The 55,485-nt window shown below is 57.7% G+C and carries 62 protein-coding genes and 1 pseudogene (2 of these 63 only partly in view); 11 read left to right on the top strand and 52 right to left on the bottom strand.

The window, feature by feature from the left end; genetic code table 11:
* The 8 genes from ACA043_RS09315 to ACA043_RS09280 all read right to left on the bottom strand — a co-directional run.
* Positions 1–1,373: the 5' portion of a circularly permuted type 2 ATP-grasp protein gene (locus tag ACA043_RS09315; protein ID WP_187680092.1), read on the bottom strand. It extends 37 nt beyond the left edge of the window; 1,373 of the gene's 1,410 nt are visible here — the first part of the coding sequence; the start codon lies at positions 1,371–1,373; its stop codon lies off the left edge, out of view.
* A gap of 478 nt (positions 1,374–1,851) precedes the next feature.
* Positions 1,852–2,199, bottom strand: a complete 348-nt coding sequence (locus tag ACA043_RS09310; protein WP_007960698.1) for a ribonuclease E inhibitor RraB — start codon at positions 2,197–2,199, stop codon at positions 1,852–1,854.
* Between the two features lie 212 nt (positions 2,200–2,411).
* Positions 2,412–2,645, bottom strand: coding sequence for a hypothetical protein (locus ACA043_RS09305; protein WP_127651687.1), 234 nt, complete (start codon positions 2,643–2,645; stop codon positions 2,412–2,414).
* Between the two features lie 130 nt (positions 2,646–2,775).
* Positions 2,776–3,651, bottom strand: coding sequence for a polyamine aminopropyltransferase (gene speE, locus ACA043_RS09300; RefSeq protein WP_489878639.1), 876 nt, complete (start codon positions 3,649–3,651; stop codon positions 2,776–2,778).
* A gap of 178 nt (positions 3,652–3,829) precedes the next feature.
* Positions 3,830–4,021, bottom strand: coding sequence for a PLDc N-terminal domain-containing protein (locus ACA043_RS09295; RefSeq protein ID WP_016773784.1), 192 nt, complete (start codon positions 4,019–4,021; stop codon positions 3,830–3,832).
* A gap of 71 nt (positions 4,022–4,092) precedes the next feature.
* Positions 4,093–4,623: a hypothetical protein gene (locus ACA043_RS09290; protein WP_497659035.1), complete on the bottom strand. Its 531-nt coding sequence runs from the start codon at positions 4,621–4,623 to the stop codon at positions 4,093–4,095.
* A gap of 135 nt (positions 4,624–4,758) precedes the next feature.
* Positions 4,759–5,277, bottom strand: coding sequence for an ankyrin repeat domain-containing protein (locus ACA043_RS09285; protein ID WP_187680088.1), 519 nt, complete (start codon positions 5,275–5,277; stop codon positions 4,759–4,761).
* A gap of 97 nt (positions 5,278–5,374) precedes the next feature.
* Positions 5,375–7,213 carry a long-chain-acyl-CoA synthetase gene (locus tag ACA043_RS09280; RefSeq protein ID WP_401269741.1) on the bottom strand — a complete coding sequence of 613 codons (1,839 nt, stop codon included), beginning with the start codon at positions 7,211–7,213 and terminating at the stop codon, positions 5,375–5,377.
* 387 nt (positions 7,214–7,600) lie between these two features.
* On the opposite strand from ACA043_RS09280, the gene ACA043_RS09275 reads away from it, so the two are divergent.
* Complete coding sequence (locus ACA043_RS09275) at positions 7,601–7,879, top strand: DUF3509 domain-containing protein (RefSeq protein WP_095191301.1); 279 nt, start codon at positions 7,601–7,603, stop codon at positions 7,877–7,879.
* Positions 7,880–7,959: 80 nt separating this feature from the next.
* Here the strand turns inward: ACA043_RS09275 and mtnC are convergent, their stop codons facing one another.
* The 5 genes from mtnC to aroC form a co-directional block, all read right to left on the bottom strand.
* A complete protein-coding gene (gene mtnC / locus ACA043_RS09270) occupies positions 7,960–8,643 on the bottom strand; it encodes an acireductone synthase (protein ID WP_401269738.1) in 684 nt (227 codons plus the stop codon).
* A gap of 4 nt (positions 8,644–8,647) precedes the next feature.
* A complete protein-coding gene (locus ACA043_RS09265) occupies positions 8,648–9,193 on the bottom strand; it encodes a 1,2-dihydroxy-3-keto-5-methylthiopentene dioxygenase (RefSeq protein WP_401269735.1) in 546 nt (181 codons plus the stop codon).
* A gap of 94 nt (positions 9,194–9,287) precedes the next feature.
* Positions 9,288–9,914 (bottom strand): methylthioribulose 1-phosphate dehydratase, encoded by a 627-nt coding sequence (locus ACA043_RS09260; RefSeq protein ID WP_401269733.1) that lies wholly within the window; start codon positions 9,912–9,914, stop codon positions 9,288–9,290.
* Entirely contained in the window at positions 9,911–11,056 is a 1,146-nt protein-coding gene (locus ACA043_RS09255) for an MFS transporter (protein WP_489878634.1), read from the bottom strand. Before ACA043_RS09255 ends, ACA043_RS09260 begins: the two co-directional genes overlap by 4 nt.
* 34 nt (positions 11,057–11,090) lie before the next feature.
* Positions 11,091–12,182 carry a chorismate synthase gene (gene aroC / locus ACA043_RS09250; RefSeq protein WP_401269729.1) on the bottom strand — a complete coding sequence of 364 codons (1,092 nt, stop codon included), beginning with the start codon at positions 12,180–12,182 and terminating at the stop codon, positions 11,091–11,093.
* A gap of 130 nt (positions 12,183–12,312) precedes the next feature.
* On the opposite strand from aroC, the gene ACA043_RS09245 reads away from it, so the two are divergent.
* On the top strand, positions 12,313–13,266 hold the full coding sequence (locus tag ACA043_RS09245; protein ID WP_401269726.1) for an alpha/beta hydrolase: 954 nt from the start codon (positions 12,313–12,315) through the stop codon (positions 13,264–13,266).
* A 99-nt stretch (positions 13,267–13,365) separates the two neighbouring features.
* Positions 13,366–14,157, top strand: a complete 792-nt coding sequence (locus ACA043_RS09240; protein WP_401269724.1) for a hypothetical protein — start codon at positions 13,366–13,368, stop codon at positions 14,155–14,157.
* A gap of 115 nt (positions 14,158–14,272) precedes the next feature.
* Here ACA043_RS09240 and prmB read toward each other — a convergent pair whose 3' ends face one another.
* The gene (gene prmB / locus ACA043_RS09235) at positions 14,273–15,181 is read right to left on the bottom strand and encodes a 50S ribosomal protein L3 N(5)-glutamine methyltransferase (protein ID WP_497659034.1); all 909 of its coding nucleotides are present in this window, start codon (positions 15,179–15,181) and stop codon (positions 14,273–14,275) included.
* Positions 15,182–15,420: 239 nt separating this feature from the next.
* Here prmB and ACA043_RS09230 point away from each other — a divergent pair, with 239 nt between their 5' ends.
* The 3 genes from ACA043_RS09230 to ACA043_RS09220 all read left to right on the top strand — a co-directional run bounded on the left by ACA043_RS09230 (position 15,421) and on the right by ACA043_RS09220 (position 17,095).
* Positions 15,421–16,011, top strand: coding sequence for a cysteine hydrolase family protein (locus ACA043_RS09230; protein WP_053118675.1), 591 nt, complete (start codon positions 15,421–15,423; stop codon positions 16,009–16,011).
* A gap of 131 nt (positions 16,012–16,142) precedes the next feature.
* Positions 16,143–16,463 (top strand): hypothetical protein, encoded by a 321-nt coding sequence (locus ACA043_RS09225; protein WP_007914024.1) that lies wholly within the window; start codon positions 16,143–16,145, stop codon positions 16,461–16,463.
* A 74-nt stretch (positions 16,464–16,537) separates the two neighbouring features.
* Positions 16,538–17,095, top strand: a complete 558-nt coding sequence (locus tag ACA043_RS09220; RefSeq protein ID WP_187680079.1) for a Smr/MutS family protein — start codon at positions 16,538–16,540, stop codon at positions 17,093–17,095.
* A gap of 332 nt (positions 17,096–17,427) precedes the next feature.
* Here the strand turns inward: ACA043_RS09220 and ACA043_RS09215 are convergent, their stop codons facing one another.
* Positions 17,428–18,759 (bottom strand): putative phage tail protein, encoded by a 1,332-nt coding sequence (locus ACA043_RS09215; protein WP_497659033.1) that lies wholly within the window; start codon positions 18,757–18,759, stop codon positions 17,428–17,430.
* A 790-nt stretch (positions 18,760–19,549) separates the two neighbouring features.
* On the opposite strand from ACA043_RS09215, the gene ACA043_RS09210 reads away from it, so the two are divergent.
* Complete coding sequence (locus ACA043_RS09210) at positions 19,550–19,768, top strand: hypothetical protein (protein WP_497659032.1); 219 nt, start codon at positions 19,550–19,552, stop codon at positions 19,766–19,768.
* Positions 19,769–20,023: 255 nt separating this feature from the next.
* A complete protein-coding gene (locus tag ACA043_RS09205) occupies positions 20,024–21,220 on the top strand; it encodes a hypothetical protein (RefSeq protein WP_497659031.1) in 1,197 nt (398 codons plus the stop codon).
* Between the two features lie 576 nt (positions 21,221–21,796).
* Here ACA043_RS09205 and ACA043_RS09200 read toward each other — a convergent pair.
* Positions 21,797–21,979, bottom strand: a pseudogene (locus ACA043_RS09200) (ice nucleation protein); the annotation flags it as partial.
* A gap of 387 nt (positions 21,980–22,366) precedes the next feature.
* Here ACA043_RS09200 and ACA043_RS09195 point away from each other — a divergent pair.
* Positions 22,367–22,663 carry a hypothetical protein gene (locus tag ACA043_RS09195; RefSeq protein WP_497659030.1) on the top strand — a complete coding sequence of 99 codons (297 nt, stop codon included), beginning with the start codon at positions 22,367–22,369 and terminating at the stop codon, positions 22,661–22,663.
* Positions 22,664–22,755: 92 nt separating this feature from the next.
* Positions 22,756–23,958, top strand: a complete 1,203-nt coding sequence (locus ACA043_RS09190) for an HBL/NHE enterotoxin family protein (protein ID WP_497659029.1) — start codon at positions 22,756–22,758, stop codon at positions 23,956–23,958.
* A 142-nt stretch (positions 23,959–24,100) separates the two neighbouring features.
* Here the strand turns inward: ACA043_RS09190 and umuC are convergent, their stop codons facing one another.
* The 36 genes from umuC to ACA043_RS09010 all read right to left on the bottom strand — a co-directional run bounded on the left by umuC (position 24,101) and on the right by ACA043_RS09010 (position 54,745).
* On the bottom strand, positions 24,101–25,378 hold the full coding sequence (gene umuC, locus ACA043_RS09185) for a translesion error-prone DNA polymerase V subunit UmuC (protein ID WP_497659028.1): 1,278 nt from the start codon (positions 25,376–25,378) through the stop codon (positions 24,101–24,103).
* Positions 25,371–25,796, bottom strand: coding sequence for a LexA family protein (locus tag ACA043_RS09180; protein ID WP_497659027.1), 426 nt, complete (start codon positions 25,794–25,796; stop codon positions 25,371–25,373). Before ACA043_RS09180 ends, umuC begins: the two co-directional genes overlap by 8 nt.
* Positions 25,797–26,304: 508 nt before the next feature.
* Positions 26,305–26,913, bottom strand: a complete 609-nt coding sequence (locus ACA043_RS09175; RefSeq protein ID WP_497659026.1) for a hypothetical protein — start codon at positions 26,911–26,913, stop codon at positions 26,305–26,307.
* A gap of 77 nt (positions 26,914–26,990) precedes the next feature.
* Positions 26,991–27,785, bottom strand: coding sequence for a DNA adenine methylase (locus ACA043_RS09170; protein ID WP_497659025.1), 795 nt, complete (start codon positions 27,783–27,785; stop codon positions 26,991–26,993).
* A 150-nt stretch (positions 27,786–27,935) separates the two neighbouring features.
* Positions 27,936–28,478: a lysis system spanin subunit gene (locus ACA043_RS09165; RefSeq protein WP_497659024.1), complete on the bottom strand. Its 543-nt coding sequence runs from the start codon at positions 28,476–28,478 to the stop codon at positions 27,936–27,938.
* Positions 28,460–29,023: a glycoside hydrolase family 19 protein gene (locus ACA043_RS09160; RefSeq protein WP_497659023.1), complete on the bottom strand. Its 564-nt coding sequence runs from the start codon at positions 29,021–29,023 to the stop codon at positions 28,460–28,462. Before ACA043_RS09160 ends, ACA043_RS09165 begins: the two co-directional genes overlap by 19 nt.
* A 49-nt stretch (positions 29,024–29,072) precedes the next feature.
* Positions 29,073–30,122 carry a phage late control D family protein gene (locus ACA043_RS09155; RefSeq protein ID WP_497659022.1) on the bottom strand — a complete coding sequence of 350 codons (1,050 nt, stop codon included), beginning with the start codon at positions 30,120–30,122 and terminating at the stop codon, positions 29,073–29,075.
* A gap of 90 nt (positions 30,123–30,212) precedes the next feature.
* Positions 30,213–30,419 carry a tail protein X gene (locus tag ACA043_RS09150; RefSeq protein WP_497659021.1) on the bottom strand — a complete coding sequence of 69 codons (207 nt, stop codon included), beginning with the start codon at positions 30,417–30,419 and terminating at the stop codon, positions 30,213–30,215.
* Positions 30,394–31,239 carry a phage tail protein gene (locus tag ACA043_RS09145; RefSeq protein WP_497659020.1) on the bottom strand — a complete coding sequence of 282 codons (846 nt, stop codon included), beginning with the start codon at positions 31,237–31,239 and terminating at the stop codon, positions 30,394–30,396. Before ACA043_RS09145 ends, ACA043_RS09150 begins: the two co-directional genes overlap by 26 nt.
* A 9-nt stretch (positions 31,240–31,248) precedes the next feature.
* Positions 31,249–33,867, bottom strand: a complete 2,619-nt coding sequence (locus ACA043_RS09140) for a phage tail tape measure protein (protein WP_497659019.1) — start codon at positions 33,865–33,867, stop codon at positions 31,249–31,251.
* A 150-nt stretch (positions 33,868–34,017) separates the two neighbouring features.
* Positions 34,018–34,617, bottom strand: coding sequence for a phage tail assembly protein (locus tag ACA043_RS09135; protein WP_497659018.1), 600 nt, complete (start codon positions 34,615–34,617; stop codon positions 34,018–34,020).
* Between the two features lie 13 nt (positions 34,618–34,630).
* Positions 34,631–35,134 (bottom strand): phage major tail tube protein, encoded by a 504-nt coding sequence (locus ACA043_RS09130; RefSeq protein ID WP_497659017.1) that lies wholly within the window; start codon positions 35,132–35,134, stop codon positions 34,631–34,633.
* Between the two features lie 13 nt (positions 35,135–35,147).
* A complete protein-coding gene (locus ACA043_RS09125; RefSeq protein WP_497659016.1) occupies positions 35,148–36,314 on the bottom strand; it encodes a phage tail sheath subtilisin-like domain-containing protein in 1,167 nt (388 codons plus the stop codon).
* Between the two features lie 103 nt (positions 36,315–36,417).
* On the bottom strand, positions 36,418–36,975 hold the full coding sequence (locus tag ACA043_RS09120; protein WP_497659015.1) for a DUF4376 domain-containing protein: 558 nt from the start codon (positions 36,973–36,975) through the stop codon (positions 36,418–36,420).
* The gene (locus ACA043_RS09115) at positions 36,972–38,807 is read right to left on the bottom strand and encodes a phage tail protein (protein ID WP_497659014.1); all 1,836 of its coding nucleotides are present in this window, start codon (positions 38,805–38,807) and stop codon (positions 36,972–36,974) included. The genes ACA043_RS09120 and ACA043_RS09115 overlap by 4 nt, the downstream gene beginning before the upstream one ends.
* Positions 38,800–39,408: a phage tail protein I gene (locus ACA043_RS09110; RefSeq protein ID WP_497659013.1), complete on the bottom strand. Its 609-nt coding sequence runs from the start codon at positions 39,406–39,408 to the stop codon at positions 38,800–38,802. The genes ACA043_RS09115 and ACA043_RS09110 overlap by 8 nt, the downstream gene beginning before the upstream one ends.
* A gap of 1 nt (position 39,409) precedes the next feature.
* The gene (locus ACA043_RS09105) at positions 39,410–40,291 is read right to left on the bottom strand and encodes a baseplate assembly protein (protein WP_497659012.1); all 882 of its coding nucleotides are present in this window, start codon (positions 40,289–40,291) and stop codon (positions 39,410–39,412) included.
* Complete coding sequence (locus ACA043_RS09100; protein ID WP_083352359.1) at positions 40,288–40,614, bottom strand: GPW/gp25 family protein; 327 nt, start codon at positions 40,612–40,614, stop codon at positions 40,288–40,290. Before ACA043_RS09100 ends, ACA043_RS09105 begins: the two co-directional genes overlap by 4 nt.
* A gap of 5 nt (positions 40,615–40,619) precedes the next feature.
* On the bottom strand, positions 40,620–40,868 hold the full coding sequence (locus ACA043_RS09095) for a hypothetical protein (protein ID WP_497659011.1): 249 nt from the start codon (positions 40,866–40,868) through the stop codon (positions 40,620–40,622).
* Positions 40,869–40,923: 55 nt separating this feature from the next.
* Complete coding sequence (locus ACA043_RS09090; protein WP_497659010.1) at positions 40,924–41,508, bottom strand: phage baseplate assembly protein V; 585 nt, start codon at positions 41,506–41,508, stop codon at positions 40,924–40,926.
* Positions 41,505–42,017: a hypothetical protein gene (locus tag ACA043_RS09085; protein ID WP_497659009.1), complete on the bottom strand. Its 513-nt coding sequence runs from the start codon at positions 42,015–42,017 to the stop codon at positions 41,505–41,507. The genes ACA043_RS09090 and ACA043_RS09085 overlap by 4 nt, the downstream gene beginning before the upstream one ends.
* Complete coding sequence (locus tag ACA043_RS09080; RefSeq protein WP_497659008.1) at positions 42,010–42,675, bottom strand: hypothetical protein; 666 nt, start codon at positions 42,673–42,675, stop codon at positions 42,010–42,012. Before ACA043_RS09080 ends, ACA043_RS09085 begins: the two co-directional genes overlap by 8 nt.
* Positions 42,672–42,992, bottom strand: a complete 321-nt coding sequence (locus tag ACA043_RS09075; protein WP_497659007.1) for a head-tail joining protein — start codon at positions 42,990–42,992, stop codon at positions 42,672–42,674. Before ACA043_RS09075 ends, ACA043_RS09080 begins: the two co-directional genes overlap by 4 nt.
* A gap of 2 nt (positions 42,993–42,994) precedes the next feature.
* The gene (locus tag ACA043_RS09070) at positions 42,995–43,990 is read right to left on the bottom strand and encodes a major capsid protein (RefSeq protein ID WP_497659006.1); all 996 of its coding nucleotides are present in this window, start codon (positions 43,988–43,990) and stop codon (positions 42,995–42,997) included.
* Between the two features lie 61 nt (positions 43,991–44,051).
* Positions 44,052–44,396: a head decoration protein gene (locus ACA043_RS09065; RefSeq protein ID WP_497659005.1), complete on the bottom strand. Its 345-nt coding sequence runs from the start codon at positions 44,394–44,396 to the stop codon at positions 44,052–44,054.
* A gap of 2 nt (positions 44,397–44,398) precedes the next feature.
* Positions 44,399–45,547 carry a head maturation protease, ClpP-related gene (locus ACA043_RS09060; protein ID WP_497659004.1) on the bottom strand — a complete coding sequence of 383 codons (1,149 nt, stop codon included), beginning with the start codon at positions 45,545–45,547 and terminating at the stop codon, positions 44,399–44,401.
* Positions 45,544–47,025: a phage portal protein gene (locus ACA043_RS09055; RefSeq protein ID WP_497659003.1), complete on the bottom strand. Its 1,482-nt coding sequence runs from the start codon at positions 47,023–47,025 to the stop codon at positions 45,544–45,546. Before ACA043_RS09055 ends, ACA043_RS09060 begins: the two co-directional genes overlap by 4 nt.
* A complete protein-coding gene (locus ACA043_RS09050; protein ID WP_008087653.1) occupies positions 47,025–47,231 on the bottom strand; it encodes a phage head-tail joining protein in 207 nt (68 codons plus the stop codon). Before ACA043_RS09050 ends, ACA043_RS09055 begins: the two co-directional genes overlap by 1 nt.
* A 1-nt stretch (position 47,232) precedes the next feature.
* On the bottom strand, positions 47,233–49,257 hold the full coding sequence (locus tag ACA043_RS09045; protein ID WP_497659002.1) for a phage terminase large subunit family protein: 2,025 nt from the start codon (positions 49,255–49,257) through the stop codon (positions 47,233–47,235).
* Positions 49,258–49,261: 4 nt separating this feature from the next.
* Positions 49,262–49,864 (bottom strand): terminase small subunit, encoded by a 603-nt coding sequence (locus tag ACA043_RS09040; protein WP_073473034.1) that lies wholly within the window; start codon positions 49,862–49,864, stop codon positions 49,262–49,264.
* A gap of 146 nt (positions 49,865–50,010) precedes the next feature.
* Entirely contained in the window at positions 50,011–50,355 is a 345-nt protein-coding gene (locus tag ACA043_RS09035; RefSeq protein WP_038362364.1) for a phage holin family protein, read from the bottom strand.
* A gap of 526 nt (positions 50,356–50,881) precedes the next feature.
* Positions 50,882–51,241: a PA0613 family protein gene (locus ACA043_RS09030; RefSeq protein WP_497659001.1), complete on the bottom strand. Its 360-nt coding sequence runs from the start codon at positions 51,239–51,241 to the stop codon at positions 50,882–50,884.
* Positions 51,234–53,453: a VapE domain-containing protein gene (locus tag ACA043_RS09025; RefSeq protein ID WP_497659000.1), complete on the bottom strand. Its 2,220-nt coding sequence runs from the start codon at positions 53,451–53,453 to the stop codon at positions 51,234–51,236. Before ACA043_RS09025 ends, ACA043_RS09030 begins: the two co-directional genes overlap by 8 nt.
* Positions 53,443–53,673: a TraR/DksA family transcriptional regulator gene (locus ACA043_RS09020; protein ID WP_497658999.1), complete on the bottom strand. Its 231-nt coding sequence runs from the start codon at positions 53,671–53,673 to the stop codon at positions 53,443–53,445. The genes ACA043_RS09025 and ACA043_RS09020 overlap by 11 nt, the downstream gene beginning before the upstream one ends.
* The gene (locus ACA043_RS09015) at positions 53,666–54,184 is read right to left on the bottom strand and encodes a phage regulatory CII family protein (protein ID WP_038362352.1); all 519 of its coding nucleotides are present in this window, start codon (positions 54,182–54,184) and stop codon (positions 53,666–53,668) included. Before ACA043_RS09015 ends, ACA043_RS09020 begins: the two co-directional genes overlap by 8 nt.
* Before the next feature lie 327 nt (positions 54,185–54,511).
* Positions 54,512–54,745 (bottom strand): hypothetical protein, encoded by a 234-nt coding sequence (locus ACA043_RS09010; RefSeq protein WP_122691296.1) that lies wholly within the window; start codon positions 54,743–54,745, stop codon positions 54,512–54,514.
* Positions 54,746–54,844: 99 nt separating this feature from the next.
* Between ACA043_RS09010 and ACA043_RS09005 the strand changes: the two genes are divergently transcribed.
* Positions 54,845–55,485, top strand: the 5' portion of a protein-coding gene (locus tag ACA043_RS09005; RefSeq protein ID WP_122691297.1) for an XRE family transcriptional regulator. Its footprint extends 7 nt past the window's final position; 641 of the gene's 648 nt are visible here — the first part of the coding sequence; its start codon is at positions 54,845–54,847; its stop codon lies beyond the right edge, outside the window.

Here is a 55,485-nt window from a genome sequence, read left to right as displayed (position 1 = left end):
CCCTGGGAAGAATTCACCACCAGGGAGCCTTCGCGCAGGGCGACACGGGTCAAACCACCGGGCACAACCCGGGTTTCGCGACCGGACAAGACAAATGGCCGCAAGTCGATATGGCGCGGCGCAATGCCGTTTTCGACAAAGGTCGGGCAGGTCGACAGCGACAGCGTCGGTTGCGCGATGTACGCGTGGGGCTTGGCCTTGATGCGCTCGCGGAAGGAATCGATTTCCGCGGTTGTCGCAGCAGGCCCCACCAGCATCCCGTAACCACCGGAACCCTGTGTTTCCTTGACCACCAGATCCGGAAGATTGGCCAGCACATGGGAAAGTTCAGACGGATTGCGACACTGCCAGGTCGGTACGTTCTTCAGGATCGGTTCTTCATCGAGGTAGAAACGGATCATGTCGGTGACAAACGGATACACCGATTTGTCATCCGCCACGCCCGTGCCGATGGCGTTGGCCAGCACCACATTGCCGGAGCGATAGGACGACAGCAGGCCCGGTACGCCAAGCATCGAATCCGGATTGAACGCCAGCGGATCGAGGAACGCGTCGTCGAGGCGGCGGTAGATCACGTCCACCGCTTTCGGGCCATCGGTGGTGCGCATGAAGACCTTGTCATCGCGCACAAACAGATCCGCACCTTCCACCAGTTCGACGCCCATTTCTCGAGCCAGAAAGGCGTGCTCGAAAAACGCACTGTTGAAGCGTCCCGGCGTCAGTACCACCACGCTCGGATCGTCAATCGGGCTTGAGCTTTTCAGCGTGTCGAGCAGCAGGTTCGGATAATGATCGATAGGCGCGATACGCTGGGCGGAAAACAACTCCGGGAACAGACGCATCATCATCTTGCGGTCTTCAAGCATGTAGCTCACGCCGCTCGGTGTGCGCAGGTTGTCTTCGAGCACGTAATAGGTGCCGTCGCCGTCGCGCACCAGATCGACGCCGGAGATATGCGAATAGATATCGCGGTGCAGATCCAGCCCTTGCATCGCCAACTGATATTGCTCGTTGGCCAGCACCTGTTCGGCGGGAATAATCCCGGCCTTGATGATGCGCTGCTCGTGATAGAGGTCGGCGAGGAACATGTTCAACGCCTTGACCCGCTGGATGCAGCCGCGCTCGACAATCCGCCACTCACTGGCGGGAATGCTGCGCGGAATGGTGTCGAAAGGAATCAGGCGCTCTGTGCCCTGCTCGTCCCCGTAGAGCGTGAACGTGATGCCGGCACGATGGAACAGCAGATCGGCCTCGCGGCGCCGCTGGGCCAACAGCTCGTCAGGCGTGTCAGCCAACCACCGGGCAAACTCCCGGTAATGCGGGCGGACCTGGCCGCCGGCATCGTACATCTCATCAAAATAGGTGCGGATCATGCCGTACTCCTTGTCACCCGGACATCCAGACCATCGCAAGGCCCGTGCCATCGGCATAAACGCTTTGATTTCAATCGGTTGGATAATCACGCCACAGGCGCCGCACCATTCCTGTGCGACAAATGCCCCAACCTGATTGCCCCCGCCTCATTGCGACGCAGTGCTGTCGCCTATCACCAGCATAGTCAGAGTTGATTTCACTGCTCGCGGCTGGCTGCGGATAATCCGCGCATCCGCTGAAAAAACTTCCCCCGATGAAGCCTTCAGCCCAATCGATCCGAATTGCCTTTGCGGCCCTCAAAGCCTTAACCCTGACCGGTTTCCTCTCCTTATCGGTCTTCCCTTTTAGCCACCCTCTCCGGTGGCTTTTTTTTGCCTCGGATTCTTGTTTCAGGGTTTTGCCACGGGAATTCAAGCAAGCCAAAAACGACAACGGCCAACCCGAAGGTCAGCCGTTGCTTGCGTTGATTACCAGAGATCAGTTCAAACGGTGGCGGTTACGCACCTCCTGCTTGACGCCCCAGCCTTCGATGATGCCACCCAAGGGCTCGACCACCGCCGAAAAGCCCTGCTCGAAATCGCCGATATCGTCATAGGTCGCGTACATCACTTTGCTCAATTCCAGAGACCACGCGCCGTCGTCGCGCGCGCTGACCTGGGCATTGATGGATTCACCGCGAAACTTACCTGCCGCCCTGCGCGCCCGCTCCTCGTCCGGGAAAATGGCGTAAAACTCGATGGGATGGAATCGGGAAAAATCGAAACCGCCTTCTTTCATGCGGCGCAGTACATTGCTGCTGATGTCTTCTTGATAGGCTGTGCTCATGAATCGTCCCCCTCGGATAGATGGATAGACTTTCCGTATTCCCGCCCCGGGCCTTACTGGCCAAAGTACTACGGCAACGTGGTTGCGCGCGGGAAACAAGCATGTAGCTGACAAGACCAGACCTTAGCGATCCGTTCGCTGATCTCGCTTGCAGAGTAGCCCCAAGATAGAGCTGCTGCCAAGGCCTGGTGCTTCAAGTGACAAGAAGAATTTCAGATGGGAGTGATACTGCGGATTTCGATGCTGTTCTGGGTTTTCAGGCTTTTGACGCCTGCATCGGCAGTGCGCCCTTCCAGATCGTTCATATCCAGTTCCGCGGCGACAGGCAGGAGCCGTTCCTTGATCAGTCGAGCAGCTTCATCGTCGCTTGGGCATTCCGCACGCTCGAAGACCTCATCGACAATTTCACCATGATCGTCCACGAAAGTGACTTTCCACTTTTGCATCGGTGCCTCCTCGATCAAACCCGCAAATGGGCTTACACCTATCTCGACTTTTGGCCGGATTGATCGTTCAAAAGGATTGCTGCGAGCGAACATGAAAAAAGTTACATCCGCTGTAGGAGTTGCGTGATTTTCAGTCGTTGCCTGGCTTGTTGATCGCCTGGAGTACGTACTGCGGCAGCGCAAACGCACCGATGTGAATTTCCGGGTTGTAGTAGCGAGTGACAATGCCGCTGCCGATGAAACGCTGTCGCAGGGTTTCACGGCTCAACTTGCGGTAGGCCGGGTTGGTCGAACCCCAAGCGAACGTCATCGAGCCGCCGATATAGGTCGGAACAGCGGCCTGATAGAAATGCCAGTCCGGAAACAGGCTGCGCAGGCGGCCGGCAGTGGTTTTGACTTCGTCGATCTGCATGAACGGCGTGCCGTTCTGAGTCACGAGGATGCCGCCTTCGTTCAGGCAACGGTGGCAGGCCTGGTAGAAGTTTTCCGAGAACAACACTTCGCCCGGGCCGATCGGGTCAGTGGAGTCGGAGATGATCACGTCGAATTTCTCGGTGGTGGTGGCCACAAAACGCATGCCGTCATCGATCACCAGGTTCAGACGCGGATCGTCGTAGGCGCCCTTGGAATGGTTCGGCAGGAATTGCTTGCACATGTCGACCACGGTGCCGTCGATCTCGACCATGGTGATGTGCTCGACACTGCCGTGCTTGGCCACTTCACGCAGCATGCCGCCGTCACCGCCGCCGATGATCAGCACGCGCTTGGCGGTGCCGTGGGCGAGGATCGGCACGTGGGTGAGCATTTCGTGGTAGATGAATTCGTCGGCTTCGGTGGTCTGGATCACGCCGTCAAGCGCCATTACCCGGCCCATTCGCGGGTTCTGGAAGATCACCAGATGCTGGTGTTCGGTGCGCACTTCGTGCAGCAGTTTTTCCATGCGAAACCGCTGACCGTAGCCTTCGTAGAGGGTTTCCAGGTACTCACTGGTTTTCGTGACGGTCATGGTGACGTGCTCCGATGAATGCGCGGGCGCCAATCGTGGCGACGATTGCCCGGGAAAGGCGCGCATTCTACGTTGCCGAAGATGACAGGTCGAACCTCGCGCCATCGGCTTGGCACAATCCCTGTGGTAGCTGGCTTGCCAGCTACCACAGGTTTCGAGTTGTTCTCGAAAGTAGCGGCTAGATTCGGACATTCCCCCGCGGCCCGGCGATTGCCCAGATGATCAGGCCCAGCACCGGCAGGAGGATGATCAGCAGCACCCAGACAATTTTCATCCCGGTGGACGCGCCGCTTTTCAGCACATTAATGATGGCCCAGATGTCGAGGGCGAGAATGATCAGACCGATCAGACCGTTAAACGTCGAACCCATGGTGTCGCTCCAGAATAGTGGCATGCACTTTTAGGATAGACGGGCCAGCGCAGGGTTCCCTTTTATTACTCTCAGACGTGAACGGCGATCTTCAGCGCTTCCAGCGACGGTGCGGCGGCGATGCCCAACTCGGCGCACAGTTCCAGCACCCGTGGCACATCGTTGCCATAGACCAGCACCACTTGCAGCTCATCGTCGAGCAACTGACTGAAGTTCATCAGCGTGTAACCGCCGTTTTCCTTGCTCAGACTGCTCATCTGCACCTGGATACGGTTGAGTGCGGTCAACGCTTCGGTCTTGGCCAGTTGCTTGGGCTTGAGGTTGAAATCCACGCCCGGGCCGAACGAAGCAACAATCTGCGCGAACAGGTCGACGTAGGTGTCGGCCTGAAACATTACGGTTTCCGGCAGGCTGCCGACGACGACCCATTCGCCCAGCGGCATCGGGAACGTGTCGTCATAGTTGATGTCCGGATTGGCGGCCAGAAACGCGTCGGCATCGGCGTAGGCCTGAGCGGCTTCATCGGCCACGTTCAGGATCTCGTCCTCGCCCATGCAGCCGGAACTGATTTTGCTGATGAGTTCGACGAGTGCGGCTTTCATAAGGGCGGATCCTATGGCGAGGGTAGATTTTGAGGGCGCGAAGGATAGCGCAGAAAAGCAAAAGATCGCAGCCTTCGGCAGCGCCTACAGCAGATCAGTGCAGGCGCTGCCGAATGCTGCGATCTTTTGACCTGATCAACCCAGCAGTTTTTCCAGTTGCGCGGTGGTATCGACCGCGCCCATGGTCCGCGCCGCGTCCAGCGCGGAAACACCATTGGCATCCTTGGCTTTCGGGTCGGCGCCCTTGCTGATGAGGTAATCAACGATTTCAACACGGTTGAACATCGCAGCCATCATCAGCGCAGTGCGGCCATCGAAGGACGAGCCTTCAACCTGCGCGCCACCCTCGACCAGCGCCGAGACTACCGCCAGATCGCCTTTGAAAGCAGCACCGGCAATCGGACTTTGGCCATTGTCGTTGCGAACTTCCGGGTCGGCCTTGTGTTCCAGCAGAACTTTCACGGTTTCCACATGGCCGTGGTAAGCCGCGAGCATCAACAATGTGTCGCCCTTGTGATTGCGAAGATTCGGTGGCAACCCTTTAGTCAGCAGCGCCGCCATCATCGCGGCATCACCCTCACGCGCCTTGTTGAAAACCTGCTCGGCAAATTCGGCAGCCTCTTCAGGGGTCATCTGGCGGCTTTGGTCGGACATTAGGCAACTCCACTTCGGTCAATCGGAAAGCCGACAGTTTTCCCGAGCAAGACGATAGCTGTCACCCTCTTTTTCTCAAGATTGCCTATAGCCACAATCAATAACGGTATTTGCCCTGATGAATTTCAGCCAAAACTTCATCGGTGACCTGCACATAGGTCTGCGTGCCGGGCAGCCAGGCGAAGATCGGGTCATCGCCCGTCTGGCCGGGGTCGAAACCTTCTTTTTTCAGCCGGGTTTTCTGGTATTTGAAGGTGCCGGTGGTTTCCATTTTCACCTTCACCCGCAAAAACAACGGTACGGCGTAGGCCGGCATGCGTTGCCTTGCAAAGGTCAGCAGTTCTGCAAAATCCAGGGTCGCAAGAGATTCAGCCGGGGTTATCGCCGCCATCCCGGCGCGACCGTTGGTGTTGCAGATTTCCACGCCATACGCCACCGCCTCGGAGATATGCGGATGCTGTAGCAGAAGGTTTTCGACTTCTGTGGTCGAAACGTTTTCACCCTTCCAGCGATAGGTGTCGCCGAGCCGATCAACAAACTGGGCATGACCGAAGCCGATATTTCGCAGCAAGTCACCGGTATTGAAGAAACGGTCGCCTTTGTTAAACACATCGTCCAGCACGACCTTGGCGGTCTTCTGCGGATCGGTGTAACCGTCCAGCGGTGCCTTCTCGTCGATCCGTGCCAGCAGCAACCCCTGCTCGCCCTTGCCGACCTTGCGCATGAAACCGTCATCGCCACGAAGAGGCTCACCGCTGTCGTGATCGTAGGCGACCAACTCCCAGGCCATCAGGGAAAAGCCGATGGTGTTGTCAAAGTTGAGGATGTTGGTGAAGCCGATATTGCCATCGCTCGCCGCATACAGTTCGCAAATGTGATCCACCGCAAACCGTGTCTTGAATTGCGCCCAGGCGCCCGGGCGCAAACCGTTGCCGATCATCTTGCGCACGCCGTGACGGCTATCATCGGCACTGGCCGGTTGATCGACCAGATAGCGGCACAACTCGCCGACGTAGCCGATGGTGGTCGCGCGATAGCGGCGTACGTCGCTCCAGAACTGGCTCGCGCTGAATTTGCGGCGGATCGCAAAACCCGATGCGCCATTGATCGCCGAGCCCCAGCACACGCAAAGGCCGGTGGCGTGGTACAGCGGCAAGGTGCAATAAACCACGTCGTCCGGGCGCATATTCAGCGCGATCATGCCGAAACTGGCGGAACTGCGCATCCAGCGGCCGTGCTTGAACACCCCCGCCTTGGGCAGTCCGGTGGTGCCGGAGGTGTAGATGTAGAAACAAGGGTCATCGAAAAATACTTGCTGGCTGCTCGACGGATTATCGCTGCTGGCGTCGGCACTGGCGCTGATCAGATTGACATAGCCCTCGGGCGCAATGCCCGGGTGGCTGTAGGTGTCCTGATCCGCGACAAACCAAGTGCGCTGCGGCGCAATCGACACCTGCTCGCGCACCGCAGCAAATGCGGGCACCAACTCTTCGCCGACCACGATCGCCACCGGCGCTACAAGGTTTACGCTGTGGATCAGTGTGTCGCGGGTCTGCGAGGTATTGAGCAGCGCGCTGACAGCGCCGACCTTGGCCAGCGCCAGTATCGTCACCAGCAGTTCCGGGCGATTTTCGACGAATACCGCCACCACGTCGCCCTTGCCGATGCCCTGCCCGTTCAGATAGTGGGCGATACGATTGGCCCACTGGTTGACCTGCGCATAGGTCAGCAACACATCGCCCTGCAATAACGCCGGCCCATCAGGATTGCGCAGAGTCGCTTGTTCGAATGTCCAGCCAAGGCCACAGCTTTGGGTCGGATCCGTGACGTTGGCCACCTTCATGCCTTTAACCACCCGAGGGATGGCTTTGGCGATCATCGGCAGTTTGCGGAGCATCATGCCCCAGGTAATCGTGTCGCTTGGCGCGTGACTCATGGAAGCTCCCCGTTCGGCCTTGGCGGTGGCCGGTGTTTTTATTGTCGGGCGACTGGGTGAGGCAACCGGCGATCTTTTGCGACGGTCGAGACCGAAAATACGTCAGCGCTTCTCGGCCTGTACACGCGGTTTTTGCAATGTTTTGTATCCGCAGGCTCAACGGCGACGGCGCTGATCCTGGCTTTATCAATTGGTTCCGTAGAATCGAGAACGATCCCGCAAAATGCAGGATGCACGATGGCCATTCATGCAGATTGCACGACCCGTTTAAATTTTAAATTTTTTAACTTATTGATTTATATGGATTTTAATTTTATCGACTGCTGGCACAATCACTGCAACCTCCTCTGCATGCTTGCCATTCAAGTGCATACGGAGCTGAAAAACATGAGCCTGATCCAAGAAAAATTTACCTCCCTGTTCTCCAACTTCGACGTCACCACTGCGCCGCGTCCCGATGGCGGGATTCTGCTGACCCTGCGCAGTGCCGACGGCAAAGTGTTCAAGCGCGCCCTCACCTATCAACAACTGCATGCCGGCGACCAACTGTCGTGGGCGATCAGTGCGATTCGCCGTGACTTGGCCGAACAGGCCAGCGAACTGCCGCAAATTGCGATGTTGCAGAGCCAGCAGCGTTTTGCCCTGCCGACTTATCACTCGCTGTAATTCAAACCCTTAAACAAAACAGGCCGTGAAGCATGCGCTTCACGGCCTGTTTGTTTGTGCGCCGTTTCCTTGTAGGTGCTTTAGAACGCTTCCGGTTCAATTCCGGTAAAACTATCGACCGTCACATGCCCCGCCAACTCCCCGCCTTCACGGGCCAGACCGCAGGTTTGCAAACCGGCAGCCTGAGCCGCATCGAGTTCCTGCACGATGTCTGACAGAAACAGAATCTGCGCAGGTTCAACACCAATCGCCTGTTGAATGTTGGTGTAAGACTGCGCCTCGCGCTTGGGCCCGGACGTGGTGTCGAAGTAACCACTGAACAGCGGCGTCAGATCCCCCGCCTCAGAGCAGCCGAAGATCAGCTTCTGCGCCTGGATCGAACCGGACGAATACACAAATAGTTGATAACCCGCCTGATGCCAGCGTTGAAGTGCTTCAACAGCATCCGGGTAAACGTGGCCCTTCAACTGCCCGGCCTGATAGCCCTGCTCCCAGACCATGCCTTGCAACGCCTTTAGCGGCGTGGCCTTGCGGTCTTCGGCGATCCAGTCCAACAGAATCTCGACAACACGTTCAACATCAGCCTGCGGCTCGTTGCTGTCGCGGCGCACAGCGTCAAGTTGCTCGGCGACATCGGCACGTTCGGCGTTCTGCCGCACGAAGTCCGGCAGATGTTTGGCCGCATACGGGAACAGCACGTCGAAAACGAAACTCACCGCGCTGGTGGTGCCTTCGATGTCGGTAAGAATGACTTTGATCGACATCGGCTCAGTCCTCCAGACGCGGGAAGCGGCCGGCGATGTCTTCGCCGGTGAAGTTGGCGACCCAGCCGTCAGGATTGTTGAACAAGCGAATCGCCACGAAATGAGGATGCTCGCCCATGTCGAACCAGTGCCTGGTGCCGGCAGGTACCGAGATCAGATCGTTCTTCTCGCAGAGTACGGCGTAAACGTAATCGTCGATGTGCAGGGTAAAAAGCCCACGGCCAGCGACGAAAAAGCGTACTTCGTCTTCGCCGTGGCGGTGTTCTTCAAGGAACTTGGCGCGCAATTCGGCTTTTTGCGGGTGATCGCTGTTGACGCTGATGACATCGACGGTGACGTAACCGCGTTCGGTCATCAGTTTGTCGATCTGCTCTTGATAAGCGCTGATCACTTCTTCCTGTGTCGCGCCGGGCTGGATCTTTGCGGCGGCTTGCCAGCGGTCGAACCGCACGCCCTGCTCGGCCAGGGTGGAAGCGATGTCTTCGAAATGGGTCAGCACCTTGTTTGGAATCTCAGGGCTGGAAATGTGATAGACGGACAGGCTGCTCATTGGGGCAATTCCTCGGTATCGGCCTTGCCGTCCGGTTCTTGCAGACCGGTCGGGCACAGCATTTCATCAGGCAAAAGGGCTGGTTCTGGTGAAGTCAGCCTTGGCGGTTCATGACGCTGCGAGTTTTCAACTCGCATTCAAACAGGAATTCAAAGGCCTCGATCTGGCGTAGCGCGTCGTTCATTTGCGCGCCCCAGGTGTAGAGGCCGTGGCCACGGATCAGGTAGCCGACGCAATCGGGATGGCCATCGAGCCAAGGCTGCACCTTGGCGGCAAGGCGCGCAATGTCCTGATCGTTGTCGAAAATCGGCACGCGCACCCGGGATTCGTGGGTCGAAATGCCACTGAAGGCTTTTTGCAGCTCGTAGTCTTCGAACTCGATGAAATCTTCCGGGGTCAGCCGTGAAAGCACCGTGGCGTTCACCGAATGGGTGTGCAGCACCGCTCCGATTTCAGGGCGCCAGCTATAGAGCTGAGTGTGCAGCAGGGTTTCGGCGGACGGTTTTTTACCCGGCTCCAGACTGTTACCGGAAAAGTCGGTGGCCAGCACATCATCCAGACCCAACTGCCCCTTGTGCTTGCCGGATACGGTGAGCAGCGCTTCGCTGGACGACAGGCGTGTCGAATAGTTGCTGCTGGTGGCCGGCGACCAGCCTCGACCGTAGAGAAAACGCCCGGCGTCGACGATTTGCTGGGCGAGTTGTTCACGCGTAAGGCTCATGGCCTGTCCTCTTGCATACGTGTGGCAATGATAACGGCAGCAGCGAGCGCAGCGAGACTGGCAATACTAAAGGTCAATGTCGAGCCGAGGGCATTCCAGCTGTAGCCGGAATACAAAGCGCCCAACGCACCGCCGGTACCGGCCAGTGCCGCATACAACGCCTGCCCCTGGCCTTGCTGCCGCGCACCAAAGCTACGTTGCACGAACTGGATGGCAGCGGCGTGAAAGCTGCCGAAGGTCGCCGCGTGCAGAACCTGCGCAAACAACAGCACACCCAGGAATTCGGCGAACGAACCGAGCAGTACCCAGCGCAACGCCGCCAGCAGAAAACTGGCCATCAGCACCCGGCGCACCGAGATACGCGAAAGAATCCGGCTCATGGCCATGAACATCAGCACTTCGGCGACCACACCGACTGCCCAAAGCATGCCGATTACGCCGCGACTGTAGCCGAGGCGTTCCAGGTGCAAGGTCAAAAACGTGTAATAAGGCCCGTGGCTCATCTGCATCAGCGCGACACTGCCGTAAAACGCGAGAACGCCAGGACTGCGCAACTGCTTGAGAAAGCCGTCCCCATTTGGTCGATTGCCCTGTGCCGGTTGCGCGTTCGGCACCCACAAGCTGCTGAGGACGATGCCGGCCATGATCAACACCAGCGCCGCCGGGTAGATGTCGAGGCTGAGCCATTCGAACAGGCGACCCAGCGCGACCACGGTGATGATGAAACCGATCGAACCCCAGAGGCGGATCTGGCTGTAACGGGAGGTCTGGCCCTGCAAATGCGCCAGCGTGATGACTTCAAACTGCGGCAACACCGCGTGCCAGAAGAACGCATGCAACGCCATGACCATCGCCAGCCAGGCGTAGGTCTTGCTGACGAAAATCAGCGAAAAGGTCAGCAGCGTGCACACCGCGCCGAAGCGCACGATAGCCAGGCGTTTGCCGGTGTAATCACCCAGCCAGCCCCAGATGTTCGGCGCCACGCAGCGCATCAGCATCGGGATCGCCACTAGCTCACCAATGCGGGCGGCGCTGAAGCCAAGGTGATCGAAGTAAAGCGCCAGGAACGGCGCCGTCGAGCCGAGCAAGGCGAAGTAGAACAGGTAGAAACTGGACAGCCGCCAGTAAGGGAGCGCCGCCACGCCGGTTATGCCGCGACGGCTTTGAGGTCTGCCATTAAAGCTGACCCAGCACCGGCGTGCTCACCCGTACATCGGCGTTCTGGCCACGGTGACGCAGCAGATGATCCATCAGCACGATGGCCATCATCGCTTCGGCAATCGGCGTGGCACGGATGCCAACGCACGGATCGTGGCGACCCTTGGTAATCACGTCGACCGGGTTGCCATCGACGTCGATCGAACGGCCCGGGGTGGTGATGCTCGACGTCGGCTTCAGCGCCAGGTGCGCAACGATTGGCTGACCAGACGAGATACCGCCGAGGATGCCGCCAGCGTTGTTGCTGAGGAAGCCTTCCGGAGTCAGCTCATCGCGATGCTCCGTGCCGCGCTGGGCGACGCAGGCGAAACCGGCGCCGATTTCCACGCCTTTCACCGCGTTGATGCTCATCAGTGCGTGGGCCAGTTCCGCGTCGAGGCGGTCGAAAATCGGCTCGCCCAGGCCCGGCATCACGCCTTCGGCGACGACGGTGATCTTCGCGCCCACCGAGTCCTGATCACGGCGCAACTGATCCATGTAGGCTTCCAGCTCCGCAACCTTGTCCGGATCAGGGCTGAAGAAAGCGTTGTCTTCGACCGAATCCCAGGTCTTGAACGGGATTTCGATCGGGCCGAGCTGGCTCATGTAGCCGCGAATGACGATGCCTTGGCTCGCCAGATACTTCTTGGCAATCGCACCGGCCGCCACACGCATCGCGGTTTCACGCGCGGAGCTACGGCCGCCGCCACGGTAGTCGCGCTCGCCGTATTTATGGTGGTAGGTGTAGTCGGCGTGGGCCGGACGGAACAGATCCTTGATCGCCGAGTAGTCCTTGGACTTCTGGTCGGTGTTGCGGATCAGCAGGCCGATGGAACAGCCGGTGGTGCGCCCTTCGAACACGCCGGAGAGGATTTCGACTTCGTCGGCCTCCTGGCGCTGGGTGGTGTGGCGGCTGGTGCCGGGCTTGCGGCGATCGAGGTCGCGCTGCAGGTCTTCGATGGAAATCTCCAGGCCCGGCGGGCAGCCGTCGACAATGGCGACCAACGCCGGACCATGGCTTTCGCCAGCGGTGGTGACAGAGAACAACTTGCCGTAGGTATTGCCGGACATGCAGGACGCTCCGTGAAATCAAACCCAAATTCGTGATGCGCGCCAGTATACGCAGGCTAACCGAGTAGTTCATCCTCGAACCTTAGCGGTGTTGGTGAGTCCAACCGGCACCTTGGCGAATGATGGCGTGATGATGCTGCGAGTTTTGATCTTGAGTCTTACCCTCTTTACTGGCTTTGCCCAGGCGACAGTCCTACAGCGTCCGATGACTTTGGATACTGGTAGCGGAGAACTTTTCGGCTCGCTGTTGCTGCCCAAGTCCGACAGTCCGGTGCCGGTTGTCCTCATTCTTTCAGGCTCAGGTCCTACGGACCGTGACGGAAACAACCCCGACGGCGGGCGCAATGACAGCCTTAAACGGCTGGCGTGGGTGCTGGCCAAACACAACATCGCCAGTGTGCGTTACGACAAACGCGGTGTGGCCGCGAGCCTCGCCGCCACGCCTGATGAGCGCAATCTGTCGGTGGAAGCCTATGTCGCCGACGCCCAGGCCTGGGCGCGTAAGCTCAAGGCCGATCCACGGTTCGGCCAACTGATTCTGCTTGGCCACAGCGAAGGCGCGCTGATCGCCACGCTGGCCGCGCCGGGTGCCGATGCCGCTGCAGTTATTTCCCTGTCCGGCAGCGCCCGGCCGGTCGATCAGGTGATCCGCGAGCAGCTGGCCCGCAGCCTGCCGCCCCCCTTGATGCTGCGCAGCAACGAACTGCTCGACAGCCTCAAGGCCGGTCATACCGACGACAACGTACCGGCGCCGTTGCAAGTGATTTTCCGCCCGAGCGTGCAGCCATATCTGATTTCGCTGTTTCGCCAAGACCCGGCAAAAGCATTCGCACAATTGCAGATGCCAGCGCTGATTGTTCAGGGCAGCAACGATATTCAGGTCGGCACCGAAGACGCGAAGCTGCTCAAGGCTGCCAAACCCGACGCCGAACTGGCGGTGATCGAAGGCATGAACCATGTTCTGCGCATCGTGCATAACGATATGAAGCGGCAATTGGCCTCCTACAAGGACCCGAATTTGCCGTTGGCCGCTGAACTGGGCAGCAAAATCATCGAGTTTATTGACGGACTTCGCACCCGTTAAGCGCGGTTTGCCCTCCAGTCCTGAAGAAAGCGGCCGATAAGCCTGTGTCGCCAGCGTATCGGCTGGCGACAAGCAGGGCTTGGACAGGATCTCGCCGTTATGACTGATACCCAGACTTCACCCGACACCACCGCTGAAAAAGACGCACCGCCAGCGGTCGAGCTGCCGTGGGCGGATGTTCACGTCGAGCACCACAAGATGCTCCGCCTGGCCCCGCTGCAGACCGATCGTCACACCGGTGGCCGGCCGTTACGCTTTGTCGAGTTCGGTTACGCAGAACGCCACAGCAAAGAACATAGCCTGATGCGCTTGGCGATCAAACTGCCGAGCCAACGGGTACGCAAAGAACAGAATCACCTCGATGTGTGGGCCGATCACACCACCAAGCGTGTGCGCTTCGGCCCGGACAGCGGCTTGCAGATCGAACCGTTGAACCGTGGCATCGGCCGTTTCATGGCCGCGCAAGGGATCAACTGGGCGAAAAAACGCTGGCCGACCTACACCGTCGACGGCTTGGACTTGAACAACAAGGACGCGCTGAACGAAGACACCCGCCTGCGTCGTGATCATTTCCTGAAAGTCCACGGTTTCGAGGTGGTCTACGCCGATGCCCAGCATTTGAAGGGCAGCATCAAGGACGTTCAGGTCGGTGACTTGCTCGGCGACTGGAACAGCGAAAAGCTGCAGATCGTCGAGATTCTGGAAGCGGCGCAGATGCTTCAGCAGGCCGAGCAAAACCTGGCTGAGCAAGAAGTGAAGCTGAAGAAGCAGGAAGAGAAGGTCAGCAAGTTCAAACGTGAAGACGCCGGGCTGCGCTTCACCATTACTTGTCTGGTCGCATTTGCGGTGTTTCAGGCCGGGTTGCTGATCTGGATTGCTACGCACCGGTAACGGCTTGAGACCGCGGCGCGGCTATCCGCGAGCAGGCTCGCTCCCACAGGATTTGTGTCGTACACCAGACCTGCTTGATCGTTCCCACGCTCCGCGTGGGAACGATCAGTCTCGATTAGACGCGGGAAGCGAACAGCGCCTGATGATTGCGGCACTGCTCCGCCGTCAACATGAACACGCCATGCCCGCCGCGCGCGAACTCAAGCCAGGCGAAGTCGACTTCCGGGTACAACGCTTCAACGTGCACTTGGCTGTTGCCCACCTCGACAATCAGCAAACCCTTCTCGGTCAGGTGATCCGCCGCTTCGGCGATCATGCGCCGAACCAGATTCAGACCATCATCACCGCAGGCCAGGCCCAGCTCAGGCTCATGCTGGTATTCGTCCGGCATGTCAGCGAAATCTTCCGCGTCGACGTAAGGGGGATTCGACACGATCAGGTCGAAACGCTGACCCGGCAATCCGTCGAAACCATCGCCCTGCACGGTGTACACACGCTCATCAACGCCGTGGCGCTCGATATTCTGGTTAGCCACTTCCAGCGCTTCGAACGACAGATCGGCCAGCACCACTTCGGCGTTCTGGAATTCGTAGGCGCAGGCAATGCCGATGCAGCCAGAGCCCGTGCACAGATCTAGAATCCGCGCCGGCTCAGTGCCGATCCACGGCGCAAAACGGTTTTCGATCAGCTCGCCAATCGGCGAACGCGGGATCAGCACGCGCTCGTCGACGATGAACGACATGCCACAGAACCACGCCTCCCCCAGCAGATAAGCGGTCGGGATGCGCTCTTCAATGCGGCGTTTGAGCAGACGTTGCAGGTTGACCAGTTCGTCATCCTCCAGCGCACAATCAAGATAACTGTCGGCAATTTCCCACGGCAGGTGCAAAGCGCCCAGCACCAACTGCCGGGCTTCGTCCCAGGCGTTATCGGTGCCATGGCCGAAAAACAGATCCTCCCCATGGAAGCGGCTGACGGCCCAACGGATATGGTCGCGCAGGGTACGAAGTCGGGAAGTGATCACGGGGCAGAACTCCAGAAAAAACGACTGGCGATTCTACCAGCCAAAACGCGCCACGACGACGCAGGAAAAACACCGGCGCGACGGTAGGAGATTTCTATTTTTTGCATCAGCTATTGAACAGAACGTGTAACTTGACAAGGCTGCAGGCCAGTAACGACGGCACCTACGATGGTAGCGATTCACAGAAGCGCTCAGCCAGAGGACAATGTCGCAAAAGCCCCACCCCAAGGAGCCCCAGAATGTCCGTTCCAAAAACGATGTTTCAACTCAGCGGTCGCGGTTACGCAGCGGCCACACTGAGCCATGCCACTGTGGTCATCATCGATGCCCAGAAAGAGTACCTCAGTGGCCCGCTGGCCCTGAGCGGCATGGACGCGGCCGTCGCGAACATCAAACAAGTGGTTGCCGCAGCCCGTGCAGCCGGTCGGCCGATCGTGCACGTGCGTCATCTCGGCACCGTCGGAGGCCTGTTCGACCCGCAGGGCGAACGCGGCGAGTTCATCCCCGGCCTCGAACCGCAGGGCGACGAAACCATCATCGGCAAATTGCTGCCGAGCGCTTTCCATGGCACCGAGTTACTTGACCGCCTGCAAAACCTTGGCTCGCTGGACTTGATCGTCTGCGGTTTCATGAGCCACTCAAGCGTCAGCACCACTGTAAGGGCAGCGAAGAATCTGGGTTTCCGTTGCACGTTGGTCGAAGATGCCTGCGCCACCCGTGATCTGCCGTTCAAGGGGCGCGTACTCAGCGCCGAACTGGTGCAGGAAGCCGAAATGGCGATCATGGCCGACAATTTCGCTACCCTTGCCTTGACTCAAGACTTGATCTGATAGCGCCTTGATGAGCGGTTCAGCGCGCCGCTCATCCACAAAGTCCTCTCATTTGCCGCAAATGCCATAGCCTCAGGAACAACCCGGTCAACTCCCGGTCGAAGGGCCGATACCCATTGAGGAAGGTCGGAATGAAGTTATCCGATGGATTTGACGCACGCCGCTTGCGGCCAAAAGGCCAAAGCAACTGGCGTTTTCGCTTCGGCGCTGCGATCGCCGCCATTCTGGCGACGTTCGGTGTGCTGCTGGCGATGGCTGGGGCGGCCAGCCTGCTCGGGCGCCCACCAGCGCTCGGCGATTTGAATGCCACGCCGATGGGCTCGGCGATCATTCTGGCAGTCGGCTTGTTGTTTCTGTATTTCGGCGTGGCCCTGTGGCGTAGATGCCGCCGTCGCGCCCGGCAATCGCGGGAACTGAACATGTCCCCGCACCTGATGAAAAAACACGACTGACTTCACGGCCTGGCTTTTTGCCGGGCCGTTTTGTTTCGACTTGGGTAAACTGGCCGCCCTTCGCGGAGGCTGACATGCAAGACGACGATTTTTCCCTGTTCAAAAGTGCGATCCAAGGCGTCAAGCCGATCAAGCACGACCGCGCCGACACCGGCAAACCCAAGGCTGACCGCGCACAGATCGCCAAGCTGCGTCAGTCCGCCACCGTGCGCAGCGATGCCACCATCGTTGATGGCCTGTCCGATCAATTCGTTATCGACGTCGGCCCGGAAGACGAGTTGATGTGGGCGCGCGACGGGGTGCAGGAAAGTCAGATGCGCAAGCTCAAGGTCGGCCAGATTCCGTTCGAAGGCAGTCTTGATTTGCACGGGATGAGCGTGGAAAAGGCCCGGGAAACCCTCTGGGCATTTCTTGCCGAAGCGACCAAATTCGAAATCCGCTGCGTGCGCGTCACCCACGGCAAGGCTGTGCGGCTGGACGGCAAGCGGCCGATGATCAAAAGTCACGTCAACACCTGGTTGCGCCAGCATGCGCAAGTGCTCGGTTTCTGCTCGTGCCAGGCGAAACACGGCGGTGCCGGCGCGGTTTATGTGATGCTGAAACGCACGATGATGGAAGGTCGCGACGAATAATCCCGTTACACCGAACTTGCAGGGTTGTGTCCGCCACCGTACCCTTGCCCTTTGCGAAAATCCCCACAGGTAGTTTCATGTCCCTGGAACAGAATTACACCGCCATGTTTAGGGGAGCTCAGTAAGTTATCAGGGTTAATAAAATCAAGGACTTAGATAAAAGCCATACGTGTTAAACCACCCGTAAACACGGTTGTTGGTACATAAATTGGTACAGGATCCTCCTTCGCTGCCAACCCTGAGAACCCCGCATCGATCGTCACGATGCGGGGCTTTTTCTTTGCTGAGGATATACGGTGATCGATGCGGTAGGCCTATGCTTATACGACAATTTAAGCCGTGTATGCTTTTGAAAGTACCCCACCTCCCGCTCCAAGAATGACCAGAAGCACGACATCTGCCGGATGAGGTGTTCCGACATACGGAACACCCACATTCCTATAACCGGAAACTCTGACAATGTTGCCGCCCTGGCTCCCGGTGAAGTCTATCGAGCCGTTCACACAGCCACCGTCCGTTAGATCGATCATGTTCCCTACACCCCCCATCAAAAGACCTCTGTAATTGGGGTTCACCGAAGCCGCCGTCGCGCCAAGCACACCACTGATCTTGTTCGCCGCACCATAGTTTTCAATGCAATAGACGCCACGGGTTGCGTAATAATCGCAGTCGCTGAAAGCGTTTTGGTTGCTGAGGATTTTGAGCGGGCAATGGCCTCCCTCAAAATGGGAGTTGACGGCCGTACAGCCTGGCGCACTTGCCTGGATGTAAACAGAAGCGGCTGGCACATTAATGGTTGAAGAGCGATTCCAAGGATGAAGGTTATCAGCTCTAAAATTCCTACTCGCAATCAATCCAAAATAGGTGTTATCCGCGGATACACCGCAGTCCAGTAAAGTAACGTTGGTCATTGAGGAATCAGTAGGCCCGTTATACATCCAACCATGGCCGCCAGTGGTGTCGATCAGAATGTCTTCATACGTGCTTTCAAACCCAAGTGGACGCTCACCATCGATGATGTCGAAATCCGTGATCAGACCATGTTGTGCAGATTGCGTGATTGTGATCTGGCGAAGGTTCTGTTTGGCCCCTTTGAGTGCGAACGTCTGCCCGATAGTGTTTTTGGCGCGGTTGCCGTGAAACTGCATACCAACAATCGAAACGTTGTTAGTGTTGAGGTTGAAGTTCGAGGTTATGAAGTCCTGATTCAGGCCGTCTTTGGCCTTGAGAATAGTAAAAAACTGCCCTTTACCGACCCATGACATATTCGGAATGATCGCAATGTGCTCGCACACATAGGTGCCGTGCCCCCATAGGATTCTCGCACCTGCGGCAGTAACTGCTGCTATCGCCAGATTCAAGACAGCTCCAGTATTCACTGTGCCATCCCGCTTGAAGCCACATTGTTCAGCATTGACATTGCCATCATGGATCAACTTCCACCGGGCACCATCGTTCGCAACGATGACCATAGGAATCGATTCGGGACTCGTCGTGTCTGCTTTGTCTAAAGCGTACTCCGCGTGTCCTCCGTCCCCGCGAACTGCATACCCAAGCGTTGAAACTTTTGTACCGGTGGCCGAGTTGAAAATACGCAGACCGGCAAGGGTATCCACCCCGGTGATAGTGAATTCGGTAACGCTATTAGTCGTGTTTACTGTCATTTTGCATAACTCCATTTGTTCGAATAAACCTCATCTGGTGAGGTGCGGTTGATCCATCGGTGCTTTTTTGTGGGGGGAAATTAGAAATTTGCGCTTCCAGCCGCCTGGGTGAGAACGCAAACCAGCGTATGCGCAAACGCATATTATGGCAATGCATTGGTGCATAATAATTGCATCAGCGCATTTTTCTTGAGAAATTAATACGGACTAGCAAGTTGGCGAAATCTGTCGACAAGCGAGTCCTTTGCCCCACTAAAGATCTGCATGTATAGCGTTAGGACCTAGATAACCATCAGAAAACACTTAGCATGACTGCATAATCGTGTGGGTTTGGCCCACTGACGAAACGAGGGGCAAAATAGCTGCTTCCGCGCAGAAAGTGACCGTTGGCTAGCTCCGATGATGGATTGGGAGGAGCTAAACACCCGCTCCCCGCATTGATTGGCTAAAGTCTCACAGCAGCGTTGCGTTGTAGCAATTTCTAAGCATCAAAAAGCTGTGTCCCATGAACCTGACCGGGTGAGGCACCGCGCTTGGTAAGGGATACGTACTTTGCCTCTTCGCTTGGAGGGGAGTACGAATCTCTCCTTTACCGCCACATTCAGATAACGCAAGCCACTGATTTTACTAGAGATAATCGGGTTTTTTTGGTTTTTGGCGCCTGAAAAAGCCCACATGGGACAGATGCGCTTTTTTGATCCGGAAAAGGACGTCACAGATTGATGTCTAGGCTAATCTGATCTGGCAGGTATGAATTAGCCTTCCGGACTTTCATTCAAGGACGATCCAAATGCCAAGTAACTCGGGTTCCAATATCGCCACTGCCGATGCGCTGACATTGCTGCTTCACAATCAGCATGCGCTAGGTGCGGCGATCGAAGAGATTACCCAGTGGATTTCAGGCGCTGGCGCAGACATTGTTGCCGATAACGCCGTTGCGGCTTTAGAAACGCTGGACATGAACGCAAAAGCGATTACAGATGCGATCATGCGATTGAGGACGTGCTAGGGAGTCGCTTTGACTGGCAACAAACGGCCAATAGTTGCCCGTGGCGACCGACGGAACACGGCAATGCGCAGGGGTCTGCCAACTCTTCCACAGCTGCTGCTACGATCGTTAGGATAAAAGTAACTTAGCCATCTCAAGCATCGGTTTAGCTCCGATCATGAGCAGGGCAGTTAATATATCTGACTTATTCCGAAAGGCGACTGGTATGCGCAACAAGCGAACCATAATTGGCGAATAATATACCAGAGGTGGATTGTGACTTTAAAAAAAGTTACTCAAGAAAAACTTTTCACGGAAGCCGTCCGCAGTTGGAATACCTCGTTTGGCGGAGTCAGTGGACTTGATTTGGCCCAGCGGTTACGTGTCTCACACCAAAACGTTATTCGATTGATCGAGTCATGGGTTGATGCTGGCAGAGGAACCATGAACGCTAACGTAGAGCTTGGTCTGGTCAGCCTACCGACTCCAAGCTCTGGGGGAGAGCTAACATTTACTTCTGTCACGACTCATATATTCTTTCCCAGTCGAAAAGAACTTACGGAATATTTTTACAGTAGTGAGCATGCTCGCTCAAATCCTTCCGAATACAAAAAACGCCTCATGTGCGGAGAGCATCAGCTAGCATTGTGTTTTTTTTCGGAAGAAGTACTTGGCCGTTATTTTAGTCATCTGGACTGGTACGAAGTTGATGACTCTTCGGCAGGGGGGCATATATGGACAAAGTCAAATTCACCTGATGAAAGATATATTGATGTACGCTTCGGAAAGGGCAGGTCAGAAGATGGAAGAATATTTGTTACAGCAATCTACAAGGACTTGTACGCTTTTTCAGATGCTGAACAGCGCCACTGGCACGCACATGAAATCTCACGCCCCGCCCTTGACTACAGCGATGAAAATTTCGAGCTATTCGCAGCTCGAACATATGATGGTGCTTGGGTAGATTTCCCCAAGCCAATTCGAAATCTTCAGGATGCTATCACCAAGTTAAATACTGTATTCAGTCCCGACGAGCTTTTCGGGCATATTGAGAACGAACACTTACGAATGCCTGTTGAAAATACAAACAAGGCGCTTGTTGATAGCTGCAGTGAGCTATATAAGATTGTCGGACCTGACTCGCTAAAGGCCAAGTCCATTAAAGATCTGTTGCAATCCGAATTTGGAAAGCTCGCATCAGATTTTATTCATGTCAGCCAAAGGCCCCTCAGTACCTTGCAGCTTCTCGACTTGGCCGAGACAGAACTAGGACTTATCATCAGACTTTCAGAGGCCATTAAAGCAGTAGGCAAGCATCGAGTAAGCGCCGATCATAAAGTGTTAACTACAAGTTCAAGTGATGCACACTATGGCGACGAGTTTATTTCTATTTGCAATCAGGTTACTCAATCGGCAAACGCTTTCGCAGAGGCAGTCAAGAACAAGAAATTAAACAGCGTTGGTGGTAAGTAAAAATTCAATTGATTATAAAGATTGGATGTCTAGTGGTTGCCCAGCAGACAAATGACACGACTCACCCGTCATTGGCACTCCTGTCGCGGGCACCAGTTATGGCCGATTGCGGCTTTTGACGATCAACGAATATAACGCCGTTTAGGTTCAATCGCGCCCGGCACCTTGACCCGGTGTGAAGCCTTTTATGTTTCTACGGAGATCCCATCAGGGACTGGCATACCAATACCTGACCTCGCTCTCCTTTTGATCAATTGCTACTACTGACTGTTTGGATAGGGATTCGAACCCCTTCCAATGCTGACACAGGCCGTTCAAGGCCAGTAAACAAAGCCTCTCATCTGCTCGCCCGTGGCGCGTGACGTTCTACAGCGGTCCATCATTTGCCCTAATTCTGCCCTAAACCAGAAACTCTCATATTTCACTTGAGCTAACAGCAGTGACCCCTTTCGGCCACGAGCGGACACTCAACATAACTCCTAGTCACCATCGTGCAAAATGCCCTTCCAAAGAGCGGCAGCCTCGATTAAATAATTTCTCACTACTTAGGGATTACACCTCTCGAAAATATCGTTATTACTCCTCTGCTTTATTCACAATATTTCCATCTTCATCTACTTGATACGGCGTATCAACCTCTACTCCATTTTTTCCTGCGTTGACTACCTTGTTGGTATAGCGCTTCCCGTCCCAGCATCTGAAAATCAGTGTCGAGTTCTCCCCGCCAGTCAGAGTTGAGCCCAGGCTGCCGATTAATCGGCAGTCAGGTTAACGTCCATTTGCAGCCCGCCGTCAGCGTGCAGAACTCGCCATCGACGTATCACCCAGGGGACGCGCCTATTGAAGGCTAAGCTTCGATACCAAAACCGTCAATAAAGCATCAGACTCAGAGTGACATCATCTGGAATCAACAATCTTATGAAATCATTAGAGTTTTCACTAATCCAAAATTACAAGCATTTTTTCTTGGCACGCTTTCCGAACCACACTATATTCAGTGATGATATCTAGCTTGGCTCCAGAGGATTGCTCACGCCGCAAATATAATTAAAAATCCGGAGCTCGCCACGAAAAATTCGAATAGTTGTTAAAACAGCAACAAACATTACGCACCAACATGAAGACCAAAATCAAAAGGACTTTAAGATGAAAATGAAACTTGAGAGCCGCCCTATAACTCCTGCAATTTATGGAAAATCTTCTTTGTCCGTGCACCAGACTTCACTTCAGAACGAAAAACTCACCCACGCGGATATAGTAGCTCAGCAGAGCGCCCTAGTATTGATGGCACAAATCCCGATTGATTCAATCTTCGCAGAAAGTGGCTTGGATGCAATCCCACTAGCTGCAACTCAAAGCTTATTTAAATTAAGTGCCAAATATTATTTGGATGGACTAAAAATTATCGGAGATCAAAAGCTCTTTTTCACAGGATACAGATAACGACTGGCTCGCATTTAAACTACAACTGCAAAAACCATCAAGAGCACTCAGCGGCTTAAGCAAATAAAGCCAAAATCTTATAAGGAAATAAAATGAACGCTCATCAAGAAAATGAAATACCAGACACTCTCACACCAGCACTGCAATCCATAACATCAATGCAGCAAATACATATCGGCGCGGAAATCACCATACAAGCTTACGCGCTGAGCATCTTAAACCAACAACCAATGGAGCTCCATAATTTTCCACACCTTAAAGACGAAGAGGACAAGATCAACTTTGCCCTTTCCGGTGCAAAAGCCCACGCCAAGGACTATCTAGACGACCTACAACCAAAAATATTACGGTCGCTAGTGGATATGGAAAATTATATCGCTCTGCATCAGTCATCAACAAATTTTTTGAACTCCGACATGCCTATCCAAGATTTTTTGGACATTCTAACAAGCTTAAAAAACAGTACGTCCGATTACCGAAACACAGCAAACGACGTCGTAGCAAAACTCACAACACTGCGCGACTCTTTAACTAGTGATTCTTCTGCTTTCGGCAAACTTGTATCTGACTTTCACTCAAAAACTGGTGGCGACGTGGATGAGTTGAAGAATATTACTGATCAAATAACAACTATTCAACATGACATAAGTTTGGATATTGCGTTAGCTGCGGCAAGCGGTCTGGGCATCCTCGCGGGCGGCGTGCTTATTTTTGTAGGCGCAGCCACCGAGGTTTTCACTGCTAACGCAAGTACAGCAGCAGTGATAGGAGGTATCGGACTCCTCGCGGCAGGCATTGGCGGTGAAGCAGCCACAGGGGTTAGGCTTTGGCAACTAATACAAGAAAAGTCGGAATTAGTTAACAAACAGGTAGCTTTACAGGATGAAATCAAAGCTACACAAAACCTAGTCGCAGGCTATACAGGCTTGGCGCAACACTCTCAGGACTCTTATAACGCAGCAAAAAACATGGCGAACACCTGGAACTTGTTAGGTGATGGGCTGGACTCTATGATCTCGCTAATTACAAAAGATCAAAACCTCGCCAGTAAAGAATACGCCAAAAAAATCCTCATTAGAATTATGTGCGGAGCAGTGATCAACGAAATCAAAAACTTAGGTACAAATATAAAACTCATCGAAGAACAATACTCTGGCATCCATCAAAAAACCAGGTCGATTTTAAACAATAAAGAACGTGACTCGGTATTTTACTTTCACGAATCTCGCTCAGCTGCGACACCTCAAATAAACGTCGACCCTACCAAAACCGTATTAGAATTGATGAAGGGATAATTATATCAGCTCATGCCTTTTGAAGGCGTGAGCTCTCCGCCGCACATCCGCAAAAGTGAGCAAATTTATGTAAAACTGACTGTCCGCTATTGGCCGAAAGAGGTCGTTCACTTGAGCATTGTGATGGCCTCATTTCGCCGTATCAAACACACGAAACTTTCCAAAGTTGGTCAAGCTTCGTGGTGTAGCTCTGGCTCATCATTTCCCGCCGCATGCCCCAGTCCGGGTTGGTTGGCACGCTGGCGGCTCGAAGCGTCCCTCTACCCCAACGACCATTGATTTCGTCCAGCACCGCCATAACCCGGGTCGCCTCTGCCGGCTGAGAGATAGCAAACAGATCATCGGTGTACTGACCGGGCTGGCACAGATTGAGAAGCATCACTTCTGCCTTGCTGTAGTTAAATCCCGGGCGAAACACTCGATCAAGCGCGTCGACCGCCGCCTTGGTCAGCAGGCGCACATCGTCCGTCGGGTACGGCAGATCCAACACCACCCCATTCGCGTACTTGGCTTCCTCGGGATTGAACATGCCGGTGCGGATGCTGACCCTGATCTTTTTGCATAGCGACTTCTGAGCGCGGAGCTTTTCCGAGGCCCGCATCATATAGGTGGCCACGGCTTCCTTGATGGGTGGCAACTCCTTCAACCGCTTGCCGAACATCCGGCTGCAGCAGATTTCCTGTTTTGGCGGGTCGGGCTCATCCAGCTCCAGGCACGGAGTACCGGCCAACTCTCGCGCGGTCTTCTCAATCACCACGCTGAAGTTCTTACGCAGTGACCAGGCGTCGGCCTTGGCCAGGTCCATGGCGGTCTTGATGCCTAGGGCGTCTAGATGCATTTTCATCCGCCGACCCACACCCCACACCTCTGCAACATCGGTGTTGCGTAGCACCCAGTCGCGTTTAACCTGGTCGCAAATGTTCACAACCCCACCAGTCTGAGCCTGTAAACGCTTAGCGGTATGGTTGGCCAACTTGGCCAGGGTCTTGGTGGGAGCAATGCCGACACCGACCGGGATTCCCGTGCACCGCAGCACCTGGCTGCGAATCTGTCGACCGACTGTGTCCAGCCCTTCAATGCCGGTGAGATCGGCGAAAGCTTCGTCGATGCTGTAAACCTCGACTGCCGGAACTATCGACTCGATCAAGGTCATGACTCGCTCACTCATATCCCCGTACAAGGCGTAGTTCGAAGAGAACGCGACGATGCCGTGTTGCCGTAGCTTGTGCTTGATCTGGAAATACGGTTCGCCCATCTTCACAAAGGGCTTGGCGTCGTAACTGCGTGCGATGACGCAACCGTCATTATTTGACAACACTACGATGGGCACCTTGGCCAGGTCTGGGCGGAACACACGCTCGCAACTTGCGTAAAAGCTGTTGCAGTCGATCAGGCCAAAAACCGGAGGGGATTTAGACATGGCTGCGCACGCTGCCGGTGATCACTCCCCAGATTGAAAGCTCGTCACCTTCAAGCACATATCGCGGTGGGTATTTGGGGTTTTCCGAAAGCAGGATCACGTCCTTGCCGCGGAAGCACAGGCGCTTACAAACCGGGTCATTGTTCAGCAACGCCACCACTATGTGGCCGTGAGCCGGCTCCAGCGAACGGTCGACTATCGCCAGGTCACCTTCAAAAATTCCAGCTCCTTGCATGCTCTCACCGATGATGGTCACCAGGTAGACGTGTGGCGCGCGGATGTTTAGCACCTCATCCAGTGATATGTGTGCCTCGATGTGATCCGCCGCCGGTGATGGAAAACCAGCCGGCACCTGAAACAGGCACAGGGGTAGCTTTCGACCACCCACCGCTACAGGGCCTAGAATTGAAAAGCTCATGACGCACGACTTCCGATACTGTACGAATGTACAGTTAACTTTCAGAAAGGCCTGCGGTCAATTTCTGTAGGAAATATCAGATAGGCGGGCAGGCAATGTGCTGACGGCTTTCGCAATACAGCGGGATCCACGACTTCGTTGCTGCGCTCAGCATGCCCAACGCCTTAGTCAGTACCGTCGACGATCTGCGGTTCGAACGCTACACCGCTGAGACGAGCACTCACCTGGTCATTCCGCTAAGCAAGCGAGTGTCAACACACCGACATGGTTCGTTGAGGGTGGCGACCAAATTGGGCTAGAGATCGCGCCGCGCCGATCTAGATCCTGAAGGAGAAAATGCCACACGATCCCTTCTTCAGCTTTACCCGTTAGTCGCCAATGATGATTTCTACTAACGAATGGAAATACTTTGTTAGACGAAGACTATGGTGAAATCAACTGATCTTACAAAAAGCCACTCATATTGAACCTCCCCATCTCTCGATAGGGGAGGAGAGAATCAGTCTGATTAAGCAAACTCACTTTTTATATATGCATCGTTTTGTGAAAATGTTTTGCTAATCGCCTCGAACGCTTCACCAATCCAATCTGACAAGTGCTGCACCGCGTAAATGATAAAATCACAAATTACGTCTAGGACTTTCGTAAAACCCTTCCTTACAACATTATCTATAAAGTCCACAACCGCATCTAGATCTGACTGACTGAGGCCAGCAGCTAAATCTTCTACTTCATGAGCAACATTATTTAGATCTTCGGCAACGCTATTTACGAGCTGCCCTTTAGTCCTTATCATTCTTTGGCGGAAGACATCCACAGCACCATGTTGTCCTATTGCATTTTTGTAGGAACTTGTAGCGGATATAATATCCACCTTCGCTTGGTTAGAAGAGGCCGAAGCGCCCGCCACGCATATGGTCTTTATTTTCCGCAGAGCGGTATCCAGCGCATTACTTTTTGATGATGGAAAAGATTGCGATTCCTCATTGGCATCCCGCGTCTTCGCCGAAGGAGTCAATGCCGCCATGGAGGGATCTGCGATGCTTTCTGATGTCATTACCCCACCCGCTCTACCAGCCATCGGCAAATCATTTGAAATTAAAGTTTTCAACGTCATGTTCATTTTCCTTATGCGGCGTAGGTTACCGAAACTCCTTTTGTGCGTGTTAAATGTAGCAGAATAAAGGTAATGACTTAAAACAGTCCCCCCATCAGGGATGGTTGCCAATTCATGATCACCAGTTCACCGCTCAACTCGGCTTTACCCTGACGCTGATTGGTGTTGCTGTAGCGAATGTCCAGTGTTTCGAAGTGGAAGCCCTCGAACACACGACGGATATCCGGGTGATCGTTGATGCTAACCATCACTTTGCCTTTGCAGCGGCGCATGAAGTCGGCCATCCGTTCGTAGTTCTCGAACGGAAAGTCCACGCCGTAGCCGGCGGTCTGCCAGTAAGGCGGATCCATGTAGTGGAAGGTGTGGGCACGGTCGTAACGTTCAGCGCATTCAAGCCAGGGGAGGTTTTCGACGTAGGTGCCGGACAAGCGCTGCCAAGCGGCCGAGAGGTTTTCCTCGATGCGCAGCAGGTTAATGGCCGGAGCGGTGGTCGCCGTGCCGAACGTCTGACCGGAGACCTTGCCGGCAAAGGCATGGTGCTGCAGATAGAAGAAACGAGCGGCGCGCTGGATATCGGTAAGAGTTTCGGGGCGGGTCATTTTCTGCCATTCGAACACCTGCCGTGAGCTGAGCGCCCATTTGAATTGGCGCACAAACTCTTCGAGGTGGTTCTGCACGACGCGGTAAAGCGTTACCAGGTCGCCGTTGATGTCGTTGAGGACTTCGACCGGCGATGGCTGGGGCTTCATGAAGTAGAGCGCGGCACCGCCGGCAAAGACTTCAACGTAGCATTCGTGAGGCGGAAAAAGCGGAATGAGGCGGTCGGCCAGGCGGCGTTTGCCGCCCATCCAAGGGATGATGGGTGTAGACATTGAAAGCAAGACCTTTACTGTATGGATAAACAGGTGCTAGGCTCGCCGCGCTTTGTGCACGGAGCAAGAGCCTTGGCTGGACTTGCAGGGACCATCTGCAGGGACGGCGGTCGATCAGGATGTTGACGCATCCGGACCGGCCGCTCTTTTTTACTTCGGTGTTGAGACTTCTTTGGCGTATGCCTGACAGGCCGCGAGGGCAATCAGCCCCCGGTCGCCGTCATCGGTGATGCCGATAATTCGTTGAGCATGCGCGGGGTCAAGTTCGGCTCTTGTGGGGCCATGAACCACGCCGCCGGTGGCGGAGGTGGCTGACACCGATCCGTTGTCGGCGCCGGTGGTGGCATCGAGTAGGACTGACAGGCGCAGATCAGTAGTGGCAAGACGGTCGCGCAGGCGACCTTGATCACGTTGGGCATCACTCAAGGCTCGGTAATGGGTTTGTTCGCTGGTAGCCAGGCGCTGCTCGAGCGCAAAGCGTTTGTCCTGTTCGGCACGCTGCTGCGCAACCGTGGCCAGGGCCAACTGGTTAAAGGTTTCGGTGTGGAGTCGGGCCTGCTCTGCGAGCTGTTTGCCGTAGCGCCAATCCTGTAATTGCCAGGCGATGGCGGCGGAAGCACCGGCTAAAACGGCCAGCAGCACACCTTTAGCCAGCAGCCGATACGGCGCCGGGATCAGTTCGCCGAGACGCATAGCACCGCCCTCGCCCGCCCCCACAACTCCAGCCGATCCTGCAGGCCATTGAGGCCGCCGTTGATCCTGCGGGTGATCATGTTGAATTCGTTTTGATCGGACAGCGCATTCAGCCCATTCACGGACCAGAACCATGCGGCCGACTCGGCGGCCCACTGCGGCAGCTCCAGCAGTTCAGGCGTGCGCAGCAATCGCTCGTCACCGAACAGCGCCAAGCTGCAGCGCAGGTAGTTGTCGTGGCCAGTGACCTGGATCAGGCCGCGACCGCGATAGCGCTGGCCATCACCATCCGCTGCCGGCGTATTACCCAGTTTTGCAGCGAGGTTGCCGGTGTCGTATTTGCTCAGGTACTGGTCGCCGCCCAGTTCGCGGACGTACTGCAGCTGGCCCGACTCGTGACCGACTTGCGCCAGGAACGCGGCTTGGCGTTTCGGCGTATTGATCTGTCGATGGGTCATGGCTGCGTTGAGGGCGGATACAAAAACACCCGCTTGGCGGCGGGCGTTGGGCATGATGCTTTGCAGCTGTTGTTCAGTGATGGACATACAAACTCCAGACGTAAAAAAACCGCACTCAGGCGGCGATGGGATGCGGCTATTGCTTCTCGATGTTCACCACCTTGAGTGCTGGTTTCGGCCCTTTCTTTTTCTTGCCCTTGGATTTACCGGCTTTGCCGGCATTGCATTCGACCGTGGTCGACCAGCCGGACTGGGTGAACACCTGCTCGACCGAATCCGCCAGGTATTCACCATCAAGCCCGACCTTGAAACCCTGAGCGATGATGGGACGCTCGGCGAAGATGTCCGTACGGCCGGGCATCTCAAGCCGTACATCGGCGGTCGAGCGGTTGAACGCCGACAGACGTGCCTTCGCTGCCGCCTCAGCAGCGCCTTTGTCTGGGTAGATATGGCGGTCGGTATGCACTGCCGGCAATCCGTCCGGAGCGTCATCGTTGTCGATGGTAACCACCGCGAGCTTGCCGTTCTTTTTGTCCTGATGTTTGGTGGCCACCGCCTTGTGCGAATTGCGATCGCCGAGACTGAATTGCCAGCGGCTGAGGTCGCGTCGAGTCAGGGTAATGGCGCCGAACGTCTTACCGCTGGCTGTCTGGCCACCCTGACGCGGCATCACCAACAGCTTGCTGTCGGCGACCTTGGCTGTGCAGTCGTACTGCTTGGCCAGACGGGTGATGAAGTTAAAATCGGACTCGTTAAGCTGGTCGACCCGGGCGACCTTAGTCGACACCGGGCACACCGGTTGCCAGCCATTGCGCGCGGCGACGTCAGCCACGATCTTGGATAGCGGCACGTCTTCCCAGCTTCCGCTGCGGATGGTTTTGCCACTGCCACGCATGTCGCTGGCCTTGCCCTTGATCACGATTGTATCCGGTGGGCCTGACACCTCGACCGTGTCCACGGTGTAACTGCCCATGCGCGCCAACGTCGTTTCGGCATACCCTAGGTAGATCTCGATTGAGCCGCCACGCCGTGGCAACTGCACTTGCCCATCACGGTCGTCGATGCGCAACTCAAACTCGTCGGACTCCATGCCCGGCTTGTCAGAGGTGCGCAGCAACAACAGCCGATCATTGATCTTGGCCGTGACATCGGCGCCATCGGCGACGATTCGAAACATCGGAGTCATGGATTATTTCCAAAAAAAAACCCGCACAGGGCGGGTTTTGAAGGGGATGAAGCTGCAAGAACTAGAAACGAGCAACCTGACTCTAGACCATCAATCCCACAGCGAGAAGTTTTCTTCGGTCGGTCTAAGCAAATCCGGCAGGACGATAATCACGCCCGACCGGAACGGTTGAGGCTCATCGGCCAGCCCCTGATTGGCATCGAGCACGGCCTCGACGCTGCCATTCAGATGGCCGTAAACGTTGTTGCAAATGACATCGAGCATGTCGCCGTCAGACGTCCTGCATGTCGTCGCCATAGCGCTCAAACTCCAGAGTGAAGCCCTGTTTGCGAGCAATCCCGCCGTGCAGCAGCGCGGACTGTTCCTCGTTGATGTTTTTCAGGCACCACGTCCCGATCACCTCGCCATAACCCGTGGTCAGGGTCAGCGGTTGCAGCCTCGCCCCGATGGAACGCAGCGTGTCGAGCTGCTTCAACCCACCCTTGAAGCCCGGATAGATTGTTCCCTTGAGCGTCAACTTTTCATCGCCCATACCGATGGCTTGCTTCGCCGGGCGGCGCGTTAGCCGCTCCTGCGAAGCCCAGCGGAATTCGGTCGAACGGCTCAGCTCGTCGAAAGCTGCTGTGTCCAGGTTGAAGTAATACGGCTCAATCTTCGGATCGCGCGGCTGAATAATCATCAGGTGCGGGAACGGCTTCACCGCCTCCGGCGCCGGCGTGACCTCACCGGCAAAGGAACTGGTGGGCACGATGTTGGCCAGCGAGGGACTGACCTTGCCGGCGACGTTGTTGATCGCCGTGGCCGCCTTGCCCGCCTGTTCCTTCAACGTACCCAGCCGATCCTGCACTTCAGCCGCCGCCCGGGTGGCGCGGCCGTACACCGCCACCACCTGCCCAACCTTGGCCTGAGCCGCATCGACGCCACGCATCACCCGCTGAAGTTTGGCGCCGATGGCCGGACCGACAAACGGGATGTTTTCCAGCTCCGACGCGGCGCCGGTCAGTTCGCGGATCGCACCGTTGACCGGGGTCAGCATGCCGTCAGCACTGCGCCGCCCGGTTTCCGCTGCATCGACCAAATACTTCAGGCTCGATTGCATTTGCTCCATGTAAGCCATGTAACCTCCTTAGACATGGGGTTCGTCGTACAGCTTGGCGGCATTACTCTTCGCCGCATCCGCCATCATTCGCTGCATGTGCGGCATCAGATCCTGCGCCAAGGTTTGCGGGTCTTTAACATCCCCCTGCACAGTTACAGGCATGCTCAGCGAATACTGAAACTGCTGATCGACCTTGGCCGGAACTGGCTTCTCAGCCTCCTTGGGCTGGATAGCCAGCGTTGCCGACTTGAGCGGCGCCGTTACCGCCATCGAGCGCGCGACATCCCCCAGCACTGGGCCTTGCTGCGCCGCTGATGCCATCATGAGCGGCGTGGTCGGCACCGGCGCCTTTGCCGTTTGCTCGGGCTTTTCATCCTCACTGCCGAACAGCGACTTACCCAACGACCCGCCCAGCGCCGCACCGCCCTGACTGCCCAGGTAAGCACCGATCATGCCGCCGATAGCGGTGCCGATGATCGGCACAACCGAACCGATGGCGGCGCCTGCTGCTGCACCGGCCACGGTGCCGGCCAGGTTGCCAGCGGCCGAACCGTAACCTTCGGCTTTTTCGTCCTTGGTCTTGGCGTTTTGAAAGGTTTCAAAAGCCATCGCGCCGGACTCCAGCAGGGTGCCGCCCGGAATAACCTTGGCCGCCTTGCCGACCTTACCGACGGTTCCTGCGACGGCGCCGAGCTTGGACAATGCTCCACCTGGAACGGAAGGGACTGATGGCGATGGGATCGAAACAGGGGAACGAGGCACAGACGGGCGAGGACCTCTCGAACTCGGCAACGACCGGCGCCGAGCGCTGCGCCTTGACCCACGTCCACGTCGGCGCGATTCGCCCGACGCATCCACACCGCCACCCATAGCGCCGGCATTGACGACGAAAACCTTCTTGACGCCGTCGTTACCTGCACCACTTTCAGTACCAAGGCCACCGCCTGTTGCCGCATCCTTCACCCGCGAAACAACATCCAGGCCAGTCGCTACCAGATCAAGTTCTCCGGGGTTTTTATTTGGGGTTTCGCTCCCATTCCTGCCACCGCGCGACCCACGCGCAAGGTTTAGCAGCCCCTTGCTGATCTTGATCGTGCTGAAGATACCTTTTAAGGCGATCAGCCCCGCCCCGACCGTGGCGATACCGGCAACCACCCCGGGCGCGCTGTCCGTCAGCGACGTAATGCCTTTAGTAACCTTGGTCAACGACTCGGCCACGGTGTCCGTCACCGGGCGCAAGGCATCGCCGATGCTGCGCATGGCGTCGTCCATCGACTGGGCCATTTCCGCCCATTTCTGCGATGACGACTCGCGCCGCTCGGCGAGGTTCTTGTCGAGGATCCCGGTCGCGTCACGCGAATCGTTTTTGAGCTGACTGTACAGCGCCTTGTTCTGCATGTAGGCCGACAGTGCGGCCTTGACCTGCATGTCGGCGAACAGGTCGCCGGTGCGCAGGGATTCTTCCAGCGAGGCCATCATGGCCTTGGCCTTATCCGGATCGGCTTCTTTGCTGATTTTCGATGTCGCTTCGGCCATCGCCGCAGCGCGCTTCGGATCGGTCGCCTGAATGTATTTCTGAGCCAGCGCCATGCTGGTCTCAAGCGTCGACATACCGTTTTGCAAACCGGTCTGCATCGATCCCTTGTAATCAATCCCGGCTTTTTCGTAAGCCTTGACCGTATCGGTCGAACCGATTTTGCCCATCCAGTTTTTCAGGTTGTTGGCCGCTTCGTCCGAACTGCCGGCCTGTTTCATCTGCACCTGCAACATGGCGCCCAATTGCGTCACCGCATCCAAGCCAGTGATGCCGTTGCTGGCCATGTTGGCCAACAGCTCGGGAAACCACTTGGCCATGTCGGCCGCTTCAAAGCTGCCCGCCTGCCCTTGGTAAGCGATCGCCTCCAGCGCCTGCTGCATCTGCTTGGGGTCGGTGATCTTGGCGTTCTGCCCCAGAGCGTTGATCATCTTCGCCGTGTCGACGCCGCTGGATCCCTGCCCCACGACAAACTTGGCCGCGACAGGCGCGTATTCCAGCGCCTTGCTCAGGTCCATACCGGCGCCGACCAACTGATTGACCACGTCGGCCACATCGTTGCGCGCCATGCCGGTATCGCGTGACGTGTCGATGATCTTGCGCGACATCTCCTGCTCTTGCGGCTTGTTGGCAATGCCGGCCTTGATCGCGATGTCTCGCACAATGGCGCCAAAATCAGCGCTGACCTTGGCCGGTACCGCCATGGCACCGACACCTACAACCGCAGCACCGACGGCGCCCTTCATGCCCTTTACGCCAGAATCGATCTGCTGATGACCCTTGGCTTTCAGCTCGGCCTTGTTGGCCGTCTGCCCCATCGAGCGATAGGCTTTTTCCAGCCGGCCGACCTCGATCCCCTGCTTTTTCAAGCTGTCGAGGTTCGAGTTCAAACGGTTGAGTAATTTGGACGCGCCGGCAGCGCCGGTGTCGTGAGCCTTTTTCCATTCTTCGCGCAGGCGGATGGTGTCGCCAATCGTGCGCTGCAGCATGCGCGCTTTGTTGCCTTCAGCCTCAAGGCGCTTGATGCGCCCGGTCACATCCTTGAACGCGGCGCCGACCGTGGAACTGACGGCACCGCCGATCACCAGCCCGAGGGCGAGTTTGTTTGCCATGTCATGGCCCTCATGTGCCCAGCACTACCGATGGCGGCTCAATCCGTGAGCCACCACACCATATCCGCGAACGGCATCGACTGGATCTCGGCGGCGGAAAATCCGGTTTCCGCCGCCAGACGTTTCGCCGCCGACTTGATAACGCTGGGGTTAAAGCCCGTCGTCGTTGTCCATGCGAAAATAGCCGGCCTGCAAGCGGTTAAAATCCACCAGCTTCAGGCCCTCCAGATCCGCGACAGGCGCACCGGACAATGCAGCAAACAACACCAGCTCGCGCTGCTCATCATCGCCACCCACTTCACGGTTGGCCGCCCGCACGTCGCCCACGGTCGGCGAACGCAAGGCCAGCTTGTCGACGGTCACGCCGTTGATTTCACTCGGACACGACAGCGTTACCAGCACCTGATCTGTGGTCAGCGACAACCACGCTGGCATCGAGTCCGAATAATCGGTTTTCGGTACCAGGTGCGAATATGCCGTCTGCACACGGCGATAATCCGTCAGCTTGAGGCCTTCCAGATCCTTCAGTCCGACTTCGGCCAGACCTGCGAACAGCATCAGTTCGCGCTGTTCATCATCGCCGTTGGCAGCACGATCAGCCGCGCGCACTTCACGCACGGTCGGGTTGCGCAGGTTCAACGTCTCGACGTCGATGCTATTGGCTTGGCTTGGACGGGTCAGGGTTACGACGGCACCGAGTGCACTGAGCGAAAGCCAGGCCGGCAGGTTTTTAGCGATTGCTTGAGTCATCTGGATCTATTCCTTACAGGCCGAGCGCATTGCGCACTTCGAGCAGTTGGTCTTTGCCGTCGATCACCTGAATGCCGGCGACCATGTCGATTTCGTACATCAAGCGCCCGTCGATTTCGAGCTTGTAGTACGTGACCGAAACGGCGTGCTTGATCTCGGCCGCATCACCGGCTTTCCAGTCACCGAGATCGACCTCTTTGAGGCGACCGCGCAGGGTGGCAACGACCGCTGTCACCGCGCCCTTTTGGCCCTTGAAGACACCTCGGAACGTGGCGTTGAACGCCGTACCGTCAGCCAGGCCGAAGTACTTCAGCGACTCGCGGCGCACGCCCTTGGTGACAAAGGACGCTTCCATTTTTTCAAGCCCCTGATCCATTTCGACGGGGCCAGCCATGCCGCCCCCGCGATATTCGTCGGTCTTGGTGGTCAGCTTGGGCAGCGTCAGGCTCGGCACGTCGCCGGAGAAGTTCACGCCGTCGACGAACAGGTTGGTGTTGAACAAGGTTTGAGGAATCATTTGCTACGCCCCCTTAGGCTGCTTCAAGCACTTCGGTCATCCATTGCTCGGTGACTTCGAAAAGGAAATTCGGGTTTTCTGCCGGCGGTACGTCGGTGAAACGAATGCGCCAATACACCTTGCCCTGAGCGATCTGGCTGGCCGTGTTCAGCTCGGTGTCGGGGAACACTTCAAAGTTGATGATTGCGCCCTGCGCTTTCAGATCGCCCATGAACGCTTGCAGGCCGTTGGTGACATCAGCGACATAGGTCTTGGTGATCGAGCGGTCGACCGCCCACTTGTGCCCGGCCTGCACCGCATCCATCAGGATGAACAGCGTGCGAACGCGGGTCACGAAAGCCCACTTCGGGTCGCTCGACAGCGTGCGGTTGCCCCACAGGCGGTAACCGTCGTCGCGAATGATCGTGGTGATATTGGCGTTGTTGAGCAGGTTGGCCCGGCACGTCGCGTCGCCGTCCAGGTACTCGACCGCGCGGCCGGTGCCGGTGATGCCGGTCAATTCCTTGTTCGACGGCGAGGCCCAGAAACCGTACTCAGCATCCGTCCACGCGAACAGGCCCGCCGCCCAGGCCGAGCCGGGCGCATCGACCGTCGAGCTGCTGACGGTGTCCCAATACTTGACGCCCGGGTCGACCATGAACAGGTTGCGACTGCCGAAGTTGTCGGCGTAGGCCATGGCGGCCTCGTCGGTCGTACCCGGGCCGTCGATGATGCCGATGGCGCGCAGCTTCTGCGCCAGGCTGTCGAGCGCGGTGGCCACCGCCTGGGTGGCCGTGTGACCCGGCGCGATCAACAGCCGCGGCTGCGCGTTGAACAGGCTTTTGCCATCAAGCAACGCCTGCAAGCCGGTACGCTGACCCGTGGCCAGAACGCCGCCGATGATCGACGAGGTTTGCAGCGCCGCGTCTTCCAGCTTGGGCACGCCGATGGCAACGATCACCGCTTTGGCTTTGGCGTAGATCGCCTGACAGGCCTTGGTGATCGCCGAGTTAGGGCCGAAGGCGGCAATGGCCTCGCGCTCGGTGGTGATCAATTTCAGTTCGCCGGCCTTGGCTGTACCGCCGCCAAGAACGCCCGGGGTGAAGGTGTCGCACAGGCCGATGATCGACGACGACGGCAGCGAAATGGTGCGTGCGCCGGTGTCGACCGACGTGGTCGTGACGCCGTGGAAAAAACTCATAAGGCTCATTCTCCAGAAACGAAAAAGCCCCGCATGAGCGAGGCTGTGAGGGTGTTGGTGTTACGCGTAACGGAAAAGAAAACGCCCCGTCAGTGCGGGGCGTCTATTGCAAATCTGCCGGATCCGGCGGCGATGAATCTGGCCAGCCTTCAGTCAGCATGTCGTCGGAGTAATGACCCGAAGCGATCAGGTCTGACAGTTGTTTTTCACGGTCAAAGCAGGCATCAACGTATGCCCGTACCGCTTCCGCGATTTTGAGAACTGGCTCCGAGCCAAGTTCGAAAAAGCCGTTCACTGCCTTGAAGTTGCAGCAGTAGTCGGGATCTCTAAGCGCCGAAAATCCGAGGCCGTATACAAGCGCAGCACTCTCTCGATCCGTTTTCACCACGCAGCCATCGACGTACACCACGGACGCCTCACGCCTGAAGCGCTCGGCGGCAACGGCTTCGGCCTGCTGCTCAGGCGTCACAATCACTGGACCAAGTGGCGCGAACTGCCAAGTGCCGTCGACCTTGATCGCACTCCAGCCAACCGACGGCATCGGTTTGATGCTATCCATGCACACCCAGACCATGGACGGGTGATACATCGTCGAGATATCGCCGGCTACCTCGACGAACTCAAACACCTGATCGTCGTAGATCCGCGCATAAATACTCATGTCCATTCCTCTATATCGACCCAGCCATCAGCACCGTGACCACCGCGCAAATGCGCGGGGTAGGAAGGCGTCGCAACGGCACCGCCGCCACCCGAACCCGGGTTGACTGCATCAGCACCCGGCGCACTGATTGAAATTGAGTTGCCACCCGGCCCCATTTCACTAGCGCCGCCCTCGCCAGACACGACAAAGTCAACCTTCGGCCCAATAACGCCCCCACCACCTTTGCCCGTTCCGTTTTTGAAGGTGGCGCCGACCGACGGTTGCGAATTTGGGGTTTGTCCGAGGTACAACGGCGGCGCGCCGTTTGCCGAAAACCCACCGCCGATTCCGCCAGGCGCGGTGACAAAAGACCCGAAAGAAGTGGTCCCGCCGTTACCACCTTGAGCGATCAGCGCACCGATTCCGCCCTTGCCGATGGTGACCGTCACACCATCGAAACCGCTGGAGATCCACGTATCAAACGGCGCCCCTGCACCGCCACCGCAACCGGCGGAAACCTGCCCGGCGCCGGTTGATGCTGCACCGCCACCAGCGGCGCCTGCGCCCTGACCTTTGACCCGAATCTTGTTGGTGCCAGGCGTTGAGTAATAAACCTGTGTTGCCCGAATTTTTCGCGTGCCGATCAGGCGCCCCGTAGCCTTGCGTACCTCATCCGCCAGAGCACCGACGTCAATCACACCCTGATTAACCGGCGAACTCCACGCCTTGATACACCACATCACCGCCACGTTACGCGGACGGGTCACGCCGCCGCCTGAAGGGTACTGACCATAGGTCACGCCCGATGTCGTGTAGGTGATGCCGACGCCGGGATAATCCGAATCCTTGTAAAAGTCAGCCTGCGCTTCGACCGCCGTGGCGCGCGCAATGTCAACCGAGGCGCCGCCACCTGCGTTGCTGTCGAACACCGCGAGCGTACCGAGCTGGGCGCTGCCAATCGTTCGGCCCAAATCAATACCCCGGCCATGATCCCAACCACGCAGGAATTCAGCGCGTAGATCCGGCAGACGGAAACTGCCGGCGCCCTCATTGCCCTTGTTGAAGGCCGTCCCGAGGAAGGCCGACAGATCCGGGTACGCGGCCGTACTCTTGACGCTGCCGTCCAGCTCCAGAAACCCGGCCGGCTGCTTGTCGACCGGGAACGACACGATGGCGCCGACCGGCATAGCCGTCGCCTTCGCAATCAATGCGTCGACCTGCGTAGACGTGTAGGTGTCGGTGATACCCATGCCGGCGAGCGTTTCGGGATTGTCACCCGACACGAAAACCCCGCGATCGTTGACCTTGACGCGGGTGTATTGGCCGGCCGTTTTGTTCCTGGGCAAAACCTCCAGAATCGCCGCGTCAACGTAGGCCCGCGAGGCCAGCACAATCGCCGGATCAATCTTCAGCGTGATGTTGCCGGTGCTGGTGACAATGAAGTTCATGCGCACGATTTGCGTGCGGCCCGAGCCTTGCGACAGCAGCGGCTTGAAGCTCGGCGCGCAGTTGGCCACCGCCACCAGATCGCCGTCCGCATCGTACAAGCCGATTTCGCGGATCCAATTACCGCCCTCATCGGCCGGAATGATCTGCTCGGCGATGATCACCGCCGGGTTAACCGGGTCGATCTTCAGTTGGTTCAGCGGCTTGCGGCGCCATTCGTTGATCAGTTTGGTTTGACCGGCCGACGGCACCGGATTGGGCGGCTCTACCAGCCCGGCCGGGTTGGCATCCCCGACGCCCATTTGGGTGATCAGCCAGGGAATGCCGAGCGCGTCAGCATTCGCCTGCTTGGCCATCCCCACGTTCGTGAGGATCGCGAAAAACTGCGAATTCGCATCAATCATAATAAACGTCCAGGGTATCTATGGAGTGTTCACGACCGACCACACCGAAGCGGCCCGTCACTTCGATGTCACGCATCACCGGCGGGTAAACGTCGATTTCGTCGCCTTCGTAGAGGGACACGGCGATATTCAAATCGCCTTGAGTTTCGAGGCTGATCGCCAACCCAGTCAGGTGCCGCGTGACGGGCTTGGCGTCGTCAATCAGGCGCTCAAGCTCCTGATACATTTCCTCGGTGATGCCGGTGTCGAGAACGCCGACCTTCAACGCGAAGGTGCCCGGCACGCCCTCGGGCACGGTCTGGAACCACTCGACAATCTCGATAAGGTAGCCCAACGGTTCAACCACGCGGCGGAGCGCGCCGATGGTGCCCTTGTGTTTGTGGATGTAGTACGACGCCTTGATTGCCGCGCGCTTGGTAGCTTCGCTCCACCGGTAATCCCAGCGATCCACCGACCACGCCCATGCCAGATGCGGCAGCAGATGCACTGGGCAGGTGTCCGCGTTGTAGAGGTCGCGGAGCGGGACAATCGTCTTTTCGAAACTCGCGGCCTCCATGGCCCGTTCCAGTTGCGTGCTGTTGAGCGGAAGTAGACTTTTCATATCAGCCCGCCAGCCTCACGTTGAAGCGCGTACAGAACGCCGCTTGCGCCTTGGTCGGGACCAGATCCTGCCACCCGACCAACTCAACCCGGGCAACGCCGGCAACGTGCAGCTGGGCGTCAACAGCGGAGCGTGCGACTTCTACACCCAGCCGCTTACGTGGATTGATCCAGGCTGCCAAGCGACTTTTCGCCTCGGCCAAACTGGCATCCGCTTCAGGGCCAGCGCTGGCCATGTGCAAAATGGCATCAATCTCGTAACGGATCACCTGCGCGCTCTGCACAGTCACCCGATCACCAACCGGCCGCACGTCGTCGTCATTCAGCGCGGCGGCCACCGTGGCAAGCAGCTCTGGCGGCGCTTCGCCTTCCCCATCCAGCCCCAGCACCGTGACCGTAACGTAACAAGGCTTCGGACTTTCCGCCGTGGCATCTGCCACCAACCCAGAGGCATTGCGTGCATGCAGGATGTAGCTGTTGCGCGGGCCGGCTGTGGTCAAACCTTCATAGGCCAGTTGGATGCGCTCGCGAAACGGGTCGTCTTCTTCCATGACCTTGGGCACCGGCGGCACCGCCAGCAGATCCTCGGCCTGAATGACCAGGCGCTGCAGATTGACGTTGGCGCCCAAGTGATCGAGGTCACCGCGAATGGCATGCGCCAGTAACAGCGCTTTGCCAGCGTCATTAACACGAGCGCGATTGCCGACCTTGTTGTAAGCCCCGACCTCAAGCACTTTCACGACTGGATCGCTTTCCAGCGCGGCCGTCCAGTTGCCGCCCATGTACCCGCGAAACACGCTCAGCCCGTCCTGATAAACCTCTTCAAAGTCCAGAGGCTCCAGCACAGTCGGTGCCGGCAGCGACGACAGATCTACGGTACTCATGCAGCCACCTCCAACGTGACGCTGTCGCCCAGGTACTTCCCGACGATTTGCAAATTGATTTGCCCGCCAATGACGGAAATGACGCGCACCTGATCCAACTTCAAACGCGGCTCCCATCGCCCCAGAGCGCGGGCAACCTCAGCCTGTACGGCGCTTTTCCAGCCTTCGTTGATGGGTAAATCGACAAACCGCCGTAGCTTGCTGCCGTATTCCATTCGGTGCCGGCGACTGCCCAGCGGCGTGCTCAAGATGTCGGCAATGGATTGCCGCAGGTGCTCAATGCCGGATATGGGTAGGCCGGTCTGGCGATCCATTCCGATCATCGATGTCACTCCTTGAACGGCTCGTATTCTTCGCTGGCTTTCAGGAACTTGACCGCCTCGATGTCGGAGGCCGGCACCACGACCGTCGCCTTCTCCACCGGATAGGAACGGTCGGTACCGGGCACGATCACCAGTCGCGACGTGTAGAGCTTGTCGCGGAATTTCAAGGACTCAGGCGATGAGTAAGTTGAGGATGACAATGCCGGTTCCGTGGACGTTTGCGCATCGGTTGAGGTCATATCGATCTTGGCCATGTGGTTCTCCAGGCATGAAAAAGCCCGCACTTGGCGGGCTGGATGAATGTTTGGGTTAATGCTTGTGGTGGTTGTCGCTGTTGCCGGCGGCCATGATGTTTCCAGCGCCGTCGATGTTGCCCGTTACGGATAACGCGCCGTCGATATTGACAGGCCCTTTGATATTCACGGTCGCTTCAAGATCAATCGTTCCCGACTTCACCGTTACCGCGTTATCCGTAACGACGACGTCCGTGCCGCCGACCTTGATCGCCACCGTGCCACTCGGCAGGGTGATGGTGTAAGACTTGGCCTGCCAGTCGTAGACCAGCGAGCCGCCATCATCAAAACGCCAGACCTCGACATGGTCGCGATTATCTGGCGGCGGCCCGGCATTGCCATACAAGCCCGGGACAAATGTGCCTTGTGACACGTCACCGCTGGGACTGATCAAACTGCCCTGCTCGCCCAAAGACGGCGCCCGCCAGTGCCTGGCCTTGCCGGCGGCGATGCTGTGCCACCGTACCCAAGCGCTGACCCATTCACTGCCATCCGACACGCGACATACCGGCGGCGAAGCGGACAGATCCACCGCGACCACGTAGCAAGCCTTTACCGCACCCGCGATCATGCGGTCATGCTGCGCGCTTGCGTAACTCACGGCAGATCCTCCGGCCTGAATTGCCCGTCACCCGGATCGACTTCAAACACCAACGACCCCGGCGGTTCGTCCGGCCACGGCCATTCCTCAAGGCCGAGATAAACCTGCTGAGTCCACTCCACCAGCCACACCGTGTATCCATCCAGGTGCGGCTGGGTCCAGTCCTGCAGCGATTGCACAAACTCGGCGGGTTCAACTGCCAACCCCCACGTCTGCGAACGCAGCAGCACCGCCAACTGCGTCGCCAATTGCACGGCCTGTTGATGATGGTGCGCCTTGATCGGGTCAACAATGATCCGAGCCTCAAACTTGAATATCAGCGAAGTTTCGCCGGTGCCGATATCGGTACCCGGCTCGATCTCAGCCACTTCAAGAAACACCGCTGGCAGCAACACGCGATCCGCAATGTTTGGCCAGGCCGTGACTGCATGCACGCCAGGAAGCTGAGCGCGCAGATGCTGTTCTACCGCCCGATAAAGCTGGTCCAGGCTGAACGGTTCTTCAGACATTGCCGATCCTCTTGAGGTATTTCTGCAGCTCAAAGTTGAGTTCCTGCTTGAGGATCTCCAGCAGGCGCTCATCCGCTTTTTTTACCCAGCTTTCAAAGTGCGGTCGGGCTTGCTCCAGCGACACCTTGGCCTTGGCCAACGGGAAACGACTGCCGTTTTCGGCAACCCAACCCGAACTCGGACCGCGACCGGGTGACACCGTACTGTCGGGGTAGTCGTCCGCGTTGAAATGCTTGCTGGCTGTACGGATCCAGATGTCGGGTTTGTTGCCGTAGACCTTCTTGAGGAAAGCCCCTTGGTAACGCCGCCCTGCCACTGACACGCCGCTGCCGCTTTGCCGCGCCCGGCCGATCCGGCTGGATTCAATGGCATTCAAACCGAACCACAACTTGCCGCTCCCAGCACCACCGGAAACCGGATAGCTGCGCAACCGCTGACGCACTGCTGCAACAGCGATGCGCTCGGACCGACTAACGGCTCGGGCGATGTGCGTGCGCAACCAGCCCAACGTCTTGTTGATCGCGCGCCGATGCGCCGCCGCAGCCGCTTTCGGCACCACCTTGGCAAAGTCCTGGAACGCCTGAAAGTCTGCGGCCGAGGATTGGATGGAGATCATCCCGCCCCCGGCCGAGGGTTTGAAATAGCTACCGACACTCATGGGCGCAACCTCAGAATCAGTGCTACCAGTCCGTCACCGCTGGGTTCAAGCTGAATCAGGTCGTAGTCACCACCGCCGTCCAAGGCAGGCAAGTCAACGCTGACCAGCATGCCCTGCTCCAGACCGTGCGAATCGCTGACGCGAATCTCGAAACGCGGCTCGCGCAAGCCGGTGTTGAGCTTGCCGAACTTGGGTTGCAGCCAAGGCGCGGCAAACATGCCGAACACTGGCTCTTCGCGACCCTCGATCCGTGCAGTGTCGCCCAGCGTTTCGAACACCACCGCGTCAACCTCGGTGATCAGATCGCGAAAGCCCACGGTCAGAGTTCCAGCAGGATCTGGGCGCGCGGTCGAGTGCAAATGTGCAGCGGGTTGGACTGGGCTTCGCCGGCCATGCCTTTGCCGAATTGCATCGGCTCGATCTTGCTGTAGTAGGGAATGCCCTGGGTGTTGACCGTTTCCATATAGTCAGCAGGTGCAAACGCAGAGATATACAAATCGGGCACACCTTCCGGAACCAGTAGCGCCTGATCGTCGTGGACGAAAGACACGCCCGCCACCTTGCCACGGTAGCGCTCCCAGGTGATGCCGCCGAATTCGAAACTTTCCCGGGCGTCGCCGCGCAAAGCTGCCGCTTGCTGACTGTTGAGATACGTTTTCTCGACTGCATCATGGACGATCAGGCTGTTCCAAAAGGTCTTGCCACAAAAGGCGCGAGAGCCGGTGCTGGTCACACTGCCGAGAGCATCTTCCTGCATATCCAGCGCCTCAACGCATTTAACACGCAGCTTTGTTTTTGGGTCTGCCAAGCCCATGGGCAACTTCTGACGCTGCACACCGAAGCGTTCATAGAGATCCAGCAGTACGGTCTTGCCATCGGCGTCAAGGATCTGACCGTTCAGTGCGCCCATACGCTGGAATTCGTGCGTGACGTCCAACTGACGCCGCGCCTTAGCCAGGCGCGCATTGACCACGTCCTGCACCGCCTGCAACTCAGTGCGAGTACCGAAGGCGCGAATGCCTTGGATCTCGTCGGCCTTGATGGTGAAGCGCTCAGGCAGATGCACGGTGTTGAACGGGATAAGGGTGCGCTTGCTGGCCGCAACCACCAGGCCAGAACCACCACGCTCGCCAGCAGGCACCAGTGCCAGGGTGTCGCCGTCTTTTTCAATCTGCACGGTCAGAGTGGTAATGCCTTCCTCACGGAACAGTCCCAAGGCGCTGATGCGCCCTGGCAGGTAAGGTTGATCATTGAGTGCAGCAGTCAGCGAAGTAACGGTAAACGCTTCGTCGTCAAAAATGGCGATATCGGCCATGGGTACTCTCCAGAAACGAAAAATCCCGCACGCGGCGGGATGCATATAAAAAAGGATCGACTTAGCGAACGATCACGAAATGAGTGGCGAGTGCTTTCTCGGCGGCCACATCCAGGCCGGTCAGCTGTGCTTCGCTGACCTCGGCCAACCGCACCACGGCGCGACCGCGACGCACCACATCGGATTCGCCAAGCGGGCCGTAAAGAATGGCGACAGCGTTTTCGGTGCCGTCCTCAGCAGTCGGCTCGTAGGGTGCGAATTCACCGGAGGCGGTCACTAGCCCGAGGATTTGTCCCGGCCACAACGCTGGACCCGCCGCGACGTTGATCGCTTCACGCGAGATCGTGCCGGCGCCTTCGGACAGCAGGAATTCACCTGCGTGCATCGGTTCCTGTTTGATGGTCATGCTCATGCTCCTTTCGCGCCGCGCGCGGTTCCAGTTTGAGCCGCTTGGCGAGCAGCCCAAATCGAGTTGGGGTCAGGTTGTTTGGCCAGCACCTTGGGTGCCGGGTCGTCCGCCAGCGGCAGACTGTTGTCGATTTCAAAGCCCTTACCGCTGGTGACTATCTTGTCGAACAGACGTGCCCGCACCGCCGCCGCATCCAGACCGGCCGCGACATATTCGGCGCTGAATTCCGGCAGACGTGCGGCCACGCAGAGGTCGTTCACCGCCTTGGCACGTGCCAGGCCGGCGAGAACGATTTCCTCGCTTTCAAGCTGGGTGGACTTGAGCAGCGGCTCGATCAGGTTGCTGATGCCCGCCGCCGTGCAGCGCTGAGTGATCATCAATGCCAACTTGGCAGAGTCGACTACGGGTGGCACCAGAGGCGGCTCCACAGGTTCCAGTTCAGGATCCAGTTCAGGTGGTTCGTCGAGTTGCGCCACCAACTCAACCGGAGCGTGCTGGAACCGTTGCAACACCGCGCCTTGACCGAGGCATGCCTTGACCTTGATGCCGTCTCCGACTTCGTCTGCAAGACCAAGAGCCACCGCTTCGTTAGCAGTCAGCCAGGTTTCAGCATCAACCATTCGCCGCAGTTCGGCGTCATCGATGTCGGGCGCCTTGGCTTTATAGGCCGCGATGATCGCCTCCAAGGTTTGATCCAATACATCAGCGACCCGGCGGAAGTCCTCAGCGCCACCGCCTGCATAGGTGTATGGGTTGTGAATCATCAACATGGCGTTCGCCGCGATGACTACGCGGTGTGCACCGCACACGGCGACACTCGCGGCACTGGCAGCAAGCGCATCGATTCGTCCGGTGCAACGCTCGCCCAGACGCGACAGCGCGTTGTGCATGGCCAGACCGTCAAACAGGTCGCCGCCGATACTGTTGAACGCGGCGATCACCGGGGAAACACCATCATCCATGGCGCGCAGATCCTGCACGAACTGGTTGGCAGTGATGCCCCATGCGCCGATCTCGCCATAGACAAAAACCTCGATCACTCGCTCGGTGGCCTCTCCGCTGGCCTGCAGGGCGTACCAGGTCTTGTCCTGAACTTCGACGCGTTTGCCTGCGCGGTTGTAAATGCGCGGTCGCGCTTGTTTGCTCATGGTTGCTCCTTGTCGTCGGTGTCTTCGACGGCATCAAGGGTGTTGTAGTTGAGGCCCAGTTTTGTGGCCCGTGCCAGATCCGCGGCGTTTTCCAGATCGACCGTTTCGGCGTCGTAGCCGGTGCGCAGGACCATCTCGCTGCGAGAAGAAAACCCGGCCTGTACTTCCATCCGGCGTGCCTGCACATCCTGAACCGGCTGGATGTACGCCCAGCCTTGCGGAACCCATCGGGTACGCAGGTACTGGCGGCGTTTCTGTGCGTAATCGTCCAGCACCAGAACGCCAGACAGCACCGCCATGTCCATCCACGCCGCCCGTACAGGACGACAAAGTTGATGGACGTACACGCTGAATTGCAGTTGTTCCAGACGACGCCTAAATTCGTTGAGCACCACCCGAAGCGCTCGGTCGTTAATCCCGCGCATGTCGCCGGTGAGGATCTCGTAAGGCGTACCCGATCCCGCTGCCGCAGCCATCAACTGCTGACGCATGAAGTCCGGGTAGTTGTTGCCCGCGTCCGGCGGTTTGGAGAACTCAACCTCCTCACCTGCCCCCAGTTCCTGCATGGTGCCGGGTTCGAGCGCGACCATCGGGGTGAAGCTGTCTCGATCCAGATCGAGCGGCTGACCGGTCACCGGATCTCTGGGAAGAGGTCCCGAGTCCGGCGCTGGACGCTTGATGAAACCGGCAAAAAGGTTGGCCACTTCCTGACGGAACAGCACCGCGTCGTCGTAGTTGTCCAGACTGCGCAGGCGTTTGAGCACCGGCGACAAGCGCGGCACACCGCGCAACTGGCCAGGCTCAACCGGTTCGAAGATGTGCAGCACCTGAGCCGCCGGCACGCGGACCAACTGGTTGTAGCCGGCGTTCAGCGAGGCTGCATCGCGCGGATGCGAGAGGTACATCCAGTACGCCACCCGCTTGCCGCCGGGGGTGAACTCGATGCCGGCGCGGATGACGTTGCCGTTTTTGGTGTTCTCTAATTTGTCGTGCGGAACGAATTCCGGCGCGAGGATCTGCAGCTGCAGCGGAACGGCCAAGCCTTCATCAAGTCCGCGCGGACGCAACCGTACGAAGCACTCGCCCGAGGTTTCAACCGTGCGTGCTACCAGCGCCTGCTGGCCGTAAAAGTCGGTGCGATCATCCGCGTCCGACTCATCGACCCAATCCCCCCACAGCTCCTGCAGTAGCTTGCGCAACGCATCGTCATCAGTCGTCGGCCGAGGGGTGATGCCCGTGCCGATCAGATTGCTGACGCGCTTGTCGATGACGTTGAAGGCGTAGGGGTCGTTGCGAACCGCCGCCCGCGAGCGCGACCGCAGATTGCGCAGGGCGGGAGTGTTGATGCTGTTGATCCCGTTGTCGGGAGCGTCCCAGCCAGTGGAGCGGCGCCCTTCTCCAGCGCCTTCGTAACTGGCCTTGATGTTGGACGGCAGGACAAATCCGTTACGGGTCAGCGTTGGGAAGTGTCGGGCCATCAGACCCCCTTCCCTGCGTGGTACAGCCGGACCACACGTGAGCGCGGCCCGGCGGCGCTGGCAAGTGACGAGCGTATTTCTTCACGCGCCTTGAGCAGTTCATCGACCGTGCGGTATTCCACGGTACGGTCGGTGTAGCGCACAGTTTTCTCACCGCGAGCAATGGCCGCCTCAACCGCGTCGAGGTGCTTTTTTGTAAAGGACATATCAGCGTCTCTTTAGATAGCCGCTGGCAGAGCTGCGGCGTTGAGGGGGGGCTGCCGGTCGCGATTGTGTAACCGGTGCAGCCGGTGGTGGTGCCGATTGGGCTTGGCGTACAGCAGCGGGCGCCGGTGTTTGCTCAGCATCAAGTCGCTCGCCCTGAACAGGCTTGATGCTCAAGACATCATCAAACAAACCGGACTGGGCCAAGGCTTGTCGCACCCTGTCCCAATCGTGTTCCTGGTAACGGTTGATGCCGAGGTAATGCGCCATAGCGAGGCAGTACACCATCAGGTCGAGCGCTTCGTTGCGCTCAGCCTTGCCCTTCACCCATTCGATGCGCTTGTGCCCGCGCACGTAGCGGACGACTTTGCGCTCGGCGACGCATTGGGCGAAAAACTCGTCCGGCAGGTCGTTGGCAAAGTGCAGCGATCCCGGCCCGTCTGGGAATGGATAGCGGTTGTAGATCCAGTCTTTGGCGGTGTCAGTGCCGACGAACCACAGCTCGGCACCGTTGCGTTCGGTCTGGCCTTTCCACGTCACGTCAACCATGGACGGGCGCTGTGCAATCACCGGTCTACCAGGCTTGCTTGCGCCCTTGATGGCGAAGATGTTGCGCCAGCGGCGAACGCGGCAGAACTGGTAGACCTCATCGGTGTGATGACCGCCGGAGTCGACACCCACGGCGAGAATCGCTAGACCCACACCGCAGGGATGCCGGTAACGAGCCTTGAGTTTCTCGTCCAGCACCGCCCAGGTGCGTTCGTCTGCCGGGTCGCCCCAGATGATCTGGTGGTCAACAACCCACCGCTCCATGCCGACGCCGAAGCCCATCACCATCAGTTCTAGACGATTGGCCTGAACGTCGACGGCGCCGGTCAGCATCAGCACACCGGCCGGCATCGTACCGAGGGTGTAGCTTTCCAGCCGCGCCCGAGCGATCAGCACTTCCGCCTTGGTCTGTTCGAGTGCGCTGTCCCAGACCTTAGCCAGACGGGTGTTGTAGAACACCTGCATCAGACTCGTGTCGCCTTGGGCCTGAGCTTTCTTGGCGTCTTCAAACTCCTCGGCAAGGCCGGCCCAATCCATCCAGCCGGTCGGCGAATACAGCGCGTTGAGATGAAAGCCAACAGTTTTGCCGTCGCCACCAGCGTGAGCGCGCCACTCGCCTCGGGCGAGCATGTCGCTCTTGTGGTGTTCCTCAATCAGAACGTCGCATTCAGGTGCTGCGCACTCGTAATGCACAGTGCTGAGGTCCTTGCTGTAGTGCAGTCGTTCCCATTCCAGTACCTGCATATGACCGCATGTAGGACATGGCACGTAGTAATAGCGCTGGTCGCTAGACTCGAACAGGTCGGCGATCCGCGAGGCGCCTTTGATCGTCGGCGAGCTGGAGAAGTAGATCTTGGCGTTGCGACCGAAGTTGGTCGCCCGCGTCTCTGCCAGCTTGATGGGGTCACCCTCCTGGCCGACGTCATTCTCCCAGCGGTCGACTTCGTCGCCGTAGATATAACGCGCCGACAGCTCCGAAAGGTTGGCCGCAGAACCGGCGGTGGTGACGTACAGCGAGCCACCCTCGAATTCCTTGGTGTCCATCGTGTTGCGTGCGTCCCGCGAGCGGGTGGCCGCGACCCGCTCGCGCAGAACGGGAGTGGCCTTGATGGTCTTGCTGATCCGCCCGGAAACCCGCTTGGACAGGCCAAGGCTGGGGAGCAGCGCCAGGATGTTTGAGGGCGCCATGTGGATCAGTCCACCCATCCAGTTCAGGGCGATCTGGGTTTTCATCAACTGCGAGGCCACCATGGTGATCACCCGTCTGCAAGGGTGAGCCGGCGACAGGCAGCGCATTGGCTCGCGGGCATAAGGTGTCCGTGAGGTGCGGTACTGGCCGGGCTCAGGGGCACCGGTGTCTCGCGGGATTCGCATGTACTCGTCGGCCCATTCGTCGATCCAGAGATCGGGATCGGGACGCAGTCCACGGAAATAAGCCTCACGGTACACCTCAGCACCGTCAGGAAATTCCGTGTGCATGGGTTCAGTCCGTTGTCATGGCGTGGTCAAGGTCCGCTGCTGAGAGGCGCTCGGCTTCTTCCAGCGTTCGGCGGAAGGTGGCGGTCAGGTGTTTTTCGATCAGCCAAGGATCGGTCATGGCCGCCAGGTCATGGGACAGCTGCGGTAGCGGACCGAAAAGCTGATCGCGCAGCAAGCGGCCGGCGTTGTAGGCGCCGATTTCGACCGCTTCCTTGGCAACCAGTGAGCCCTGAGCTTTGCCCAGCTCAATCTCCGCCAGCTTCGCCATGTTGTGCTCACGCAGGGCGCGGGCCTTTTGGAAATCGGGCTGCTTGCCATCGCCAGTGAGAACCTGCGGCGGCGCAGCCGTGGAAGTCGGCTCGGTCTGAGTGGACAGTTGGCTGTAAACGTCACGCTGAATCCGGTCCTGCTGGTGTCGTTCGGCGACGGCGACCTTGCTCGGGTCTGCGGTGTCGCGAATCAGCGCTTCGGTGGCATGCACATCAACCTGTTTGCCGTTGGGCGAAAGCACCAAACGGTTGTTATCTTTCAGCCAGGTGATGTAACTCGGCGACCTGCCGAGCCGGGCCGCGAAGGCACTCTTCGACAGGTAGGTTGGTTCTGTCATGAGCCCTCCTTTTTCAACGTATTTCAATGAATCCTTTCAAGATTTCAATGATTGAAATTTCAGTAAGCTGAGGAACCTGCGGCTAACAGTTTCCCGCGGGTTTCCGACCCCGTACCCTCCGAATAACCCCAGGGTCCCCGGCGGTTTCAGGCTGGCCCACCGCCATTCGGCGGGACATCGCACACACCAAGCCGCTTGGCAGCCCAGCGTTCGTACAACCCGATGGCCACATCTGCACCTGCCATCGCAGTCAGGCAACCCAAGGCGCCCGCCGTCCAGATTGTCATGCCGGCGGCGATCATCAGCATCATCGCCGACACCCCGCACACAATGCAGGCGCCGGACCGAAGCGCCAGCCTGCGCAACAATGCCCAGCCACGCGCCCCGTCCTTGTCGGCCCGCCACATCTCTCCCGATACGCCACCGACCAGAGCCAGGACGATCACTAACCAGATTGGCATTTCTGCCAGTGCTTGTTGCTCGCTTGTCATCGCCAACCCCTAAACGCAAAATCCCGGCGCAATGGCCGGGTTTGGTGGTTGGTGCGTGCCGCTCTCTGCGGTCGCACCTATCGAAGATGACTACTTTTTACAGGTCGATTCCGGTGGCAGCAACCCCGGTTTAATGCCACCCGGTGAATAAGTGGTCAATGTGGTGTGAACGTCTAGCGAATGTAAGCGAATAACTCACCACGGCATTCTGTTGTTTCGGCGGCGTCCCGTCTGTCCTACCTTTTAGAATTGAGGTGGGACGTCTGAGAGCGCCTAGATTCGGGGCTTAGCCCCACCGTCCTACTTATTTATCTATTTTCTCGTGTAAAGAGAGAAATTTATAAACACGCGTGCGCGTGAAGCGCGCGTGCATTGTGTCTGCTACGCATATGCGGGCGGGTGACGTTGCAAGGTGGGACGGTGGGACAGCCCAGCAAAGACAAGGCCCGCACCTGTCCCACTACGTCTAAACATAGTGGGACAAGGCGGGCCGGTGGGACAGCGACAGCCGGACGAAAGCCTGGGGTCACGCAGCCATCCCCATCATCAAGCCGAAGATCTGCAGGTGTGCCTCATGCAGGCGCTGGTAGTACGTGTCACGGCCACAACCGCAGTGCGCGTACCGCAAGCGCATATCAACGTCGAGCGTGCAGTAATGCTCCCGCACAACCGTCACCAGCTCAGGCGGAAGATGCTTGTTCACGATCAGCTCGATGTCGAGAGAACTCTCCAGCGGCGCACGAAAGGCCCGCCGTCCACGAATCAGTTGCCCATTGCTCTCCATCATCATGGCAACCATGTTCCCCCCAGCAAGCCCCCCTTTCGAATGTTCGGAATGCAGCTCCTGCGCCCACAACCGAAGCAGCGAATCGATCTCCTTAATCACCGAAACAAGGCTCCTCTGAAGCTTCTAATTCCAAGGCAGGCGCCTTCCCCCAGTCCGCTGGCTTTTTGTAGCCCCACAACCGCTGCCGACTCTTGGTCATTGCACCGAGCCGGAAACGTCTCCAGCCCAACCGATGCAGGATTGCACCGACACGCATTTGCTCCGGCTTACCCCAATGTCCCGGGTCGAGCTTGAGAGCCTGAGTCAGCACCTCGCTGCCGGTCGTGGTCTCACCAATCTGCGACTCTTCCAACCAGGTCAAGATTGGTGTTTCCCATTCGTCCACTACGAAGCGCTCGTCCTGCTCCTCCGCGAACAATGCCGCCTCATCCAGCGTTACCCACCAGAGGTCGCCCGCGTCGTAGCAGAAAACCGCCTCGGCCCAAAGCTGGTCGCGGATCGAGCGCAACAACTCCAGATCCACTTTGGTACATGCCACCGGCCAATAACGGCGGTTACCAGTCGCGTCCTTGAGGTATTCGTCCTGGTTCGTCGTACCCACGAACACGCACTGGCGCGGCACGTCCATGGTGCGACGGCCGTAGCTCTCGCGATAAGTGTCCGTGGACGCCGAGAAAAACTGCTTGGCCTTGGTACTCTCGGCCTTGTTGAAGCTGTCCAGCTCGCCCAGCTCGACAATCCACTTGCCCCTGATCGCCTGAAAGCCGTCCTTGTCGCCCAGCGCGAACGGCGTATCCATGAACCACTCGCCGCCGAGAATGCTCATCGCCGTCGACTTACCGGCGCCCTGCGCACCCTCAAGGATCATCACCGAGTCAGCCTTGCAGCCAGGCTTCATCACTCGCGCCACGGCCGACAACATCCAGCGCTTGCCAACCTTGGACGAGTAGTCGGTGGCCTTCACACCCATGACATCGGTGAGCCAGCTTTCCAGACGAGGCACGCGATCCCATTCGAGCTTGCGCAGGTACTGCCGCACCGGATGAAACGCATGATCATGTGCGACCACACTGACCGCCTCGATCACATGGGACGCCTTGACCCGAAGGTTGTATTGCTGCGCGAGCCACTTCATCACCCGCACGTCATCGATGTCCGCCCAGTCTCCCGTGCCGCCGCCATAAGGCGCCGCACGTAGCTTGACGAGCTTCGAACTGAAGGCGCTGTAGCTGATGACCCCAGCCCAACGTGGATCATTGGCCAGTATCAATTCAACGTTCTGCATGTGTGCGATCAGAGCGCCGCTATCGCTGCGAGCTAGTAGATCTTTCCAACCACCTGCAGCCGGTGGCTTGACCACGGCCAATACCTGACGGCGCACCGCCTCCAAACCCTCGGCGACATGCAGATCGTTGAAGTCGGTCCACTTCACTTCCCGCTCACTGGAGAAGATCGGCGCAACCACTTGGCCACCGACGATCAGTGCCGCGTTATTGGCCTTCTCTTCACCTGGGTTCCAGGCGTCGCCGTTTGGCTTCGTGGTCTTCCAGTCATCGTCCCTGCAAATGATCAGAGGGCAACCGGCAAACCGCTCGCGCATGGCCTTACAAACGGCCAGCAGGTTACCCGCGTCGAATGCCACCGCCACGGTCAGCGAAGTCGCCATGTGCAGGCTGGCGCCGGTGGCGTAGCCCTCACATACCAGCACTGGATCACCTGGCTCAGCATCCGGCCCGATAAGGTGGAAAGCACCCTCTTTCGACATCCCGTAGGGCCAGTAGGACTTGTCCCGACCGGTGTCTTCCTGTTTGCTCGGGTAAATCACCTGAAGCCCGACGACTTCGTCCCGCGCATTGCTCATGGGAACCAAGACTGCACCTGAGCGCGGCGCGTAGCGAACCCGGAAACCGACAATCTGCTTGCGGTCCAGATACTCGCTGCGACCCTTCTCCGGCATGCGCTGGAATAAGCCGTCCGCACGCTTCGCCGCCCGGCGCGCCGCATTGGCTGCCACCTCAGCAGCACGACGTTTGCCCTCCTCCTGACGGGCGCGCATAACCTCGCGTTCTTCGGGAGACATCCGACCGGCCTTAACCTTGATCTTCTGCGTTTCGCCCGAACGCCAATCGCCGAATGAGCCGAAAATAAGCGTCTCGCCTTTCTCGGTGCGATGTTCATGGGCGACATACCAGCCGTTTTTCTCGGTGCCCTTATCCTGCGCTGTCTTGCACCGAGTGAGCTTACCGAACACCAGCGGCTGCACTGGTAAAAGGCCGTAATCCGCGAACTGCGCCAATACTTCATCGAGCATGACGAGCTCCCTTCAATTCCACGAGGGAAAGACAATCCACACAATGCGTGCAGCCAGGCTGCGCCACACGGCGCGCTTCCGGAATTAGCTCATCGCACTCTTCGCAGAACAGAAACGAGTGCGCCGCCAAGGCAGGTTTGACGGCGATTCGACGTGCTGCGAGCGCTTGGTCGACACGCTCTAGAACCAGATCATTAGCGAAGTCTGCGATGTCAGCCATGGTCAGCACCTCGCGTCGTCTGGTTGACGTAGGTGGCGCGGTTGAACAATCCGAGCAGCCCCTGAATCCCACGGAACACCTGCAGACGAATCGCCGCCAGTTCTTGGTCGGTGACGACGCCGTCACCGATGCTCTTAGCCCAGGTCTCGGCCAGATCCGCCACTTGCCGGAAATACTCCGCGATGCCGGTCGTCAATGTCTCGGGCATGTCGTTGGTGTAGGCCTCAGCCAGTTCCTGCCAAGTCGTGTCGCCGACCAGCGCATGCACCGCATCCAGAATGCGGCGATCCTTCGTCAGTTCCAGGATCTCGCCAAACTCTTGGATGTTCACGGTGTGGCTTGGATGGGTTGGGGATAGCTTGTGCTGCAACGTCGTGGCGTTTCGGCCAGTGGTGGCTGCGATAGCAGCGGCGCCGCCTGGGTAATCGCGTGCCGCGTGATAAAGCGCGAGGTCAAGCGGCAGGACTTCCCGCTGCGCTCGATCTACAGAACTCAGAGCGATTCGGCTCATGGCATTAATCCTTGAATGTTGCCAGTGCCGCACGACAGGGAGTGGTGATACATTTGTCGTGTGGCTGATAGGCCCAAACGCTGGCGAGGTCCCTATGACCAACACCAGCACCGTGCCGGGGCGAACAATCCGTTGTTCACCCCTGGCGCAAAAGCTGCCAGCTCTGTGGTGGAAAAGGCAGCAACACCAAAGCTTCCGAGCCTTGGAAAACGCGTAGGAGTGGGCGGTTTTGCATTTGGTTTGCCCGCCCCCCTATCGCTGCCCGACAGCGCTGTGGTGGTGCGTGTCGGGAGGAACTGGGCGACCCTAAGGTCGCCTTTTTTCTACTTAAGCAGCTTCACTTGGTGAGTCACGATCCGTAATTCCAAAGTGCTCAAGCACTTCTGCGATTGAAACGTAGCCATCACTTTCGCGAGCCAAAGATTTGATTAGTGAAACGCTTGGATCTTTGCTTGCATATTTCACGTGTAAGCGAAGGTAGCTATCTGCAATACGGCAGCGCTTCGCGTAGGCCTTCAGCTTTTCCCTATCCATATTGCTGATGTAGTCACGCAGGTTCATTAGGTAATCCTCCCGACTCACAAATTAACCTTATGGGTTACTTTTTGCAATACCCACAAGGACATTCACCTGAAAGGTTAATGAAGCCAAAATCATCAAATGAAAATTTCAGATACCCGGCTTCATAACTTTCGACGAATCATCGCTGAGCGGAATCTTCGGCTGACGGACGTAGCTGAGCGACTAGGTAAAGCTCCAGCTCAAGTCAGTGCTTTCGGAGGGAAAAACCCTACGAAAGGCATAGGTGACCAGATTGCGCGCGAACTCGAAAAAGCTCTGCACCTGCACGAGGGTTATCTCGACATGCCCTATGGTGTAGGGGAGTTCAACAACGCCACTGTGCTGAGCCATACGGGACGTAAGCTACCGGTCATAGGTTCAATTGCGGCGGGCTCATGGTGCGAGGGCCACGGGAGTTTCGAACCAAGAGACGCAGAAGAATGGATTGACGCTCCAGGTCCAGTGGGCCCACGCGCATTCATTCTCAGAGTTGAAGGCGTGAGCATGGAACCGAAGTTTATGGAGGGAGACAAGATCGTGATCGATCCATCCCTCGAAGCCTTGCCGGGTCATTATGTTGCAGCGAAGCGCGTTAGAGATGAGGCAGCAACACTCAAGCAACTCAGGCAGGAGGGTAGCGAACGATATCTATACGCGCTGAATCCTGATTGGCCGGAACGCATAATCCGAATGACTGAAGATTGGAACATATGTGGTCGGGCGAGATGGAAAATCTCAGA

The sequence above is a fragment of the Pseudomonas sp. LBUM1648 genome (assembly GCF_059716145.1).
Note: the sequence above shows the minus strand (reverse complement) of the source record. Positions and strands in the feature narration are given on the sequence as shown.

Coding starts and splice junctions, on each gene's coding strand:
- ACA043_RS09310 (WP_007960698.1), bottom strand. CDS start 2,199: ATGAGCACAGCCTATCAAGAAGACATCAGCAGCAATGTACTGCGCCGC.
- ACA043_RS09305 (WP_127651687.1), bottom strand. CDS start 2,645: ATGCAAAAGTGGAAAGTCACTTTCGTGGACGATCATGGTGAAATTGTC.
- speE (WP_489878639.1), bottom strand. CDS start 3,651: ATGACCGTCACGAAAACCAGTGAGTACCTGGAAACCCTCTACGAAGGC.
- ACA043_RS09295 (WP_016773784.1), bottom strand. CDS start 4,021: ATGGGTTCGACGTTTAACGGTCTGATCGGTCTGATCATTCTCGCCCTC.
- ACA043_RS09290 (WP_497659035.1), bottom strand. CDS start 4,623: ATGAAAGCCGCACTCGTCGAACTCATCAGCAAAATCAGTTCCGGCTGC.
- ACA043_RS09285 (WP_187680088.1), bottom strand. CDS start 5,277: ATGTCCGACCAAAGCCGCCAGATGACCCCTGAAGAGGCTGCCGAATTT.
- ACA043_RS09280 (WP_401269741.1), bottom strand. CDS start 7,213: ATGAGTCACGCGCCAAGCGACACGATTACCTGGGGCATGATGCTCCGC.
- ACA043_RS09275 (WP_095191301.1), top strand. CDS start 7,601: ATGAGCCTGATCCAAGAAAAATTTACCTCCCTGTTCTCCAACTTCGAC.
- mtnC (WP_401269738.1), bottom strand. CDS start 8,643: ATGTCGATCAAAGTCATTCTTACCGACATCGAAGGCACCACCAGCGCG.
- ACA043_RS09265 (WP_401269735.1), bottom strand. CDS start 9,193: ATGAGCAGCCTGTCCGTCTATCACATTTCCAGCCCTGAGATTCCAAAC.
- ACA043_RS09260 (WP_401269733.1), bottom strand. CDS start 9,914: ATGAGCCTTACGCGTGAACAACTCGCCCAGCAAATCGTCGACGCCGGG.
- aroC (WP_401269729.1), bottom strand. CDS start 12,182: ATGTCCGGCAATACCTACGGCAAGTTGTTCTCTGTCACCACCGCTGGC.
- ACA043_RS09245 (WP_401269726.1), top strand. CDS start 12,313: ATGATGCTGCGAGTTTTGATCTTGAGTCTTACCCTCTTTACTGGCTTT.
- ACA043_RS09240 (WP_401269724.1), top strand. CDS start 13,366: ATGACTGATACCCAGACTTCACCCGACACCACCGCTGAAAAAGACGCA.
- ACA043_RS09230 (WP_053118675.1), top strand. CDS start 15,421: ATGTCCGTTCCAAAAACGATGTTTCAACTCAGCGGTCGCGGTTACGCA.
- ACA043_RS09225 (WP_007914024.1), top strand. CDS start 16,143: ATGAAGTTATCCGATGGATTTGACGCACGCCGCTTGCGGCCAAAAGGC.
- ACA043_RS09220 (WP_187680079.1), top strand. CDS start 16,538: ATGCAAGACGACGATTTTTCCCTGTTCAAAAGTGCGATCCAAGGCGTC.
- ACA043_RS09215 (WP_497659033.1), bottom strand. CDS start 18,759: ATGACAGTAAACACGACTAATAGCGTTACCGAATTCACTATCACCGGG.
- ACA043_RS09210 (WP_497659032.1), top strand. CDS start 19,550: ATGCCAAGTAACTCGGGTTCCAATATCGCCACTGCCGATGCGCTGACA.
- ACA043_RS09195 (WP_497659030.1), top strand. CDS start 22,367: ATGAAAATGAAACTTGAGAGCCGCCCTATAACTCCTGCAATTTATGGA.
- ACA043_RS09190 (WP_497659029.1), top strand. CDS start 22,756: ATGAACGCTCATCAAGAAAATGAAATACCAGACACTCTCACACCAGCA.
- umuC (WP_497659028.1), bottom strand. CDS start 25,378: ATGTCTAAATCCCCTCCGGTTTTTGGCCTGATCGACTGCAACAGCTTT.
- ACA043_RS09180 (WP_497659027.1), bottom strand. CDS start 25,796: ATGAGCTTTTCAATTCTAGGCCCTGTAGCGGTGGGTGGTCGAAAGCTA.
- ACA043_RS09175 (WP_497659026.1), bottom strand. CDS start 26,913: ATGACGTTGAAAACTTTAATTTCAAATGATTTGCCGATGGCTGGTAGA.
- ACA043_RS09170 (WP_497659025.1), bottom strand. CDS start 27,785: ATGTCTACACCCATCATCCCTTGGATGGGCGGCAAACGCCGCCTGGCC.
- ACA043_RS09165 (WP_497659024.1), bottom strand. CDS start 28,478: ATGCGTCTCGGCGAACTGATCCCGGCGCCGTATCGGCTGCTGGCTAAA.
- ACA043_RS09160 (WP_497659023.1), bottom strand. CDS start 29,023: ATGTCCATCACTGAACAACAGCTGCAAAGCATCATGCCCAACGCCCGC.
- ACA043_RS09155 (WP_497659022.1), bottom strand. CDS start 30,122: ATGACTCCGATGTTTCGAATCGTCGCCGATGGCGCCGATGTCACGGCC.
- ACA043_RS09150 (WP_497659021.1), bottom strand. CDS start 30,419: ATGGCGACGACATGCAGGACGTCTGACGGCGACATGCTCGATGTCATT.
- ACA043_RS09145 (WP_497659020.1), bottom strand. CDS start 31,239: ATGGCTTACATGGAGCAAATGCAATCGAGCCTGAAGTATTTGGTCGAT.
- ACA043_RS09140 (WP_497659019.1), bottom strand. CDS start 33,867: ATGGCAAACAAACTCGCCCTCGGGCTGGTGATCGGCGGTGCCGTCAGT.
- ACA043_RS09135 (WP_497659018.1), bottom strand. CDS start 34,617: ATGACTCAAGCAATCGCTAAAAACCTGCCGGCCTGGCTTTCGCTCAGT.
- ACA043_RS09130 (WP_497659017.1), bottom strand. CDS start 35,134: ATGATTCCTCAAACCTTGTTCAACACCAACCTGTTCGTCGACGGCGTG.
- ACA043_RS09125 (WP_497659016.1), bottom strand. CDS start 36,314: ATGAGTTTTTTCCACGGCGTCACGACCACGTCGGTCGACACCGGCGCA.
- ACA043_RS09120 (WP_497659015.1), bottom strand. CDS start 36,975: ATGAGTATTTATGCGCGGATCTACGACGATCAGGTGTTTGAGTTCGTC.
- ACA043_RS09115 (WP_497659014.1), bottom strand. CDS start 38,807: ATGATTGATGCGAATTCGCAGTTTTTCGCGATCCTCACGAACGTGGGG.
- ACA043_RS09110 (WP_497659013.1), bottom strand. CDS start 39,408: ATGAAAAGTCTACTTCCGCTCAACAGCACGCAACTGGAACGGGCCATG.
- ACA043_RS09105 (WP_497659012.1), bottom strand. CDS start 40,291: ATGAGTACCGTAGATCTGTCGTCGCTGCCGGCACCGACTGTGCTGGAG.
- ACA043_RS09100 (WP_083352359.1), bottom strand. CDS start 40,614: ATGATCGGAATGGATCGCCAGACCGGCCTACCCATATCCGGCATTGAG.
- ACA043_RS09095 (WP_497659011.1), bottom strand. CDS start 40,868: ATGGCCAAGATCGATATGACCTCAACCGATGCGCAAACGTCCACGGAA.
- ACA043_RS09085 (WP_497659009.1), bottom strand. CDS start 42,017: ATGTCTGAAGAACCGTTCAGCCTGGACCAGCTTTATCGGGCGGTAGAA.
- ACA043_RS09080 (WP_497659008.1), bottom strand. CDS start 42,675: ATGAGTGTCGGTAGCTATTTCAAACCCTCGGCCGGGGGCGGGATGATC.
- ACA043_RS09070 (WP_497659006.1), bottom strand. CDS start 43,990: ATGGCCGATATCGCCATTTTTGACGACGAAGCGTTTACCGTTACTTCG.
- ACA043_RS09065 (WP_497659005.1), bottom strand. CDS start 44,396: ATGACCATCAAACAGGAACCGATGCACGCAGGTGAATTCCTGCTGTCC.
- ACA043_RS09060 (WP_497659004.1), bottom strand. CDS start 45,547: ATGAGCAAACAAGCGCGACCGCGCATTTACAACCGCGCAGGCAAACGC.
- ACA043_RS09055 (WP_497659003.1), bottom strand. CDS start 47,025: ATGGCCCGACACTTCCCAACGCTGACCCGTAACGGATTTGTCCTGCCG.
- ACA043_RS09050 (WP_008087653.1), bottom strand. CDS start 47,231: ATGTCCTTTACAAAAAAGCACCTCGACGCGGTTGAGGCGGCCATTGCT.
- ACA043_RS09045 (WP_497659002.1), bottom strand. CDS start 49,257: ATGCACACGGAATTTCCTGACGGTGCTGAGGTGTACCGTGAGGCTTAT.
- ACA043_RS09040 (WP_073473034.1), bottom strand. CDS start 49,864: ATGACAGAACCAACCTACCTGTCGAAGAGTGCCTTCGCGGCCCGGCTC.
- ACA043_RS09035 (WP_038362364.1), bottom strand. CDS start 50,355: ATGACAAGCGAGCAACAAGCACTGGCAGAAATGCCAATCTGGTTAGTG.
- ACA043_RS09025 (WP_497659000.1), bottom strand. CDS start 53,453: ATGCTCGATGAAGTATTGGCGCAGTTCGCGGATTACGGCCTTTTACCA.
- ACA043_RS09020 (WP_497658999.1), bottom strand. CDS start 53,673: ATGGCTGACATCGCAGACTTCGCTAATGATCTGGTTCTAGAGCGTGTC.
- ACA043_RS09015 (WP_038362352.1), bottom strand. CDS start 54,184: ATGAGCCGAATCGCTCTGAGTTCTGTAGATCGAGCGCAGCGGGAAGTC.
- ACA043_RS09010 (WP_122691296.1), bottom strand. CDS start 54,745: ATGAACCTGCGTGACTACATCAGCAATATGGATAGGGAAAAGCTGAAG.